This is a genomic window from Sphingobacterium sp. UME9 (assembly GCF_014170215.1).
GTDB classification, from domain to species: Bacteria; Bacteroidota; Bacteroidia; order Sphingobacteriales; family Sphingobacteriaceae; genus Sphingobacterium; species Sphingobacterium paramultivorum.
The window spans coordinates 1557127-1614797 of sequence record NZ_LZZP01000003.1 but is presented as its reverse complement, the minus strand read 5'-3'; the positions used below and the strand labels follow the sequence as shown (position 1 = coordinate 1614797).

Genomic DNA, 57671 nt, shown 5'->3' with positions numbered 1-57671 from the left:
TGCCCATTTTTATAATGGCGATTTCTGTAACCCAGGCTTCGGCGCAGCAAGATACGTTACTAAGTCTGAACGATGTTATCGTTTTGGGCAATCAGAATTATCATCTTCTCCGAGCCAGAACGTTTGACGCAATAGCGGCAGAAAAGCATGTAGATGTGGTAAAATATAGCAGGTTGCCGACTCTTGATGCTAGTTATCAGGCAGGGATTTCTACGGCTAATAACCTGATAGGTGTTTTTAATCCAAACGGGATATTGCCCATCTCAGGTCCTCCGTCTACCGAGAATAAATTTGAACCGGGCACAGGAAGTGCAGCAGGAATATTGTTGAATTGGCAGGCGGTTACTTTTGGTGAAAGAGATGCCCGTATAAATACCGCTGTCGCTGAGGCTACTGTTCAGAAATCTTTATTACAAAAAGAACAGTTTCAGCACGCTATCAATATCATCAGTAGTTATCTGGATATCCTGTTGGCGAATGCTAATCTGCATATACATCAACAGAATATTAAGCGTGTGGAAGCAAATCTAAAGCAAAGTCGTGTATTGACTAGCAGCGGGATAAAAGCTGGTGTCGATACTGAATTGTTTCAGTCTGAATTATCAAAAGCGAAAGTGGAATACATCAATTCGCATAAACAGTTGGAGATTTTGCAATGGAATCTGGCTCGTTTAATTGTAATCGAGAATCTACCTGTTCCTCGGGATTCTGCTTTTTTGTCGACATTACCTTCAAGTAGAATATTGACGGATAGTAATCTTGATTTACATCCAATTATCAAATATTCGCAAAGCCAATTTGAATTAAGCCAGTCAAAGGAACAGCAGATTAAAAAATCATATCTACCTAAAATAAATGTATGGGGAGCAGGTTTTGCTAGGGGTTCTGGTTTTCTGGCTGATGGCAGTTTACATGCTTGGGAGGGGTTGAACCTTACTCGATATAATTACAGTGTAGGGTTACAACTTACTTTTCCGATTATGAAGTATGGTGAAGCTAAACGGCTATTAGCACATCAATCCTCTTTATCAAAGGGTGCTGAAGAACTTTTGCAGAATGAACGTTCTCAACTCTTCTCTCAGCAACAGATTGCCAATACTACACTTGATCATAGTCTTCAGGTGGTGTCTGAAACCAAGGAGCAGTTAAGGTCTGCACAAGCAGCTTTCCAAGCTATGCAGATTAGGTATAATACTGGTTTGGTTAATTTTTCGGACCTGATACAGGCTCAGTATACCTTATTGAAATCTGAACTTGATGTTAAGCAAGCTTATTGGGATACTTGGAAGGCTCAGTTGCTGGAAGCTGCTGTAAAAGGTGATGTGAATATTTTTTTAAATGAAATGAAATAAGGGATATGATAAAATTAATTCAACTGGCACTTCGCAAGCCTATTGCGATTATGGTGTTGGTCGTTGGGATCGTGATTTTTTCTATACTTTCCATCAAGAAGACACCAGTTGACATCTTTCCAGCGGTAAATGCGCCTACTATTTATGTTGCTCAAACTTATGGCGGATTATCACCTCAGCAAATGGAAGGGTATGTTACTTCTTACTATGAGTATCACTTTCTGTACGTCACGGGAATTAAAGCTGTCGAGAGTAAATCTATTCAGGGATTGAGTTTAATTAAGCTTCAGTTTTATGATGGTACGAATATGGCCAATGCGATGGCGGAGGTTATTTCTTATGTGAATAGATCTCGGTCCTTTATGCCTCCTGGTACATTGCCTCCATTCGTCATGCGGTATGATGCTGGGTCTGTTCCTGTAGGTCAACTGGTATTCAGGAGTGAGACAAAATCGCTCAATGAAATTCAGGATTTGGCTTTATTTAAGGTGCGACCTATGTTTGCGGCTTTACAAGGAGTATCGGCTCCGCCTCCATTTGGGGGAAATCAACGAACAATCGTTATCAAAGCGGATCCGGAAAGAGTAAGAAGTTATAACTTGACACCGGACGAAATAGCCGTTGCAATTGCGAAAAATAATTCTATACTGCCAGCTGGAACAATGCGTACGGCAGATAAAGCTGTAATTACGGCAACCAATAGTGTAGTTGATAATTTTAAAGAGCTTGAAAATGTTGCGGTCAAAAATGTTGATGGTACTTCCGTACTGGTAAGAGATGTGGCTTCTGTGGATAATGGCGCTGACGTAGGAACTGGTTATGCGTTGATCAATGGTAAGCGTTCAGTATATATTCCAGTCACTAAGCGAGCGGATGCTTCTACGTGGGATGTGGTACAAGCTATCAAGAAAGCGCTACCTGATATGCAATCGGCTATCCCTGATGATATAAAGGTATCTTATGAATTTGATCAGTCTGGATATGTTGTAAACTCTTTAAAAAGCTTGCTTGTTGAAGGTGCTCTTGGTGCTTTACTAACGGGACTGATGGTGTTGCTTTTTTTACGGGATCTGCGTAGTGCCATCATTGTGATTGTTACTATTCCTCTGGCGTTGTTAGTGTCGGTTATGTGTCTTTACCTCACGGGACAGACTATTAATATCATGACTTTAGGGGGACTTGCTTTGGCGGTCGGTATATTGGTGGATGAATCGACGGTGACCATTGAAAATATACATCATCATCTTGAATTAGGGAAATCAAAATCGAGAGCAATATGGGATGCTTGTAAAGAAATCGCTACTCCCAAAATATTGATTTTATTGAGCATTTTAGCTGTTTTCGTACCTTCTGTGCTGATGACTGGCGTACCGCGTTCGATGTTTCTTCCACTTTCATTGGCTGTGGGATTTGCGATGATTGCATCTTTCCTATTGTCACAAACGTTGGTTCCTGTGTTATCTAACTGGATGTTAAAAGATACTTATAAACAACATCCGGAGCCACGATTGGATAAACTTAAAGAAAGTCTATCCAAGACAATTCAGAGAACATTTCCAATGCGAAAATTGGCTGTTCCCATTGTTCTTGTGCTTCTACTGCTGGCAGCTTTCGTTGGGTATAGGCAGGCGGGGTCGGAAATCTTCCCTAAGGTGGATGCAGGACAGCTTCAGTTGAGGTTGCGAATGCCTACGGGTACACGGATAGAACGTACGGAGGAAGCAACTAAAAAGACTTTGCAATTATTAGCTGATGAGGCAGGAAAAGATAATGTAGCTATTACTTCGTCATTTGTGGGTTTACAACCACCTACATTTGCGATTAACCCTATCTTTTTATACACGAGTGGTCCTCATGAAGCTGTTATAAAAGTGAATTTGAAAAAGGGTTCTGGTGTGGAAATCGAAGATTTGAAAGAACGATTACGTGGGTCGGTTACAAAAAGTCTACCTGGTGCTCAATTGTCGTTTGAACCTGCTGACTTGGTGGATCAGGTCATGAGTATGGGCGCCAGTAACCCTGTTGAGATTGTGGTTCAGGGAAAAAATCTGACACAGAGTAGAGAATTGGCTGATCGGTTAAAAAAATCTCTTGGCTCTATTTCTTATCTGCGTGATTTGCAGTTGGCGCAGCCATTGGATTACCCGACTATGCATATCAATTATGATCGTATTCGACTAGGTCAAATGGGTCTGACCGTTGATGAGGCGGGAAGGTCTGTCGCAGAAGGTACTTCTTCGAGCCGTTATACGCAGCCGGTGTATTGGTTGGATAAAGCTTCTGGAAATGCTTATCAGGTGCAGGTAGAATACCCGCAGTTTGTAATGAATAATCCGGAACAGGTGAATCAGATACCGGTGGGAAAATCTGGAGATAACACAGTTTATCTAAGAGATGTAGCTGATTGGAAAACAGGGAATACTATAGGTGAATATGATCGGATTAATCAACAGCGGTTTATCACGCTTACGGCTAATATTCACAAAAAAGACCTTGGTAGTGCAGTGAAGGATATCAATGAGGCAATACAGAGATTGGGTGAGCAGCCTCAGGGTGTTAAGGTGTATTTGCGAGGACAATCGGAAATGCTGAATCAAACAACTGGTGAACTGTCTAACGGACTTTTACTGGCGATTGTCGTAATTGGTCTGATGTTGACTGCTTATTTTCAATCTCTACAATTAAGTCTTTCAGTGTTATCTGTGCTTCCTGGTGTGTTGGCAGGTTCTATGCTGCTGCTGTGGCTTACTGGTAATACTATAAACATTCAGTCATTTATGGGTTGTATAATGGCTGTCGGAGTCGCGGTATCTAATTCTATTTTGATTGTAGCAAGTGCTGAAAGTATCCGAAAGAATCAAGAAGATAATAACTTGATTGGTGTGCAGGCGGCACTTAGCCGTTTCCGCCCTATTATTATGACAAGTACAGCAATGATTGCCGGAATGATACCGATGTCTCTTGGTTTGGGTGAAAGCGGACAGCAAACTGCACCTTTGGGCATTGCCGTGATAGGGGGATTGTTATTTAGTACAGTAATTAGTCTTTGGCTGGTTCCATTAGTTTATGAAATGTTAAGAAAAAAGAAGCAAATATCCGTATCTCTTGATCCAAACGATACAAATTCTCTATATTATGACAAGAATATTTAAACATAAATTACCGATAATTAATGCAGTTGCGAGTGTATCACTTCTGCTATTCGTTGCTGCCTGCACTCAAAATGGTCAGGAAAAAAATAGTGATGTTAATGAAAATAAAATTGACTCGGTCAATGTATTTACAATTGAAACCGATACGGTTAAAAAAATACTTGCTCTTCCTGCGGAGCTGCTTCCACTAGAAGATGCCCAAATAAGGGCAAAGGTGCCGGGCTATGTACGTAAAATGCTGGTGGATATTGGTTCTAAGGTTAGCAAAGGACAGGTTTTGGCTTTGATTGAGGCGCCGGAATTAAATACACGTATCCAAGAGCTGAACGATAAAGCTAATGCTTCACGGGCACGTTACTTATCCAGTAAAGATTATTTTGAACGGATTTATTCTGCTTCTCGAACTGACGGTGTGATTGCTACTGGCGAATTGCAGCGTGTGAAAAATCAAATGATGGCCGATAGCCTTGAGTATAAGGCTAATCAGTCATCTGTTGCATCGGCTAAACAAATTGGCAACTATCTTGCTATTGTTGCTCCGTATAGTGGAGTTATTACAAAAAGAAATATTGTAACAGGTTCTTTTGTGGGGTCTCCCAATGATAAGCCGTTATTTGAAATATCAGATAATAGTGTTCTGCGTTTGCAGGTTTCAGTTCCAGAAATATACACGGATGCTGTTTTATCTAATGGTGTTGCTGAAGTGTCTACAAGGTCATTGCCTGATAAGAAATTTGAGGCAAAACTGGTACGGAAAGCAGGACGAATAGATCATGATAGTCGAAGCGAGATTTGGGAATTTGAAATTGGTAATACGGATAATAAATTAAAGCCAGGCAGTTATGCGGATGCAAAATTATCATTTTTAAGACAACAGGAAGGAATTGTAGTTCCGGCATCAGCGGTGGTTACTACCTTGGAGAAAAAGTTTGTAATTAAAGTGTCAAATGGAGTAACGCATTGGATCGATGTTCGCCCTGGATTTAATATGGGAGATAGAACTGAAATTTTTGGTGATGTCCAAAAAGGAGATACTTTGGTGTTAAAAGGATCGGAAGAACTGAAAACAGATACACGGATAATCCCGTTAATTAAAAAATAGTAGTATAAATTTTAAATAAATTAAAGTTATGAAAAAGACAATTAGTATTATTAAGTTGGTCGCATTTTCAACAATTATTACGCTTGCTTGTAGCAATTCTATTTATGCACAGAAGAAGGGGCAAGTTAAAATGATGCATAACGCCTCAGTAAAAAAATTAGATATAGCAAAAATAGAGGCTATTTTGGAAATGAAAGGCGTCGAAAACAATGGAGAGTTTAAAATAACGGTGCCTCAGAATGATTTGGATATAGAGGTTGACGGATTTAAAATCATACCGCCAATGGGTTTGGGTACGTGGATAGCATTTACGCCAAGTACCGATGGTGCAATGATCATGGGTGATATCGTAATTACAGAAACTGATCTGAAACAAGTACAGTTCGAGGTTATAAAGCAGGGACTTACCATTACGGCGATACATAACCATTTCGTTAGAAATCATCCGAACGTCATGTATATGCATATCGGAGGAAGTGGTCCCGCTGAACAGATGGCAATGAAGGCAAAAGCAGTATTGAATAAAGTTAAAGAAATGCGAGGTGCAGATCCATTGAAAGGTACTTTTGCAGGGAGAAAGGTTGAAAACACGATTGACACAAAAAAATTGGACGCTATCTTGGGTATCACAGGAGAGATGAATAATGGCGTTTACAAATATACCATTGGTCGCCCAGATGCGCCCATTACAGAGCATGGAATACCAATCTCAACTTTCTTTGGTTATAATACCTGGATTGCCATTCAAGGAACAGAGGAAAAGGCTGCAATCGCAGGAGATTTTGCTATGCTAGAGGATGAAGTAGCTCCAGTGATTAAGGCGCTTATTGAAAATGGAATTGAAGTGGTTGCTGTTCATAATCACATGGTGCAGGAAAAGCCACACGTATTTTTCTTACACTATTGGGCAATTGGAAATGCGGAGGAACTTATAAAGTCTTTAAAAATTGCGCTGAGCAAAACAGGTAAAGTTGGTGGAATGAAAATGAAACATTGATAGAACAATAGGCTATATATCCGAAATAACTATTACAAATAATTGAGCCTTTCGAAACACCACTTTCGCAAGGCTTTATCTTATTCGAGTTATTTTTTTTTAATAATTCCTTATAGCTCTTTCCTTCGAAACAATGTTTGAAGAGAAGCATGTGATTAGAAATAGTTCTTAATAACTGAATAGGCGACGTTTTTTACATTCAATCTTATCATAATGAATAAAATGTTAATACAGTTATATTTTAGTTGAAATTCAGTTATTTGATTGTCAGAAAATTAAATAAGATGAGAAATGAAGCACACGATTGTTAAAACAAATCATTTATAAAGTATATAAGAAAAATATTAATATCTTAATATAGTTTAATGAATAAATTTTACGAAGAAACACTAAACAAGCTAGAAGACGAAATTAGGGATCTTGAAATTGAAGCTAATTGTCCTATCCAACGTATTGAAGAGGTAATAAAACTTATCGTAAATGCTCTATCTAAAATTAAAGAGTTTGTATTAAAAAATGGATTTAAGAATATTAACGACGAAATTCATTTTTTCAAATATCAAAAACCAGCTATTGTTGCAAAACTTATCTTTCATAATGCTATCTACAAGATAGAAATGAAAAAACCTAATGACACAAAGGCATTAAAAAAATATTTGAATGAAGAATTAAAAAAACTTAAAAAGTATTTTGAAAATAACCTTGAATTTTATAAATACTATAGAACCAATAATTCTTTTATTGACGATAAATTATTTGTTCGTGGTAAACACGATCTAAAACTAAGTTTGGATACAATCTATTTTGAAACCGATCATAGATTTTCTACATCTCACGATTACAAAGCAGCTAAAATTATAGCCAATGATCTGATACAAGTATATCTTGAAGACCAACTTCACAGACCGGTACATAAAAGTAAATCAATAGAGTTACCTAACTTAAATTGGCGAGGAAGTAAAACGGCATTAACTGAATTGATATATGCCTTACATGCTCAAGGTGCATTTGATCATACTGATATTAAAATAATAGCTAAAACATTTGAAAGTATTTTCAATGTTGATTTGGGCGACTTCTACCATACATTTATGGAATTGAAAGCCCGAAAGATAAATAGAACAAAATTCCTTGACAACTTGCGTGATGCATTAATAAAACGGATGGACGAACAGGAAGAAGATTAGAAATTAAAAAGAAAACGGAAACTTACAGATTCCCGTTTTCTTTATTAATCCATTTACATTCACAATATACCTCTTGGTAAATGAACACTTTTCGTTCTGATAATACTTTCTGAAATCTTCTGATTTTCCTTTTTTTCGACTTGTTCAGCAGGTTCTTCAATCTGATTAACAGGCTCAATGGACAATTGTATTTTTCTTTCGACAGCAGCGAGTTCTGTTTTAAGTTCACTTAATCTATTTTCCTTAGACCATGTGCCATTAACCACCTGCTGAAGAACAGGCAGATCTTTTTGAAACTCGTCTATATTTTCCTTTTCTTTCTTGATATAAGAAGGTAATTTTTCCAAAGCTCTTAAAAAATTGATTGCTGCTGTTTCGGGGTCTTTAGCCATTGCACCGTTGTTGTGCGTGTATTTAATGTTTCCCTCGCCCTGTACAAAAAAGCGGTTTACCCGAATATCAATGCCTTCTTTTTGAGAAATTTCGGTTTTTACCAAGAGCTGAAAACCATACAAACTGCCGATTTCTTCATAATCGCCACCTGTACGGACTTTTTCTGCTAGCTGATTGAGCTTAGCACCGATTTGTTTTACATCTGCATTAGCCGATAAGCCCTCTAATTGAATAGGATTGGCAATAGAACCGTCTGGACATTTTTGAACACGCCTTTGCAGATTATTCCAATCTAAGCTCATGCGGTCAAAACGAGATTTGGCTTTGTCCAATTCTGCCGTATAGTCTTCCAATTTATATTTCGCACTGTATTTAGAACGGTTGAACGCCTGCTTTTCGCTTTCCAGTCCGGCAATCTGTTTTTCCAATTTGGCTTTGTCCAACAGATCGGTATTACCCGAAAGGATCGCCACATATTCTGAAAAGTTCATGCCCGATTTTTCGTCCATGCTGCCTTCATCAATTGTTCTTTTACCCAAATTGTTATTCTTTAGTTGGTCGATGAAAAGCTGTTTATTGTAAAGTAAATTGAATTTGTAACTATCCAACGATTTTTCAACAGCATAAATGACTACATCTACTTTGTTATCAGCAAAGAATTTGGCTATTTCATTTCCCTTTCTTATTGCCCGACCATCCCGTTGAGCAAGATCAGACGGTCGCCAAGGCGTGTCCAAATGATGAATGGCAACCGCTCTTTTCTGTGCATTCACACCTGTACCCAACATACTTGTAGAACCGAACAGTACACGGATTTTGCCCTCGTTCATTCCTTTGATAAGTTCCTTGCGTTGCTTATCATTTTTAGCCTCTTGTATAAACCGGACTTCGTGTGCAGGTATGCCGTGGTCTTCCACGAGCTTGCGTTTGATTTCGGAGTACACATTCCATTCGCCCGGCTTGTATGTTCCCAAATCGGAGAAAATGAACTGCGTTCCTTTCTGTGCGTTGTATTGGTTGTAATACTTGGCAATGTTTGCCGCACAATGCGAAGCCTTATTATCGGGGTGGTCATCATACGCACCGCTTACCATCCGCATATCCAAAGACATTTTACGGGCGTAGTCCGTTGCGATAAGCATCTTTGCTTTTTCTTCGCTTTGTGATAAAGGTTCTCTTCCTAATAAGGTAGCATTTCCTGTTTTGGCAAACTCCATTAGCTTTTTGATAAAATCTTCCTGGTCTGGAGTAGGCGGTATGTTATACAATACCTCGTTCTTATTGGGGCGGTCAATGCCGATATCCTTTGCTGTTCGGTAATCTGTAATTTCAGAATAGAATTGTGCCAGTTCGGGTACTTTGATAAAGTAACGAAAACGTTCTTTTGCCACGATGTTATTCGCCACAGAAAACTCATAATCCGTTGTTTTTCTTGCATAAATAGCAGCCCACGCATCAAAAGAGTGAATGCCTTGTTTTTCCAATGCTCTTGGTCGCAGGTACTTAAAAAGTAGGTACAGTTCCGTAAGTGAATTGCTTATGGTCGTTCCCGAAAGGAAAGTTGCTCCCATATCCGCATTGATGCGTTCCTGAATGGTACGGATAGCAAAGAGCAGGTTCAATGCCTTTTGGCTACCGTCCACATTGCCCAATCCCGCAACCCGTGTATGTCTTGTGTTGAACATTAGATTTTTGAACTGGTGACTTTCGTCCACAAACAAATGGTCTATGCCCATCATCTTAAAGTCAACCACATCATCTTTGCGGTTTTCAATATCGTGTTGCAGGGTTTTGAGCTTCACTTCGAGGTTCTCTTTCCGCTTGATTACTCCGGCAAGCATTCCCCTTGTAACTTCCTTGCCTTGCGATTGCAGGGCATCGAGGTTACGCTCTACGCTGTCCAATTCGATTTCGAGTATTTTCTTTTGAATTTCGGGCGACTGCGGTATCATACCAAATTGGTCGTGTGTGAGGATTACACAATCCCAATCGTTGTTTTTAATATCGCCGAATATCCGCAGGCGTTTTTGGGGCGTAAAATCTTCTTTGCCCGGAAACAGGATTTTAGCGTGTGGGTAAGCGGTGCGGTAGGCTTCGGCAATTTCGTGAACGTTGCTTTTCAGACCGATAATCATCGGTTTGTGTGCCAGTCCCAAACGCTTCATTTCCTGTGCTGCCGTACACATAACCAACGTTTTTCCTGCACCTACTTCGTGGTCGCAGATAGCACCGTTGTTCAGCTTTATCATCCAAACCGTGTCCTTTTGGCTTGAATACAGGTCTTCAATGCCCAATGCCTTACGGTCTAAGCCCGGAAAGTCCTGATGCGTTCCGTCATAGTTCGGTCGGACGAAGCAGTTAAAAGTATCGTTGTATTGGTCGGTCAGCCTGCTTTTAAACTCATCATTTTGGGCGTGGAGCCATTCGGTAAAGGCGGTACGGATTTCGTCAATCTTGGTATTCGCCATTTGTATGGCTTCCATATCCCGCACCTTGACCTCTTGGTCGCCAACCATTACTTTTTTGGTAATATCCGGCGTGGTATTAACCAATGCGTGTTTGAGCAGGGCAATCCCGTCAAACGTTCTGCTTTCAGCTTTGACAGCGTATTTTTCCCATATATGCAAATTCTTACGGTCGCACTTTACTGAAAAGTCATCGGAGCTTTCAGAGTAATGAACGAGTACGTCCGTATCAAAAAGATGTGAAGCAAAGCGGGCATAAATGCCAGTGGGTATCCAGCGTTCGCCCAAATTAAAATCGAGTTCCTCAAACTCAATTCGTCTTGGTCGGGCTTCTTCCAAAACGGTAAGGCTTGTTTTGGCTTCAGTATCATTGGGATTGTTTTCAATGTAGTTCAGTACCTCTTGGGCTTTCTCTACTACGTTTCCTGCAATCCAGCGTTCGGATATTTCATATTCCTTTTGCAAAGGATTGTAGTAAATGCGACCGTGTAAGGCTTCTTTCAAAGCATCATCGGTAATACCGCTGATTTCGGACATATAGTCCAAATCCACGCTTCCGTATTTGTTCAGCGAAGCAGCCAACGCTTCATCGGGATTGTCGGTTGCTATGGTTAGCGTTGAAAAACTTACCGGACGGCTGAATATATCCGCTTTGTGTACCACGCCACCAACAACACGCTCCAAATAAGGGATTTCCTTGCCGGAACTATCCGCTTTGATGAGCTTGATATTATCGGCACTGTTAAGGTTTCCGTACCTTTTGACAAAGGCATCGTAAAGGCGGTTAAGGGTTTCCCTTTCTTCCTTGTATTCGGTCTGAAACTTTGCCTCTTTATTGTAAAGGTCTTGGTAAACATCACGTACAGCAATGTACGCTTCGGCTCTTGCTTTCTGTAAGGTCGGTAACTGCAAAGGGTGGAAAACTGCCGTACCGTCTGATGTATCTACATCTTGCAGATGACCGACCCAACCATTATCCACAACAAGACAATCGTTACGGTGGTACGATTGCAGTTCGCCACTATAAGGAGCAGGTTCGGGAATGGTATTGGGAACGGCTGGCTTATCAGCTTGGCCATTCCCGTTTATTTGTGAAAACAGGTCGCCGATAGCTTCCTGTTTTTTGCCATTGGTAGATGGGCTTCCGTTGGCAGTTCTATTGGTAATCGGAGGCGTATAAGGTTGCTGCATCGCACTGCTGAACAGGTCAGGTTGGCGACCTATTGCACCTCTTCTTTTGTTGGTGCTTTGCCTTTTAACTTGTGTCGTTTTTTTGGATGGAGCAGCAACCATTACAGGCTCGTCCACATTTTCAAACAAGTCGAAAATGCTTAGTTGCTTTAATTCCTGCGGACTTTCCCGATTGATTATAGGAACAGATAAAGATTGTATTTCCGGCTGAATGGTTACAGGTTCGATAACCGGAGGTGTAACCGTTGGTGTTGGTGTAACAGGAATTTGTAATGCAGGCTCATCGTTCCGTTCGCCTTTGTATAAATTCAAATTCAGGTGCTTACCAAAATCATCCGTAAGCATTTGTTTGAGGTCTTGGGCAATTCCGTTAACACCGTCTTTATGAGTATAGATGAGTGCAGGTTGTCCGTAAGGGTCGGTATCTAATTTGCGGTCGGTATGCACAATCCTTGTGCTGTCCTGAAAGAGCGCATTGCCCGGAGTGTTGTATTCCGTTTGCCTGCTTTGGCAAAACAGTTCTTCGGCTTCGGTCAAGTTTTGTTTTCCCGTATTCTTTTGCAGGATAATCAAATCACTGCCGACTTCCGTACCTGCATATTCCGTAAACAGGTTGTTGGGTAAGCGGACAGCCGAAACCAAATTATTATCCTGCATCAACGCCCTGCGTATCGGCTCGTTCTTCGGACTATTCAGAATGCCCTGTGAAGTAATGTAAGCCAGCAAACCGCCCTCACGGAGCATATCACCACCTTTCAGAAAGAAGTAATTGTGTATGCTTCGGGCTGCCTGTACTTTTGCACTGTCCCTGCTTCGGGAATAGGAAAGGTCGAAAACGGAAGTATCGCCAAATGGAATATTACTGGCGATTACATCAAAGCTGTTTTGTCCCTTTTCGGGGATTTCCTCAAAACCGCTTATACGGATTATCCTTTCGGGATAAAGCTGTTTTAAAATCTTGCCTGTGAGCAAATCCTTTTCATAAGCAGTAACACTGGCTTTTTTATTTTCTGAAAAGGATTGTATGAAAGACCCGATACCTGCGGAGGGTTCGAGGAATTTATCAATGTTCAGACCGCTTTCACGCAAAGTTGCGGAAATCGCATCTATGACCTGTGGCGGTGTATAAAAAGCCGTCAGTACGGAGCTTTTCATACTGTCCACATACCTGCGGTATTGCTTTTCGTCTTCTGAATTTTCTTTGAGTAGTTGGTGGAGTTCCTGCGTAATCGGGAAAAGGTCGTGTTCTGTTTTTCTCCAATTATTGATGTCTATTTCGTTCGCTATGGGGTTCAACACGAATTTAAGACCGCCAAATCCGCTGTATTGCATCATTAGCAGTCTTTCGCCTACGGTGGCTTGTCGTTTCTCCTTTTCCAGTTTAAAAGCAATTCGCAGGGCATCAATGTTCTGTTGGAGATGTTGCTTTTTACTGAAGCCCATTTTCCTCTATCCATATTGCGATGGTTCCGGTTATTTCGGTATAGAGCAGGTCGTACTCTGTGTTATAAGCGAAATCATCGGTTAGCTGGTAGCCGGAGAAAACAGGCTCACAAACCGCGAACATTTTCAGGGCGAACGGTCGCAGTTCCTCATCTGCCATTATGGTATCAAACTCATTGCATACCACCTGAAAAACGGTGTCGAATTTGGAGAAGTGCAAGCCCTCAAAAAGTATGTAATTGGCTATTTCGTTGCATTGCTCAATAGCGTTTCCCGAACTAAAAGCCCCCTCGTAAGCATTGGCGCCCCACGAAGAACGTTGCTCAATAAATTTTTGGTCATTTGCTTTTTCGGGAAAGCTGGTATTTAATAATTCTTGTAATCGTAACCTGAAATACGATAGGTCTTTTTGCTGTGTATCCATACTATAATTTTGCTTAGAATTTTACTTGAAGCCTAAAATTATAGCAGTAGATGAGCCCCTTTGCAGAAGTGGCAGGGTTTGGCTTTGAGAGGTAGGGTTTTACCACTTAGTAAATTGAAATAGAAACTTGAAAAGAATTAAGATTTGAATATTTTTTCATAAACTACTTTTGTGTTTAAACTTATTATCGTAATATTGCGATGTAAAAGTGTAAACTATGGGACTTACCAAATCAGAAATATTTACAGACCAACAGAATAAGCTGGCTTCTCGATTTAAGGTTTTGGCGCATCCTGCAAGGATTGCTATACTTCAATATATCATCAATCAAGATGCCTGCATCTGTAACGATTTGGTTGAGGAATTAGGGTTGGCACAGGCAACCATTTCACAACATCTAAAGGAATTAAAAAACATCGGTATCGTTCAGGGAACGATTGAGGGAAAATCTGTTTGCTATTGTATTGATGAAAAAGTATGGAATGAAATTCAAGAGGAATTTAATGCGTTTTTCAATCAGGAGGTAAAAGTAACCAAGTGCTGCCCATAGCATTTTTTTAATATTTAACATCGTTATATTGCAATATAACATTTATTGTGCTACTTAAAATTCAGTTAATATGAAACTATCAAAAATCAAAGAAATGTTACCAACATTAGAGAATGTTGAATTTCAGTTAGAGAACGGAACGCCTGTTCCCGAACATTTCCACGTTACCGAAGTGGGACAAATCAATAAAAATTTTATTGATTGCGGCGGTGTAATCCGCAATGAAAAAGTAGTAAACTTTCAGCTATGGAATGCCAACGATTATGAACATAGATTGAAACCAGGAAAACTATTGAATATCATCAAACTGTCTGAAGAAAAATTGGGTATTGAAGATGCTGAAATAGAAGTAGAATACCAAAGCGAAACGATTGGTAAATACGATTTAGACTTTAACGGAAAATATTTTGTATTGAAGAATAAACAAACCGCTTGTCTTGCTCAGGATGCTTGCGGTATTCCAACAGAGAAACAAAAGGTAAAACTATCAGAGCTAAACAGTACCACTTGTTGCACACCAAATTCAGGATGTTGTTAATAGTATAATCATAAAAATAAATAAAAATGAAAATCGCATTATTCAGTGACATTCACGCCAATCTACCTGCATTAGAAGCATTTTTTGAAGATGTAGAAAAAAGAAATCCCGACAGTATTTATTGCTTAGGCGATTTGGTAGGCTATAACATTTGGGCAAATGAAGTAGTGAACGAAATCCGTAAAAGGAAAATACCAACCATTGCAGGGAATTATGATTTTGGCATCGGGCGTATGAGCAATGATTGCGGATGTGCTTATAAAACCGATAGTGAAAAAGGCAATGGCAGCGTATCTATTTCCTTTACCAACTCTATTATGAAAGATGAAGAAAGAGCCTATTTGCGTACACTTCCGGCACATATCAAAGTAGAATTTCAGTTGAACGAGGACAAGCTCAATTTACTATTGGTACACGGTAGCCCAAGAAAGATAAACGAATACTTATTTGAAGACAGGGAAGAAAAAAGTATGCTTAGAATTATGGAACAGGCAGACGCAGACATTATGTGTTTCGGGCATACGCATAAGCCATACCACCGTATTTTAAATTCGGGAATTGACGGACAAGACCATTTCAGACACGCCATCAATATAGGTTCGGTAGGAAAGCCGAAAGACAGCGATGTAAGAGGCGGTTATGTAATACTTACTATCAACGAGCAAAGTTCTGTATTGGATAAAGACAGTATCAGTGTGGAATTTATACGCTTTGATTATGATATTGAAAGAGCAGCAAAAGCAGTAGAGGAAAGCATTTTACCAAACGAATACGCAGAAAATTTAAGGAGAGGTTACTAATCTAAAAATTTATAAAAATGGAATTTCCAACCGATAGAAAGTATTCAAAAGAACATACGTGGATAAGCGTACACGACAACACAGGTACAATAGGCATTACAGAATTTGCACAAAGCGAATTGGGCGAAATCGTATATGCAGATTTACCCAATGTTGGATATAGTTTTCAGCAGGATGAAGTATTCGGCTCTGTTGAAGCGGTTAAAACGGTCAGTGATTTATTTATGCCTGTATCGGGTAAAATCATTGAAACGAACCAACGCTTATTAAAAGAACCAACACTAATCAATTCAGAACCTTTTGGAAATGGTTGGCTGATAAAAATTGAAATAAAAGATATTGCAGAATTAGAAAAATTATTGACATCAAACCAATATAAAGAACTTACAAATTAGCCACGCAATGCAACCAAAACTAAAATTCTTAGACAGATACCTTACCTTATGGATATTCCTTGCAATGGCAGTAGGTATAGGATTGGGATATATCTTTCCCGGTATTTCAAAAATTACAAATGCCCTATCCGTAGGCACTACAAACATTCCGTTGGCAATAGGTTTAATATTGATGATGTACCCGCCATTGGCAAAGGTTGATTATTCATTGTTACCTATGGCATTTAAGGATAAAAAAGTAATCGGTATATCCTTATTGCTGAATTGGGTTATCGGCACGGTACTGATGTTCGGTTTAGCAGTTTTGTTTTTACGGAACGAACCCGATTATATGACAGGCTTGATATTGATAGGTTTGGCAAGGTGCATCGCAATGGTAATCGTTTGGAGTGACTTAGCTAAAGCAAACAGAGAATATACAGCTATGTTAGTTGCATTAAACAGTATCTTCCAGATACTTTCTTATAGCTTCTTAGTTTGGCTGTTCATCAACGTATTACCTTCAAAATTAGGATTAGCCAACTTCAATGTAAGCGTATCAATGAAAGACGTAACCGAAAGCGTATTGATATACTTAGGCATTCCATTTTTAGCAGGTTTTTTAAGTCGTTACTTCCTTATCAAATCAAAAGGTACAGAATGGTATAACAGGAAATTTGTACCCCGAATATCGCCCATTACATTATATGCTTTACTGTTTACAATCGTATTAATGTTCAGTCTGAAAGGCGATAAAATATTGGAATTGCCAATGGATGTAGTAAAAGTGGCAATACCGTTAGTAATCTATTTTGTACTGATGTTTTTCGTGAGCTTCTTTATCAATAAATCCCTTAAAGTTCCTTACGATAAAAACGCATCCATCGCATTTACAGCCACAGGAAACAATTTTGAATTGGCAATAGCCGTAGCAATAGCGGTTTTCGGTATTCATTCGCCACAGGCATTTGTGGGCGTTATCGGCCCACTGGTAGAAGTTCCGGTACTCATATTATTGGTAAGGGCAAGTTTATGGCTAAAGAAAAAATATTATTGAAGTTAATTTAAGAACGTACAAGAGCATTTTGAAGCATCAAAAAACTAAAGAAAACCCTCTGAATTAGAGGGTTTATTGTTGGTTTAAGATTTTGAGCATTCTGCCCACCTCAATATCCATTCTCGAAAAGGCAAACCATTTTTTGCCCAGGTCTTTTAGTGATGCCCCGATGTGGTAAAGCTCCGTACCGTCAATAATCAAAAATCGGTCGTGGGCATCGGAAAAAATCTCAATTTCAATCAGAGGATATTGGCTGTTGTACCGTTGTACATCCAAACGTAGTTGATTGTTAATGCTTTTGGTATAGATTGTGGCAGTAACATCATCATTGCGTTTGCCCAATAAGGTCAATACTGTGTCATCCACATAATTATCCAGCAGGATAATGGAGTTTTTGGCATTACGAACAATGTCTGATACAAAGACATAGGCATCAAAAACCTGCCCATTGTAGAAAATTCCTTTTTCACTGTGGAGCTTATCGCTTTCCAAAGCCTTAAAAATCTCTTCAAATTTTTGGTCGGCTTCTAATTGTTTCAGTTCAATGTTATCTAAACGATGAAAAAGAGAGGCATTGCTGGTAAGCATTCTCCGCATTTCTACAAAGGCTTCCATAATTTCAACACTGACTTTAACCGCTATATCTGAACGGAGTATGGCAGAAGCCATTGCGACCCCTTGTTCGGTAAAAACATAGGGCAGATAACGTCTTCCGCCGTAGCTCAAACTTGAGGTTCCAATTTGGAACCTCAAGTTTTCAACGTCCTCTTCGGTCAGTTGAAAGCAGAAAGAAGCAGGAAACCTTTCAATATTTCTTTTTACGGCTTTGTTGAGGTTTTTTGTTTCCACTTGGTATAAGGAAGCGAGGTCGCTATCCAACATCACTTGCTTTCCACGTATGGAATAAATCAGGTTTTTGATTTCCATTATGCTAATAGGCTTATTTTCCATTACTTTTTGTAGCTTTTATTTTTGGTAAACTCAAAAGAGGTTTTGCAATCCTCATTCAACACGATATAAGCATCGAATTTCTTACCTGCCTTGCTTTTCATTCCTTTGATGAGTGAAGTTTTCTTTTTATTGATAAGGCTTTCAATATCGGCTATGCCGATTTGTACGCCACATACATTACGGAACTGTACCCAATTACAAGCCTCATCAGGACACTTCACTATTTTATCACGGATAGTGAGTTGCTGGCTTTTACATTTCGGGCAAACCAATTTTGGCAGGTTATTTTGAGCAATCGAAGTTTGCAACAGTTCATTGGTAATAGATGAGGCGTAAGTTTCCATTTCTTTTTGAAATGCCCCTGCATCGGCTTCGTTGTTTTCGATTTTTTGCAAAGCCAATTCCCATTCGGCGGTCATTGCCACATCCGCAATTTTACGGTCTTTGACCAATTCGTACACCTGCAATCCTTTTTCGGTAGGGATTAAGGATTTCTTTTCACGTTGTACATAGTTACGGGTAAACAGGGTTTCAATTATTGCGGCTCTTGTAGCCGGAGTGCCAATACCGATATTTTGCAGGGCTTTCCGTTCGTCTTCATTTTCGATTTCCTTTCCTGCACTTTCCATAGCCGACAAAAGCCCTGCTTCGGTATATAATACAGGCGGTTTGGTTTTTTTTTCCAAAACGGAGGCTTCTTTTTTTTTAAGTTCATCGCCTTTTTTCAGTTCGGGCAAATCCTGTACAGGCTCGGTATCATCATCGGAGAAACTGCCTTTGATGGAACGCCAGCCCGCTTCTATAACCTTACAACCCTTTGCCGTAAAATCATAATGCAACGCCTGTAAACCCACATCGGTTATCTCTTTGATGCAGGCTTGTGAAAGGGCTTCGAGTAACCGAAAGGCAATCATATCATAAACCGAGTTTTCCTTTGCGTTCAGTGCTGAAGGAATTTTATCTGTAATCAACAAACCGTGGTGATCGGTAACACGCAAATCGTTCACAATACGTTTATTGAAGCGACCCCATTTCATTTTTGTAATCGCTTGTTTGCAGCTTTCTCTGTCCTGTAAAGCCCTTACAAGATTGGGGATTTCTGCCCACATATCCTCAGGAATATATTTGCTTCCGGTACGTGGATAAGTGATAAACTTCTTTTCATAGAGGCTTTGAGCAATATTTAGGGTTTCGTCAGCAGACAAATTCAGTTTTTTATTGGCTTCTTTCTGCAATCCGGTAAGATCGAATAGCAAAGGCGGTTGTTCCGTAACGCTTTTGGTTTCTACTGATGTAATTGTTGTAGTTTCGTTTCGTTGAATGGCTTTCAGCGTATCAACGGCAAGTTTTTGGTCTTCCCATTTTGTTTTGGAAATACTTTTAAAATCTATCAACTCTTTATTATGCGATAGCTGTATCTGCCAATAATTCTTAACCTTGAAATTCTTGTTTTCCAAATAACGTTTGCATATCAAAGCCAAGGTAGGCGTTTGCACTCTTCCGAGGGAATAGATACCATTTCCTGCGGCTATGCTCAATGCCTGTGTAGCATTGATGCCCACGAGCCAATCGGCACGGCTTCTGCCTTGTGCCGCCTGGTAAAGTCTGTCAAATGCTGCCCCGTCTTTAAGGTTATCAAAGCCTTGTTTAATGGCTTTTTCGGTAAGCGAGCTTATCCAAAGGCGTTCAAAGGGCTTGTTACATTTCAGGTATTCATAAATGTACCTGAAAATGAGTTCGCCCTCACGTCCTGCATCGGTAGCAACAATAATGCTGTTGCTACGGCTAAAAAGCTGTTCAATGACTTTCAATTGCTTTAATGCACCTGTATCGGCGGTATAACCTTTGTCTTTTTTCACTTTCCGGACGGTCAGCAAAAAAGGATTGGGGAGTATTGGCAAAGCTGCTTTGTCAAATCCCGAAATCCCGTAATCTTCGGGCATTCCCAATCCTATTAAATGACCGAATGCCCACGTAACAAAATAGCCATTGCCTGTAAGGTAGCCATCCTTTTTATCAGATGCTCCCACAAGTCCTGCTATTTCCCTTGCTACGCTTGGTTTTTCTGCAATGATTGTTTTCATACTTTAAGATATTTTTTTGCCTCTGGTTTTTGCTGGAGCTTTGGGCTTTTCCTGTTGTTCCTGCTGTTGTTTATTTTTCGGTGTTTGTTGACCAGACTTCAAAGGCTCTTTGATATTTTTGGTCGCTTCATTGGTCTTGCCCTCCGAATTGACAGCAGTTTGCGTTTTATGGGCTTCGGTTGGTTTTACTCTTTCCTTGTATTGATTTGGAAATTCAAAATTGGTTTTTCCATTTTCTTTATTGAAAGTGATATAACCTTGATATGGTTGCCCTTTTTTATCTTTCAATCCATCAATGTAGATGGTTTGACCGGCTTTAAAATCCTTATGTTGATCATCGGTCAATTCTTTACCTCTGAATGTTTTTGGAGCTTCCTGAGATTGGTTTTGCTGATTGTTTTGAGTTTGTCCATTGCTTTGGGTTTGCCTGTTAGAATTGTTGCGGTCAAACAGAAACTCCACATATCGCTTGTCTGCATTGAATTGTACTGTTGCCGAAAATTCTGTTCCTTTGGTAGAAATCATACCCTCTAACTTTAGCGGTTTACCCTCCATTAAGGTTTGTTTCTGGGCATCGTCCAATTTCACGCCTTTAATTTCATCTGGAACTTTTATAAAATCCGTCCTCAATGCAATTACATCATTCGTTAGTCTGTCTATACTGATAATGGAAGGCATCAGTTCGCCAGTTTTGGAATTTTTCAAATCTACCACACGCCCCATATTACCAGTTTCGAGCAGGTTCTTTTTGTCTTCATCCGTAAACTTGTGCCCGAAAAATTCAAAATGCAAATTGGGTTCTTTTTTGATGCCGTGTATTCCTACCACAACTTTTCCGTCTTCGGCTTGCTGTAAAGACAAGCGGGCATCTGTACGAAGAATTGTACCACCGAGGTTGACACCAATCGGTAAGAGTTCATTCGTTTTGTAACCTTTCAATAAAGGTTCAAGTAGGTTTCTCTTTTCAAGGTATTCCTTGCTTAATCCGAGATTGGTCATAGTATCCCAATCAATCTGCTCCGGTTTGTAGCGGTATTCGCTTGCTTGCTGTGTTGTTTCTGTTGTTGCCATATTATTTTGATTTACTTGTTTTTTATCCGATTGCTGTTCTATTTTTACTTCGTGCTCTTTCATTATTTTTTCGCCTTCAGGAGTTGGCTTGTCAACCTGCTTTTGCATTTCCTGTGCTTTTTCAACAGCGACAGGTGCAGGCACTTTAAAGAATGAAAAATTGGTAGGGTTCTTTAGCTGGCTGAAAAAATTGGAGAAGAAGTTCGAAAAGAAATCACCACTTTTGTCCACACGCATAAACTGGTTTTGGTTTTTCTTCGTGGGATCAACAGTTTCCATTTTCCCGTTTTCGTCTATACTCTTTACGGCTTGGATTTTCATTTTTTCTTTATCCAGCACCAGCAATATGTCCGATAACTGTTCGGGCATTTCCTGCTTATTTGTTGTTTCTTCACTCATAGTCTGAAAATTTTAAAATTCAATGCCGAATGTAAAGGAAGCCTTCACTGAATTGCATTACTTGGCACTCAAAGGCAGTGTTTGTCACTTATTGACGTTCATCTTAATTGTGGGTGGGTTAAAGCTATCTCTGATGAATTGATGAACATCAGACAATTTGTAATAAAGCTTTCCACTAATAGTATAATAGGGCAGTTTGCCGATGGAGCGATACCGTTGCAGGGAACGGTTGCTGATTTTCAGCATCTGAAGTAAATCCTGGTTATCGAGCAGTTCCTCGCCATCTATGCTATTACGTTTCTTCTGTAAATCATCTATATTATCGCCCAGCATATCAAGACGTCCCATTAAGCGTTCCATCCACGCCAAAAATTCCATTCTGTCAATATTCATAATGATATTTTTAAGGGTTCATACCTATTTTTTATCTGTCTTTAGCTTTCTGCCTTTTTCTATATAGCTTTTACCTTTTGCCATAAGCTCCTGTACAAATTCCTCACTACTCTGTATGGCGTTGGCATTAAGCATATCTTTTATGGATCCCATGGTGTAGAAATATTGACCGTAGATTTTTGAATAACTAATCTCGCCTTTGGTTCTCATACGCCATAAGGTTTTTTCGCTGATATGCAGGTATTGGCATACCTCGTGGTTATTGAGCCACAGGTCATCATAGCTTTTATCTTCCTGTCTTTTCAAATAGTCGGCAATGGCATTGATACGGCTATTTAGCTGTATCCACACGTCTTCTTCGATGGTTATTATTTTCATTGCATAGCTTTTTAAAGTTCACTATGCAAAATTGTGAAAGGTGGCAGTGTTTGTCAGCCAAGCCTTGCCAATTGGTTTGTCTGTTTTTTTAAAATTTTTACAATTAGGGAAAACCCTTGTTTAACAAGGTTTTTATGGGATTTTGGATATTTTGTAATGAAGTTTTGAGAGCATTTGCCAATTGGCAGATATGGGCAAAGAAAAAAGCAGTACGTTTTGGTACTGCTTTCAAACGGTTATTTTTGATATAGCTAAAGGTCTTTATCCATATATTCTTCGAGGGATATTTTGAGTTGGTCTAAAAATGCAGTTCTTGAACCTGCTCTTGTTTTCATTCGGTGGAAAGAATGATGAATATCATTTAAGGGAGTTCGGAATAGCACTTGAAAAATCAAAGCTAATTTTCGGATGCCGATTTTTCCGTGTGCAATGGAATTAGAAGCATAAAGAGCATATATCAGTTCGATAAGTGCATTTTGAGAATTTGTCCACGAAATATCCTTGTTTGCTTCTCCATTTAATAAAATCAAATCTGGATTTTCTTCGGGGCTGATTTTAGTAAGCATATAAGTATAAAGTAATTCATTCGCTATAATGTGGGCTATTTTGTTATCAAAATATGTTGAAAAGCTAAGGTCAATTTCAAATACACCACTCTTTAATCCATCGTGGTAATTGATTTGTCCGAGCCTGAAATAAGTATGGTCACGGTCTATTCTGCCTGCACGGTAGTATCTGTAAAAATCCTCATTGCAAATAGTTTCTTTATATTGTAATTTGAGGGTTTTTAATAGGTTCTCATAATAGCTTTGGTGTATTTTGCCATTGCTCACAGGGCAGGTAGTTTCGATGCGGAAGACTTTATTATAGTAAATGAGCTTCCCTAAGATTTGTGGTTTAATGTTCTTGAAAAAGTCAATTTCTTGCTGTTCATTTGTAAATCCATCCTGTACGACTTGGGCTTTTATATTGAACAACATTTCCTTTAGGAACAGGGTCATTTGATAAGCCTCTTCCGCCGTTGGCATCTTTTGAGAAGAAAATTTATCTTCCTGATGATGAATTTGCGCTAATATCTTATTCAACACGATTTCCATAGCATAGTCGTTTAGAAGTTCTCACAATTTGTTTCGGAGCTGCATCTATTGTTGATATGCCAAAATTTGGGAATAATATTGAAACCAATATCACAGAATACCCCCAGTGGGGAGATTTTATTGATATTTCAGTAGAAAGGAAAGGGCGAAAAAATGGGTAAAGCACTAATGTACTCTACCCATTTTTTATTACATTTGCATTAATGATTTACAAGGTAATCAAGTGAAAGCAAGTGCAGTAAGCACCATTACTAAATCGTTACCGATAGAGTTCTCCACTCTTGTAAACTACTCTTTATTAGCCGATTTAGGCTTTATTAATCTTTTTCGTATAAAAATCAAGATTTCGCTTTGCATTATCGGCTATCGCGGTAATGTGATGTAGTCCTAATATTCTATTTTCCATATCTGATATTTTTATTTTCTTAACTGATGTAAAGTTACATCGAGCAATAAGGAATTTTATTGAACTAGATTAATAAAAGCTATAATTGGCATTTTTGTTTTTACAACAATATTGATTTTCGAAAATATATAAAAAAACACCTGAAGTTGGGGACTTCAGGTGTTTAACCTAACCAATTATTAACCTAAATTTATGAAATGTATATTTCTGAATATTATACTATAGCGATAAATCCAATTATCATGCCAATATTTTATAGTGTAAATGACCTCAGATAAAAGCCTTATATATTGTATAATTTAGGTAAATTGGATTGTGTTAATGTGGGGTGTGAATCGATGACTTCAATTAAAAATAGATTTAAAGATGAAAAATGGAACAATAGTTAAGGTCATGACTTTCTCTGTTTTATTGCTAACGCTGGGTTGTCAGCAGCCGCAGACAAATGAATCAAAGGAGGCTGCGCAAAAACAACTTGACGAAAACAAAGAGAATAAAAGAATCGTTTTAGATTTTTATCAGCAAATGTTTGGTGATAAGGATGTTTCTGCAGTTGATAAGTACATTTCCCCTCAGTATATCCAACATAATCCCTCTGTTGCGGATGGAGCAGCGGCATTTAAGCTCGCTGCGGCGAAATGGTTTGAAGGGCAGCCCAAAACGAAGATTGATGTACAACACATTGCGTCGGATGGAGATTTGGTTTTCATTCACCTAAAAAATAAGAATCCAGATGGTAGTCTCAAATCGACTATTGATATCTTCAGGCTGGAAAAAGGTAAAATTGTGGAGCATTGGGATGCACAGCAAGATGTGCCTAAAAATGCAGCAAACGCACATCCTATGTTTTAAGGATAGTAAAAAATTACATTTCCTTTTTCCTTTGCGTTTTAGTCCCTCTTAATTGTTCGGGAATCTGTCAGGAATGGTAAATTATATATACATTTAGGCCTAAATCATTTTTCTGAGCAAACCACTAATTTTAATCATGAAAAGAGTCCTAGGCCTAAGTTTTTTTTATCTGTTGTTTTCTGCATGTAGTGTTCATTATAGTCCCAAAGATCATCCCTATGTATATGTGCAAAAGAAAGATCGCGAGGTTAAGGAATGGAAGCTGGTATGGGAAGAGCACTTTAATTCCCCTAAGCTAGACAGTAGTAAATGGTCCCGGATTCCAGCAGGCGGAGCCGACTGGAATCGACACATGAGTACAGATGACGCCTGTTTTGGATGGGAAAATGGAGAGTTGATTCTTAAAGGAATTAAAAATACAGACAAAAATAGAGATTCAAGACCATTTTTGACAGGTGGGATATGGAGTAAGAGAAAGTTTGCTTTTCAGTACGGACGTATAGAAATCCGAGCTAAACTTGGAAGTGCAAAAGGGGCATGGCCCGCCATGTGGATGTTGGCAGAGTTGGACAAGTATGGAAAGTATCCGAGAAATGGTGAAATTGATATTATGGAACATCTTAATTTTGATAATATCATTTACCAGACAACGCATTCATACTATACCTTAGATCTGGGGCAAAAGGAGAATCCCAAACATTTTGGTACCGCTTCGATCAAATCAGAAGAGTATAATATGTATGGGATAAGCTGGTATCCCGATCGTATTGTATTTCAGGTGAATGGAGTTGATACCTTTACTTATCCAAGAGTTAATGGAGTAGACCCCGCTCAGTGGCCTTATGATCAACCCTTTTATCTATTGATTGACCAACAGTTGGGCGGAAGTTGGGTAGGGGAGGTTAATCAAGACCAGCTACCTGTTGAGATGCGTGTTGACTGGGTTAAAGTTTACCAATAGTGTTCAACAAGTCTCAGAAGGATAAAAGATGAAAAAGATCGCCGACTATTGAACCGCAGTTTTCTGATAACAGTGAAATATCCTAATTTTAGAGGTGACCTATGATTAGGTGATAAAAACTTAATATACACGACATAGGAAAAATGTTTACTTTTGGCCAAATTATGGAAGATAATACGATATTCAAGATTAGCAATAAGATTAAGGAAATTCGAAAAGAAAAAGGAATTACCATACAGGAAGTTGCTGATAGAGCTGGGGTAAGCAAGGGACTTATTTCGCAGATTGAAAATAACAGAACAATACCCTCCTTACTGGTATTGATTAATATCATCAATGCACTGAATATTGATCTTAATGAGTTTTTTAAAGATTTTAATTCTGAATTGGATTCAGGCCCCGTGGTCGTTCGGAAAAAAGATACTTATAGTCCGTTTGAAAAAGAGTCGGCGATAGGTTTCCATTATAAAAGGATTTTTACATCTGCGATGGATAGTTCGACAATGGATATTGTTCTTTTGGAATTGCTTCCAGATGCACAGCGACCAATGGTTGAGACCGAAGCTTATGAATATAAATATATCATTAGCGGACAGGTTGAGTACATCTTCAATGATCAAAAAATTAGCTTAGAAGAGGGCGATTCGATCTTTTTTAATGGTCGATTGTCACATACACCGCGTAATGTTGGAAGTGAAAAGGCCGTCATGCTAATTGTATACTTTTTTGAAAATAAGAAATAGAGGATAACATGTTAACTGTCAGAGCATCATTGAATCATTCAATGATGCTTTTTTCATTTTATACTTTTCGTATCGCAAAGGGATGCTTATATTTGTTTATAAATACTTAACAAAAGTTTAGTCTTGTGTTAATTTCCAAAATTTACTTTTGATTGCGGACAATGAGGTCTGTTAACAAGTTTAAATGATGGAGTTAAACCAACGAATAAAAAGACGCATAAATAGACTGGATGAGAAATCTGTGGCTATTGTTCTGGCTGTTACAGCATTTTTATGTTACACGAGTATGTATTCATTTAGAAAGTCATTTACGGCATCTGCTTTTGCAAATGATACTATTTTTGGTGTCGATTATAAAGTCTGTATGGTGGTCATTCAAATGCTGGGGTATTTGTTGTCCAAGTTTTATGGCATTAAATTTATCTCTGAAAGTAAACAACGTAATAGAGGGCGGTATTTAATCGGTTTGATTTGTATTTCATGGATAGGGCTTTTGGCATTTGCAGTTTGTCCGAGACCTTGGAATGTTGTCTTTCTTTTTATCAATGGTTTTCCATTGGGAATGGTTTGGGGGTTGGTATTTAGCTATTTAGAAGGAAGGCGGTTTACAGAGATTATGGGGGCAGTGATGTCTGTGAGCCTGATTTTCGCTTCAGGACTGATAAAAACGATTGGGTGGTGGTTGATGTCTTCTTTTCATGTTAACGAATTTTGGATGCCATTTTTGACGGGTTTACTGTTTTTTCTGCCCTTTGTTTTGTGTGTATGGATATTGGAAAATGCTCCAGGGCCAACAGAAGAGGATAAGAAGCTACGGACGGAGCGCATTGCGATGGATAGTAAAATGCGAAAACACTTTTTTAAAACCTTTATGCCGGGTATCGTTTTGACTATTATCGTTTACACCATGCTTACTATTTTACGTGATGTACGCGATAATTTTGAGGTTGAAATCTGGCAAATGTTACATGTGAAAGGGGCAGGCATTTTTGCAAAAGTTGATGGGACTATCTCCTTGATTGTACTGCTGCTGGTAAGTTGTCTAATCATGGTTAAAAATAATCTTAAAGCATTCAAGTTGATCCACTATATGATCATTATAGGTTTTCTGACTGCAGGTATTTCTACCTATTTGTTTACGAAACAATGGATTGACGGTTTAAGTTGGATGTTGCTGGTCGGTTTGGGCTTGTATATGGCATACATTCCTTACAATGCCATATTTTTTGAGCGAATGATCGCAACATATCGTATGAAAAGTAATATTGGTTTTGTTATGTATATGGCTGACTCAATCGGTTATTTGGGTAGTTTTCTGATATTGGTAAACAAAGAATTTATGCCAAATTCTGTTACTTGGGGAAATTACTTTATTCAATTGGTCTTTTTAGCCTCTATTATCGGAGCTATTTTGGGTATCTTCTCTCTACTCTATTTTATTCGAAAAAAAGAACAGATGAAAGGAAGTGATGATGAGTTGTTGGCCCCTTGGCATACCACAAAAGGAGAAGTGCAAATTAGTTAACTATACTTTTTTATGATATTCTATTTATAAAGATGAAAACAAATACATATGATTTAATTATTGTTGGGGGTGGTATTTTAGGGACCTTTCATGCCTATCATGCGTTACAAATGGGATTACGCGTGCTCCAACTCGAAAAAGATAATTTCCCCGTGGGATCTACTGTTCGTAATTTCGGACAAGTAGTGCCATCGGGGATGGCAGGCGAATGGTTTGATTATGGTGTGCGAGGACTTGAAATATATCAGTCTATTCAGAAAGAGATGGATATATCCGTTAGAAATAACGGCAGCATCTATATTGCTTCGGATAGTGATGAAGTTCAGGTGCTTCACGAGTTATCTAAGCACTATCAGGGAAAAGGATATGATCATGAACTTTGGTCAAAGGAACAGGTTTTATTGAAATATCCCGTAATGAATGCTGATTATGTTAAAGAGGCTATCTTTTTTCCGCAGGAACTCAGTGTAGAACCCGAGTCAATGATTAGACAGCTGCATATTTATATGCAAAATAAGTTTGTGGACTATACGTTGAAATACGATACGACAATTGTGGCCTGCGAGGATAAAAATGATGCTGTTGTTGTCACGAGCAGTACGCTAGAAAACTTTGAAGGGAAGAAATTGCTTATCTGCAATGGATACGAGTTTAAAATTTTATATCGTTCCTTGTTTGATAATAGCGGGCTTGAAATTAGCAAGCTGCAAATGATGCGTACAAAGCCTTTGGCTCATATTCATCTTCCTGGGAATATCTTAACTGGGTTGACCATTCGTCGATACGAGAGTTTTGAAGAATATTGTCCATCGTTTCAGACAATTCCAATGCCTGATTACTATCAGGAGCTACGCAATTATGGAATTCATATCCTATTTAAACAGGCCACGGATGGTAGCATTATTATCGGTGATTCGCATGAATATGCAGCGGGAAACAGATTGGATGAACTGGGCTTCTCAGTAAATTCCTATATCAATGAATTGATGATTGCAGAAGCCAACCGTATCATGCCAATGGAGCGTACCTGGATTTCATCTTCTTGGGCATGTTATTATTCGCAACACAAAGATCATATTCTTGAAATCGACGTTAGCCCAAGAATACATGTTAGAACCGGCATTGGAGGGAAGGGAATGACAGCAAGTGCTGGCTATGCCGAACAGAGTATTGAAAAACTTTTTTAATTTAAACATATTGAAGAGCCCCGCTATCACATCTAGCGGGGCTCTTTCTTTTTTAAGCTATTTTTTTGATCAGTTTGTACAGACTTCCTAAACGTACAGTTTGTCTTTCTTAATAAGGTCAAGCTTTATAAAATTCAATTAGTAAATAACTAAATTATGAAGAAGACGTATGGTAAATCTTTTTATTTCATCAACTAATTTAGCTGTTGTTTGTTCTTTATAAAACATTATCTGACCAATATTTCCTTATTGTTTAGGGGGTAAACAATGTTTTTATTAACTTCACGGTCACAATAAACCAGATCTAAATATTAGAAGTGAATGGCAAATAATGTTTTTCCTGAAAATGAGTTAAGAAGGATAGAAAAATTAAAGTCCTATGAGTTAATGGGACTCGGGAAAGACCCTGAATTAGACGTTTTTGCGCAAGCGGCCTGTTTGATTACCGACTGTCCTGCTTCCTTAATTGCAATGATGGAGCAAGAAACGCAACGCATTCAGAGTTGTGTGGGTATGGAATTAGATACTGTTGAAAGGAAGAACACAGTCTGTCAATACACCATAATGAGTAAAGAGGTCCTCGTTATAGAGGATACTTTTGAAGATCCACGTTCCTCTTCCAATCCATTGATTCGCGAAGGAAATATCCGTTTTTATGCCGGAGTTCCTCTTTTGGATGATGATGGCGATGCTCTTGGAACAATCTGTGTGATTGATTTCCATCCGAAAAAGCTTTCGGATAAACAAAAAGACTCGTTGGAAGAGCTTGGCAAGGCAGTGACCAAAATATTATTGGGAAAAAAACGAAAAGTACAGGCAGGTTATTTCTCCGAAATTTTTCACTTGACAAACAATATTATTTGCGTGTTGGATGAGGCGCGCAAGGTAAAAGAAATTAACCCCGCATTTAGTAAAGTCTTGGGATTGTCCAGATCGAATAGTTTAGGCAAATCTATTTTTACATTATTGGGAGACACTGAAAGGGAGTTAGTATCGGACTTGGGTCGAGTTGAGGAAACAAAGTACGGAATTCAATCTACGAGTAGGACTAAAATAGAAAATGGCCAAGTTGTCGAAATTGAATGGCATTTCAAATATGATCCGATAAATCATGATATCCTGGCCTTTGGCAGAAACGTAACAAAAGAGCGCGAAGAAAAACTCAAGTTGGAGAATTCCGAACGTAGATTTCGTAGCTTTTTTGAAAATGCGATCGGCCTCATGAGCATGCATGATTTGGATGGTAATATTCTATCTGTCAATGAAAAAGGAAGAGAGATATTGCGGTATGCCAAAGAAGAGGTAAAAGGACTTAACCTCAAGAAATTGGTTCCGTCTCATCATGTCGGTCTGGTTGAAGAATATCTCAAACGTATTGCCAGCAATAAAGAGGATTCCGGAATGATGGTTCTCCAAACAAAAGATGGTGAAGACATTTCTTGGCTATACCACAATATGTTGGAAACGGATGAAAATGGACGGTCTTATGTTGTCAGTACGGCCTTGAATATGACGGATCGATTGCGGCTTGAAAATGATCTTTTGCATACCAAACAAATCCTGGAGCAGACCAATGCTGTCGCTCAGGTTGGCGGATGGGAGGTCAATTTAGTTGAAAACAAGGTTTATTGGTCCGACTCCACTAAGCTAATTCATGGTGTGGCTCCCGATTTTACACCTGATTTTGAACATGCAATCGGATTTTATGAGCCGGAAAGTCAGGTTGTTTTGCGTAGGGTTTTCGAAGACGCCATTACATCAAGAACACCTTACGATACCGAATTGCGTCTATTAAAGCAAGATGGAGAATCAATTTGGGTACGGGTAAAAGGTATTCCCGAATTTGAAAACGATGTGTGTAAGCGCGTTTTTGGAATTATTCAGGATATCGATCAAAGTAAATCGCTCTTCTTGGAACTGGAACGCAAAGAATCTATGTTACGTGCGTTTGTGGATTATGTTCCTGCTTCGGTTGCTATGTTTGACCGAGACTTTAACTATATTTCAGTCAGTAATCAATGGTTGGAAGATTTTCACGAAGGGGTAAGTTTGCCGCCAAATAGTAACTTTTTCAAACTGTTTCCAAATATCCCAGAAAATAGAAAAAAAATCTACCTTGATGCGCTGGAGGGAATACCTTATAAGAATACGGATGAGGTCATACAGGCTGGTGGACTTGCCGAAGCGCAACATTTCAATTGGGAAGTAAGACCTTGGCATCTTGCTGATGGAAGTATAGGTGGGATCATTATTTTTACACAAAATACCACGGAATCGGTAAAAATAAATGATGAATTAAAGTTAGCGAAGGAACTGGCCGATCTGGCGAGTAAAGCAAAGTCCGAATTCCTCGCCAATATGAGTCATGAAATTCGAACTCCCTTAAATGGTGTGATCGGATTCTCCGATTTGTTGTTAAAAACACCATTAAATGATACACAGCTACAATACCTCGGCTATATCAATGAATCGGGAAATAGCTTACTCAATATTATTAATGACATTTTAGACTTTTCAAAAATAGAATCGGGTAAACTCGAATTATTTGTCGATAAGTATAACGTTTATGATGTAGCCAATCAGGTTATTAATGTTGTTCTCTATCAAGCACAACGAAAAGAAGTCGAACTGCTTTTGAATATTGAGCAGGGACTGCCGGCTTTTGTTTGGATTGACGAGGCACGTATTAAGCAAGTGTTGGTGAATTTATTAGGTAACGCAGTTAAGTTTACGGAAAAAGGCGAAATCGAATTTAAGATCTGTAAACTTCGCAATGATGAGAATAAATTAACATTACGCTTTGAGGTCAGAGATACCGGTATAGGAATTCCACCCGAGAAACAACAACGCATCTTTGATGCTTTTACGCAAGAAGATAGCTCTGTAAGTAAACGATACGGCGGCACGGGACTCGGTTTGACAATCTCCAACAACCTCTTGAAATACATGGGAAGTAAATTGAATCTGACAAGCGAATTGGGTGTCGGATCGACGTTCTATTTTGATATCGAGGTCCGATGTGAAGAAATGGAGGATGAAGATACAGCTTTGCCTTTAAATCGTGTCCTTGTTGTCGATGACAACGCGAATAACCGGATTATCCTGCAACATATGTTGGCCTATAAAAACGTCGAATCTGTCCTCGCAGAAAACGGCATGGAAGCCTTACAGTTACTGATGAAAGGGGAACGATTCGATGTTATTTTAATGGACTATCATATGCCGATCTTATCGGGCCTCGAAACGATAGAAAAAATCAAAGAACTCTTTAGAAAACAGGAAGAAGGTATCCCTTTGATCGTGTTGCACACTTCATCAGAAGAGCATGAGGTGATTTCAGCATTTAGACAAGAGGAGCGGTCATTCTGTCTACTTAAGCCGATTAAATCTGAGGAACTGTATTCGACTTTAAGAAGGGCGATACAACAAAATAGGGAAGATGCAGTGCAATTAAAGGCGAATGCAAACTTATCGTTATCATCGGATTTGTACGGTCAGGACGTTCAAGTGCTCTTGGCAGACGACAATGCCGTTAACATGGCACTTAATTTACGAATGATGGCAAGCATAATGCCAGGAGCGCTCTTAACTGAAGTTTCTGACGGAGCACAAGCCATTCATGCTTGCAAAGAAAAACAATTTGATTTTATTTTGATGGATGTTCAGATGCCCGAGGTCGATGGGATTGAAGCAACCAAACAGATCCGGCAAATGGCAGCTTATGCTGAAACACCTATTATCGGTGTTACTGCCGGTAATATTTCAGGCGAAAAGGAACGCTGTCTCGAAGCGGGGATGTCAGATTTTCTAGCTAAACCTATTCGACAACAGGATTTATTCAAGGCCCTGGAAAAAGCGATGTTATCGGTAAAACCTAGTGCTGCAGAAGCTTCGGATCTGGAGGATTTGGATGAGCATTTGGATATGCAGCGCCTGGAAGAACAAGCCGGTGATGATCCCGCATTTTTAACCTTTTTTCTGGATTTGGTCGTCCGGGAAATAACGGGGTCTAGAAAGCAGTTAAAGGAGGCAATTGATACAAACGATATTGTACGCATCAAAGAACTCCTTCATAAGTTGCGGGGAACTTCATCGACTGCTGGACTTATCAGGTTGGCCCAAATGACTAAAGACTTGGAGACCAGCCCAACGATTGAAACTGACCTTGCGATCGCTTTTGTAGCAATCGAACAAGAAATGGATATAGGACTGGAATTAATTACAAAAATCTTAAATAAATAATGATATGTTGATTTTAATAGCGGAAGATGACGAATTGATACTGCGTACTGTTGAACACAAATTAGTAAAAGAAGGACACGAAGTGGTGCTGACCAGAAATGGCCGTGAAGCCATCGAGAAAATTAATGAGCTGGATTTGGATTTAGTTGTAACGGATATTATGATGCCCTTTGCTTCTGGTATTGAAATTCTTTCGGCAATAAAAAGTATTGGAAAGAAGATCCCAGTTATTGTATTATCAAGTATGGGCCAAGAGGAGGTCGTGGTCGATGCATTTGATTTAGGTGCATCGGATTTTATGGTTAAGCCATTTAGTCCAAATGAACTGATTCTTAGGATAAAACGCCTAATAAATAAATAAAATTATGCATCACCATATCGAGCTACATGAGCTTATTCTGGCGATTGTTATCGTATTGATTTTAGTACTATTGTTGATTATCACGGTACTGGGATACAGCTTTTATAGCTATAGAATCCTTCATAATAGGCAATCCTGGAGACAGATCATCGAGTACAAGATTATGGAAACTATTGTTGGTGGCGATGAGAATGGCGATCGAGATCTGGAGTTTGCGACATACTTGAAAGAACCGTCTTTTCGAGCTCTTTTTTTAGATGTATTAGTTGACTCTGATAGAAAATTTTCTGGTGGAGCTAAACAATCGATCAATAGGTTGTTTCATGATTTTAAATTGGAGGATGAAGCTTGGCGAAAGCTTCGGCATAGAAAAGCTTATTTGGTTGCCGGTGGGGTTCAAGAGCTTGCTGCGATGAATGTCGAACCAGCAATCCCTGAGATAACAGCCAAGCTTAATGATTCCCGCACTGCGGTATATCAAGAAGCTCAATATGCAATCGTAACTTTTAAAGGGTATGAGGGGCTTGGTTTTTTGGATCATTTTGATCGTCCCTTATCAGACTGGCAACAATTACGTTTATTGTTTTCCATCCATGAAATACCCGAGCTTTCGGAGTTACACGTTGATACCTGGCTTAAGAGTTCAAATGATTCTGTTGTCATATTTACGTTGCGCTTGATCCGAAAATTTAGATTGATGACTTTTTATACGGAAGTTTTTAACCTATTGGATCATCCATCTACGAAAGTTCGTATACAAGCCATACGAACATTGCAGGCCATTGAGAACAGTGGGACAATTCAGCAATTTATACAAAATTTTGATCTGCAACCAATCGAAGTTCAGATTGAAATCCTTAAAGCTATGAAAATTGCCAAAAGTAGAGAAAGTGAGCATTTTCTGAAGGATCAACTTTGGAATCATAGTCAAGTGTCAATTAAAATTTCTGCCGCAGAAGTACTCGTTGTGCTGGGAGAAGAGCTATATCTGCGCGAAATTTCACAACGTGAAGATACATACGACGAACTTACACAAATTATTAAACACGCATTGCAAGAGAAAAAATGTTAGAGTTTTCCCATATCGTATACGAAATTATAGTTTGGTTATTTTTGCTTTATTCGGCAGCGGTATTTATTATCTATACTTGGATAGGGCTATACGCTTATGGAGCGGTGTTTCGTTACAAACACAATAATACGTTTACGGATTATAGTATTATTGCTACCAACCCCAACGCGCCTACATTCAGTCTCATTGCTCCAGCCTACAACGAGGGGATGACCATCGTTGAAAATGTACGTTCTTTATTGTCGCTATATTATCATAATCTGGAAATTATCATCGTCAATGATGGTAGTAAAGACGACTCAATTTTGAAATTGATCGCCTCTTATGAACTTGAACCAACGTCTTTTTTTGTTCAGGGAAATATTGAGACTAAGGATATAAGGGGAATCTATAAGAGCAAAAATCCAGCATTTAAGAAGCTGATTGTTGTTGACAAGGAAAATGGCGGTAAGGCTGATGCGCTCAACGTCGGCGTTAATATTTCTTCTGGAGATTATATCGTCTGTATTGATGTAGACTGTATTTTGGAACAGGATGCTATTCTAAAATTAGCAAAGCCATTTTTGGAGCAGACCGACAAACGCGTTATAGCCTGCGGCGGAGTTATACGTTTGGCCAATAACTGTAATGTCGTGAATGGTTCTGTCGTGGACGTTAATCTTCCAAAATCATGGTTGGGGCGTACGCAGGCTTTAGAGTACATCCGTGCTTTTATTTTAGGTCGAATGGCTTGGTCAAGGGCTTCGGGTTTAATTCTTATTTCCGGGGCATTTGGCGCTTTTGACCGGGAGATCGTATTGGCTTGTGGGGGGTATGACCGAAATACGGTAGGAGAAGATATGGAGCTTGTTGTTCGTATGCGCCGTTATATGGAGGAGCAAAAGCAAGCCTACGAGGTGGTCAACATTCCTGATCCATTGTGCTGGACCGAAGTACCCGAGTCAAAAGAAGTATTACGTAAACAGCGTAATCGTTGGATGCGGGGCACGATGGAGACCTTATGGAAACATCGGAAACTCATGTTCAATCCGAAATATGGCCGTTTTGGTATGGTCAGTATGCCTTATTGGTTTTTCTTCGAATTCCTGGGGCCCATTGTCGAATTTACAGGCTATATTGTTTTTATAATCTTTTTTATTCTGGGAATCATCAACTGGCCATTCTTCTTTGCGCTATTTGCATTGGTTATTGCTTCCGGAATTTTGTATTCGATCTATGCAATCTTGGTTGATCTTGTTAGTCATCAGGTTTATTCTAAGAAACGAGATCTTTCCACCCTAATAACTACGGCGATACTAGAACCTTTATACTTTCACCCAATTGTTGTTAAAGCCGGGGTACAGGGGGTTGTTGATTACTTTCGGAAGCAGCATGGCTGGGGAGAAATGACACGACAAGGCTTTCAACAAAAAGATGCGAATGAGTCGGTTTGGAAATACCTCGGTCAGCGATTAAATCTGTCGTTACAGAGCTTAGGACCTGTTATGTTGGTCGTCTTTGCCTTGTATATGTTGTCCGTTGGTGTAGAATGGTGGTGGTACGGTCGTCGATTTGTTCAGCTTTCGGAGTCACATGCCGGGAAGTACCTGTTTTTGGATAACATCCTGTTCATCTTTCAAGCCTTGGCCTGTTTGGGAATCGGCTATTTATTGCTTCAGTTCATAAGCAGTTTTTGGGCGAGACTTCTTATGGTCATATCGTTCTCGTTTATTGTCGTTATGCAATTCATCTTGTTTCTGTATTTTGGCGAATCCAGAAATTTGCTTGGAGCTGATATGTTCTATTATAGTTCGGAAGAGATGAAGCAAATTTTGGAGGCTAGCGGTATGTTGAGTTTTACCAATATTGCTTTACTTTTATTATTGATCGTAATTTCTTGGGTTCCCCTTTGGATTGCCAATAAACAGACATTCAAAAAGCCCTATGCTAGTATTGCACTGTTATCTTTGGGGATCATATCGTTTTTCATCTCCTCGGCTTCGTTTTTTAGGGGTAGCGCTGAAAAAGATGAATTCGTAGCCAATGCAAGCCGGAGTAAATGGCGTTATTTTTTTGATTCTAATTTATCCAATTACGTGGATGATCACCCGGGGATGTTCGCTATGTTCAATAAAGACGATGATGATGCAAAAGTGTTGGATACTAAATTTCCTTTTTTGAAAAAAGAGGATACGAAAGATTTCCTGGGGACATACATGCAAAAAACAGCGAAAGTACCCAATTTGGTCATTCTTGTTATCGAGGGTTTAGGCCATGCCTATAGTGCTGAAAATGGCTATATTGGCAATTTTACACCTTTTATAGGTACATTGAAGCAGCAGTCTTTGTATTGGGATAATAATATGAGTTCCTCGGGTCGGACATTTTCCGTTTTACCGACCATAACAGGTTCGTTGCCTTTTGCTACACATGGATTCCTGGAACAAGACACCCTGCCAGATAACTTCAATCTATTTAATATTCTGAAGAGTAATGGATTCAATACTGGATTTTTCTATGGTGGTCATTCTAATTTTGATTTCATGAAAAAGTTCATGGATTATAATAAAATAGATATGCTTATGGACCAAGCGGCATTCGGACCTCCTTATAAAAAATTGCCCGAAAAGGGTGGGGAGAGCTGGGGATATGAAGATCAAGCTGTCTTTAGCAAACTTCTTGAAGTGCAGAAAGTACAGGAACACCCTTATTTCCATGTGCTTTTAACGCTATCAACCCATAATCCGTTTTTGATCAATAATGCGGCTCATTATGAGCAATTGTTTGATCAACGTATAGCAACATTGGACCTTACACCGGAACAAAAAAAGTGGGCTTTGGAAAACCGTACCCAACTTGTTTCGGTACTGAATTTGGATGATGCGATGGAGCAGTTCTTTAAAGAATATAAAAAGAGACCAGATTTTGCAAATACTATTTTTGTCATAACTGGAGATCACGCGATGCCTGAGATACCATTGCAAAGCAAAATCGATCGTTATCATGTTCCACTGTTGATTTATTCGCCACTTTTAAAAGGGCCAAAGACTTTTCATAATTTTGTTAGCCATTTTGATGTCGCGCCTTCTATATTGGCCTACTATCGTGAGAATTTTGGGCTTAAAACTCCTGCCCAAGTTACATGGATCGGTGAGGGACTCGATAAGGGTGCTTCGGCACAGGGAGATGGTATAGCCATGATGCAGAGTAAAAATCAATTGATTGATTTTGTGAAAGGCAGTTACCATCTTTCCGATGGACAACTGTATAAACTGGATGGTGTGCTCAATGAAGATGCCGCCGCGGATAATGCGAAAGAAGAATTGTCCAAGCGCTTTGAATTATTTAAGCGCAAGAACAAACTTTTTTATACGCAAAAGCGACTTCTTCCGGATAGTGTTTATACAAATTACTTTAATCGAACAAAGAAGAACTAGAATTTTCGAATATAACCAAGGATGATGTCCAATTGATTCCCTCGCTCTTTTGGCCTGAATTCTTGGTTATAATAGGTGCCCGAAATTGAAAATAGGTTACTTTGCTTAACGGAGAAATTATACTCGGCACCTACTTTGAATGTCTTTAATTTATAGGAAGCGTTGTCCAATAGATTATTTCGATTTTCCTCGGGGCTCAGACCCGTTCCGGCACTAAATCCGAAGTAATCATTTGCTCCTTTTGTATAATAGCGGACTGTTCCGGTATAGGATTGGGAAATATTCTTTTCGCCCGGTGTAAGGTAAGTTCTCAGATTGAACCAAAAGTTTTGGTAATATTTTCCGACTGAAGCCGTGTACATCCAGATGTTGTCACTAAAATAAAGCTGACGATATCCGATTTCCCCCTCAAAGCTGTTCGGAAGATTGGCGTAGAGAGACACACCAGTTCTATATTTCGCAAAAATTCCCACATTATTGGAATATCCAGCACCGACATATAGGTAAAATATCTTTGAAATCCGTGGGTAAGCCTCCATCTCAAATTGGACGCCATTTTCTGCAAATTTATTCGCATAGTTAGTTCTGAAAATAACTGATCCTATTGGTGTTGCCCGTTTATAACTTAATCCAACAATGTGCCAATTATGATCAAACTGTTTGTCAAAATAGACGAAATTGTACGTCAGGCCGATCGCATTTTTTGCTGTGTATTCTTCAATGTTTTTTGCCAGTGCTCTGGCCTCTGTATTTTTTGGATTAATTGCCAATAAACTATTAATTGCCTTTTCGGCAACCTCATAATGATCATTGCCATAACTTATTTTACCTTTTAACAGCAGTAGATCCTGAGACTGCGGATGTATGCTAAGCCCTTTGTCTGTAATTGCAATAGCTTTGTCAGTCTGATCATTCCAATATTCCAATGAGGCGTAGGCTAAAAAGAAATCTTCATCACTTGTATTCTTTTTATCCAGTTCTGTAAAGATGGTTCTTGCCGAATCAATTTTATCCGACCAGGTATAAAGACGTCCGAGAAAAATGCTAATATCCGTGTAATCCGGTGCTTGAAGTAGGGCCTGTTTAGATAATTGAATGGCTTGCGGATAATCTTTTGAATCAAAAGCTACCTTTCGCGCTTTTACAAAGAGATCATCAGCAGTGAGTTTCGTCTCTTGCGCGATAGAAAATAAGGGTAATAAAGAGAGGGAGAGTAATGGATAAATTACTTTTTTCATTCTAGATCGTAAATTTGACATTTAAGCTTGCTAATATATAAACTAAAATTAGGAAATTTTGTTTGTCGCTAGTTGTTTTAGAATAAATTTTTGAGCTCTTTTAAAGCGTTCCATCTCATTTTGTGGAACGTCTTCCGAAATGATCCCTAGAATAGGAGTTTCGAAAAACGCCAATGGAATGTGTCAACAATCGTTAACTGGTTGCTATCTACGGGTAATCCGGTTACTATTTTAAGTACCTGCATGGCCATCATACTGCCAATAATACCGGGCAAGGGGCCTAGCACCCCATTTTTATCGCAATTTGGAACCTGCTCCGGATCGGGGGGCGTTGGAAAGATATCCAACAGGTTTTTACTACCCTGATAGTTAAAGACAGCCAGCTGGCCCTCAAAACCATAGATGCTACCATATACCAAAGGTTTATCGAGTTGTAGGCAGGTCTGATTAAGCAGGTAGCGCGTTGTAAAGTTATCACAGCAATCGACAATGATATGATAGGGAGCGAGCATTGCTAGCGCGTTGTCAGCATCTATTTTTACCTGAAAGGGTTCAAAATCAATTGTGCTATTGTGCTGTCGTACATAGGCTGTGGCACTTTCTGTTTTTGCTTGGTGTATATTATTTTCGGAATGAATGATCTGTCTATTAAGATTGTGGATTTCAACCCGGTCAAAATCAACCAGCCCAAGTTTGCCTATACCGGCCGCGGCTAAATATTGAACGACAGGACTCCCGAGTCCGCCTGCACCGACGACCAATACCTTGGCATCCATAATCTTCCGTTGTCCGGCAACGCCAATCTCTTCGATAAAAATCTGTCTGCTATAGCGATCAAAAATGTTATCTTTTTTCATGTGTTTAACGTACTATACCGGCATAATTGCTTTCCCAGTCTTTCATCACTGGAGAATAGCCCATTTTTCGGATTTGATTTTTTATTGTTTCCATATCTCTTTCATCACTTACTTCAAATTGTTCCAAAGCTTGCGGATCAACAACATAGCCTCCCGGATTGGTTTTTGAAGCTGCACTCATCGTGGTTACGCCAATAGGTATGATATGATCCCTGAAGGTTTCGTTCTCTCTGGTAGAAATGGAGATTTCCAAATTTTCATTCCACAGACGATATGCGCAGATCAACTGGAGTAGATCGCGGTCTGCCAAATGAAAATTTGGCTCAACAGAACCTGCGGCTGGTCTTAAGCGTGGAAAGGAAATGGAATAGCGTGTTTGCCAATATTGTTTTTGCAAATAGGCAATGTGTGTCGCAGTGAAAAAGCTGTCCACCCGCCAGTCCTCTAGCCCAAGTAATACTCCCAGTCCGATTTTATGGATTCCGGCCCGGCCTATACGGTCAGGCGTATCCAAACGATAGTCAAAATTGGACTTCTTTCCTTTCGGATGATATTGTTTGTAAACTTCCCGATGGTAGCTTTCCTGATAGACCAAAATGGCATAAACCCCAGCGGCCTGTAGTAGTCGGTACTCGGATTCTTCCAGTGGCTGTACCTCAATGGAAATCTGTGAAAAATGAGGTTTTAAAAGCTGAATAGCATTTAGGAAATAATTGATCTCGACCGTTTTGTTGGCTTCTCCGCTGACTAGTAAAATGTGGTTGATTCCCATTGATTTGAGTGCCATTGCCTCCAGTAATAGTTCGGTGTTGCTAAGGGTTTTGCGTTTGATTTTATTGTCCATGCTAAAACCGCAATACGTACAGATGTTTTGGCACTCATTGCTCAGGTAAAGTGGGGCATAGAGCTGTATGGTTTTACCGAAGCGACGTTGCGTGATTTGTTGTGTTTTCTGTGCCATTTGTTCCAGATACGGTGCTGCAGCCGGTGAGATGAGCGCCCTAAAGTCGGAGAGCGTTAAATGGTCTTTTTCTAACGCATGTTGTACATCCTGATTCGTAGCGTCATAAATCTGCGTGTGGACGTCATTCCAGGAGTATTCGTCTAGTATCGTTTTGAAATCTGTCATAAGTGAATCATCAATCAAATAAAAATGAAGTTAAGGGACTCGAACCGATTGCTTGTGATCCGATCTTTCCTAAACCGGCCTCATAAGCCTTTCGTCCAGCGATAACAGCCTCTTTGAATGCTTCGGCCATACGTATCGGATTATTTGAAACTGCAATTGCCGTATTGACCAAGACTGCATCCGCTCCGATTTCCATGGCTTTGGCGGCATCGGATGGAGCTCCGATCCCGGCATCTACAACCACAGGGACATTACTCTCCTCAATAATAATTTCGAGAAAGTCCAGTGTGCGAAGCCCTTTATTACTACCAATAGGAGCACCTAAAGGCATAACAACTGCTGTACCTGCATTTTCCAATCTTTTACAAAGTACTGGATCTGCGTGAATATAGGGCATGACAACGAAACCCAGTTTGGCTAGCGATTCAGTTGCACGCAGGGTTTCAATAGGATCGGGCAGTAAATAACGAGGGTCGGGATGAATTTCCAGCTTTACCCAGTTTGTTTCCAATGCCTCCCGTGCAAGTTGTGCTGCGAGCACAGCTTCTTCAGCAGTTCGTGCTCCCGAAGTATTGGGAAGCAAATGGATTGCCGCCAGATCGAGCGCACTGATGAGACTGTCGTCTGCGCTGGTCTGGTCGATTCGTTTGAGGGCAACGGTGACCAATTGGGAGGCCGAAGCCACAATGGCATCGCTCATTTCTGTGAGATTACCGAATTTGCCCGTACCCAGAAATAATCTGGATTCAAATACGCGATCGGCTATATGTAGGTTGCTCATAATAAAATTTTATTGATGGATGAAACAATGTTTGGAGTCTTGGTTACGATTCCAGAGAGTGCTACACCGTAAACTCCAATTTCTAATAGCTGTTGGATATCTTCAAGTTGGCTTATACCGCCAATTGCGAATATTGGAATAGGGGGCAAGCCTGCTAGGCGGACTTGTTGGATGATGTTTTCATATCCTGTAATCCCCAATAGAGGACTTAGTTTTTGTTTTGTTGTGGTATAGTTGAATGGTCCGAGTCCGATATAGTCACAATGTTCACTTATTCTTTGTTCTACATGCGCAAAGCTATTGGCAGTACCGCCGATTATTTTTCCTGCACCCAATATGTCCCGGGCAGCTGTGACGCTGCAGTCATCCAGTCCCAAGTGCACGCCGTCTGCGTCTATAGCCGCTGCAAGCGAAGGATGGTCATTGATGATACAGCTGGCACCGAATTCGGAACAGGTTTGCTTGATCTGTTCTGCAAGCAGGTATCGGCTCTTTTCATCGGCGTCCTTCCATCTGATCTGTATCCATTTGGCCCCAGCATCCAGCGCTTTCAGTATGTTATTTTTTTGTTCAGTTAATGTTTGTCCCTGCGATATATATTGGAGTTTTTCCATAATTTTTGTTTGCATGCTATAAAATTTTGAACTGGATCAGGGTGCTTCCATAAAGTACCATATAAGGCAATTCCATCTGCACCTTGCTGCATCGGAATAAGACAGTTGCCTTGGTTTATCCCTCCAAGACCGATGAGACCAACAGTAAAGTTGGAGCGTGACGGGAGCTGATCCAGCCTTGCATTATGCACTCCATACCCCACTTTAGAGATGCTCGGAAATAATGGACTTAGAAAAGCATAGGCCCAACATTCATCAAGGCTATTGAATTGATCGATATCATGCACAGATGTTGAACAGATTGTTGTAGGCAGCATTTGATTTGTTGATCTATCCTTTCTATTCTTTTCGTTCATATGAATACGCGCGATTCCGAGCTCAACCGATAGGTGAGGGTGGGAATGTAGGACCAATCTATCCAGGTACGTTGAATCTATAGATTCAACGTACCTGGACATTTGTAGGTCCGTAAAATGATACTTGCGCAAATGCAGGATATCAAGTCCTTCTTTGAACAAAGCATCTATAATCCCTTTTTCAGAAGGGATCGTTTCTGCTGCTGTCAAAGCGATGATCATGAATAAATCTCTTTTCCTTGTGCGATGAATTCCTGCGATTTTTCCAGCATCCCTTGTGCGGCACTATCTCTGATTTCCTGCGTAATTTTCATGGAGCAAAATTTGGGACCGCACATGGAGCAGAAGTGAGCCACTTTGGCCGCATCTGCCGGCAACGTTTCGTCATGATATTCACGTGCGGTATCTGGATCCAGGGAAAGGTTGAATTGATCTTCCCATCTAAATTCAAATCTCGCTTTACTCAAGGCATTATCACGGTATTGTGCACCTGGATGTCCTTTGGCCAAATCGGCCGCATGGGCAGCTAGTTTATAGGTGATTACACCGTCTTTAACGTCTTTTTTATTTGGTAAGCCCAGATGTTCTTTGGGGGTCACATAGCAAAGCATCGCACATCCATACCAACCGATCATCGCAGCTCCAATGGCTGATGTGATATGGTCATAACCTGGAGCAATATCAGTTGTTAAGGGACCCAAGGTATAAAATGGAGCTTCGTCACAACAGGCCAATTGTTTGTCCATATTCTCTTTGATCAATTGCATAGGAACATGGCCCGGACCTTCGATCATCACCTGAACATCGTGTTTCCAGGCGACCTTGGTGAGTTCGCCCAGTGTTTCGAGCTCAGCAAATTGAGCCGCATCGTTGGCGTCCGCAATGGCTCCTGGACGGAGACCATCGCCAAGTGAAAAAGCAACATCATATCGCTTCATGATCTCACAGATCTCCTCAAAATGAGTATAAAGAAAGTTCTCTTTGTGGTGGAAAAGACACCATTTGGCCATGATAGACCCTCCTCTGGAGACAATGCCCGTTACTCGAGATGCCGTGAGATGGATATAACGAAGCAGTACGCCGGCGTGTATGGTAAAGTACGAAACACCCTGTTCGGCCTGTTCAATCAAGGTATCTCTGAATATTTCCCAGGTAAGGTCCTCGGCCACCCCCTTCACTTTTTCGAGCGCCTGATAGATCGGTACTGTACCGATTGGAACGGGCGAGTTACGGATAATCCATTCGCGGGTTTCGTGAATATTTTTGCCAGTGGATAGATCCATGATGGTATCGGCTCCCCAACGACAGGCCCATACCGCTTTTTCAACTTCTTCCTCTATACTTGAACTTACGGCGCTATTGCCAATATTGGCATTAATTTTAACTAGAAAGTTGCGCCCGATAATCATGGGTTCACTTTCAGGGTGATTGATATTATTAGGGATGATTGCTCTTCCGGCAGCGATTTCCTCACGGACAAATTCTGGTGTAATAGCTTTATCATGTGTTCTGGCACCAAAGTTTTGTCCTTTATGCTGATGATCCATTCCGGGGGTGCTGGCCGTGAGCTGCTCGATACGTTGGTTTTCACGGATAGCAACGTACTCCATTTCTGGGGTAATAATGCCTTGCTTTGCATAATGTAATTGGGTGACATTCCTACCGGCAGAGGCTACTTTCGGTTTATGGCTATACGCAAATCGGAGTTCATCCAACGTTGGATCAGAAAGGCGTTTTTGTCCATATTCAGAGCTGATGTTAGCCAGCTGTATGACATCCTGACGATCCAAGATCCACTGATCGCGAAGGCGAGGGAGGCCTTTCCGGATATCGATATGGACGGTGTCATCCGTATAAGGTCCAGAAGTATCATAGATTGTTACCGGCGGATTAATTTCTACCTCTCCATTCGTTAATTTGGTTGGACTCAAGGAGATTTGACGCATAGCGACTTGAATAGGAAATAGTTTTCCGGATACAAAAATTTTCTTTGCATTTGGAAAGGGTGATTGCGTAATTGTTTCAGCTGTCATTTTTTCTGTATTGGGTGAATTACTCGGTTGATTTTTTGGAAATGGCTATCCGCCCTGAGATGCGGTAATTAAGATAATCTGATCGTAAGGTTTAAGTGTTGTCGTAGCCCAGTCCTTTTTGGGGATGACTTTGTTGTTGATGGCCACAGCCACACCCTGAGTTTTGCCAGATAATTCCAAAAGCAACAAGCCTTCAAGTGAAGTAAGTGGGGGGTCGAAAAATCGAATCTGATGGTTTATTGTAAGTTCCATTCCTTAATTTTTTTGGTAAAACTTTAGGAATGGCTACACAAAGGCACAGCAATGCACCTTGTAGACAGCTCACTTTTCCCTACGCCAGTATGATCCGGATCAGGTTATAAGGGTAAAATCTCAGCCTGCACGAGCAGACACCCCTAAAGTTGCGACTAAGATAAGGTTATTTTTATGAAAGTTGCAAGAATTTTATTTTGCAGACTTAGGCATATTGTGCAGGAAAGTACAGGTCAGTATGTGGGAAATATTTGATATATTAGTTTTTTGAATCAGCTAAAACAATTTAACAACCACCAAGAATAGTATTTTTTAATGCGTAGGATTTTATTGACAACACTGTTGTGTATCGCTAGCAACACTTATGCCCAATCTAAAAACAACTGTAGCGTCGTGCAGTTGACATGCGAACATTTGGTCAATCCATTGGGTATTGATGCAATTCACCCGAGACTTAGCTGGCGACTTGAGGACCAACGTAAAGGTGCGGTACAACAAGCTTATCAGATCCTTTTAGGGCAAGATTCGCTGGCACTGCTGAAAGAGACAAAAGATAGCTGGGATAGTGGCAAACAGCTCAGTTCTTCCATGTTAGTGCCCTATACCGGCACACAGTTAAAGCCACAGACTAAGTACTTCTGGAGGGTTAAAGTATGGGATAAGGATGGTGTATCAACACGTTCTGAAATAGCATCTTTCGAAACAGGAATGATGGGAATGGACCTTTGGAAAGGAAAATGGATCAGCGACAATAAGGATATTCATGCGCGGGAAACGCCTTATTTTAGAACAGAATTTAAGGCAAATAAGCAGATAAAATCTGCCCGCGCATATATTGCCGCAGCAGGATTATATGAACTTTCCATTAATGGCCAGCGCGTTGGCGACCATCGTCTGGATCCAATGTATACTCGATTTGACCGACGCACATTGTATGTCGTGACGGACGTAACCCAGCAGCTTCAAAAAGGAGAGAACGCCATTGGCGTTGTTTTGGGGAATGGCTGGTATAATCATCAACCACTGGCCGTTTGGAACTTTGATAAAGCACCATGGCGGGCCCGGCCAACATTCTGTTTAGAACTGAAAATCGTTTATATCGATGGAACGACGGAAACCATTGTTTCGGATAAGCAGTGGAAGACAGCTTCGGGACCAATCACTTATAATAATATTTACACTGGTGAGCATTACGATGCAAGACTGGAAATACCGAACTGGGATAAACCAAAATACGATGATTCGGCCTGGCAGGCTGTTCAGTATAGAAATGCGCCATCTGCACATATCGTTTCCCAACAGATGGTACCGATTCGGCTCGTGAAGTCCTATAAGCCAAAATCAGTGACAAAGATAGACCAACGTACCTATGTGTTCGATATGGGCCAGAATATGGCCGGGATTACAAAAGTTAAAGTGAAAGGAGCTGCGGGTACTATTCTGCGTATCAAGCATGGTGAGCGGTTGTTGGCGGATGGGCATCTTGATCAGTCCAATATTGATGTTTATTATCGGGGCGATAAGGAAAAGGAGCCCTTTCAGACCGATATATTGACCTTAAGTGGTCGCGATGATGAGTTTATGGCAAAGTTCGGTTACAAAGGGTTTCGTTATGTCGAGGTTAGCAGCAGTGCCGCAATTGCATTGGATAGTTCGGCTGTGACCGCCTATTTTATGCATAGTGATGTGCCTGCTATTGGACAGCTCAAGACATCATCAGCGTTGGTCAACAAACTATGGACAGCGACCAACAATGCCTACTTGTCCAATTTGATGGGCTATCCTACGGACTGTCCGCAGCGCGAAAAGAACGGTTGGACAGGGGATGGGCACCTTGCGATTGAAACAGCTTTATACAATTTTGACGGGATAACAGTTTATGAAAAATGGATGGCGGATCATCGTGATGAACAACAGGAGAATGGTGTCTTACCCGATATTATTCCAACTGGCGGATGGGGCTACGGTACCGCAAATGGTTTGGATTGGACAAGCACCATTGCCATCATTCCATGGCAGATTTATCAGTTTTATGGAGACCCACGTGCATTAGAAGAATGCTACCTAAATATCAAACGCTATGTCGATTATGTAGACGGAATCAGCCCGTCTGGGTTGACAACGTTTGGGCGTGGAGACTGGGTGCCGGTGAAGTCACAGTCCAATCTGGAGTTGACCTCATCTGTTTATTTTTATGTGGATGCAACCATCTTGGCTGCTGCGGCCAAATTGTTTGGATACACAGCAGATCAACAAAAATATGAACTGCTAAGCGAAAAAATTAAGACGGCTATCAACGCTAAATTTTTAGATGCTTCCAAGGGTGTTTATAGCAATGGAACACAGACCGAACTGAGTGTACCTCTCTATTGGGGCGTTGTACCCAATGAAATGAAAGCCCGTGTTGCCGCCAACCTGAATAAGAAAGTGGAAGAGACCAACTTTCATTTGGATGTAGGCGTATTGGGTGCTAAAGCATTATTGAATGCGTTAAAAGATAACGGTTATGCAACGACAGCCTATAAGGTCGCGGTACAAGATACCTACCCGTCTTGGGGATGGTGGATTGTAAATGGAGCGACAACATTGTTGGAGAACTGGGATTTAAAAGCAACACGGGATATTTCAGACAACCACATGATGTTTGGCGAAATCGGTGGTTGGTTTTTTAAATCTATCGGCGGGATTCTTCCAGATCCTAAACAACCTGGATTTAAACATGTGCTCTTAAAACCCATCTTCCCCCAGGAATTGAAAGAATCTTCTATTTCTTACAATTCACCCTACGGTAAAATTGTTTCCGAATGGAAGTTAAAGGATAAAATGATCGTATATAATATCCAAATACCTGCTAATGCGACGGCAACATTTTATCCACCGGATAATGTTAGAAGCAGCGATATCGTCCAATTGGAGGCTGGTAAACACAGGCTGGAGCTGAAACTCAAGTAAGCATAGGCTCCGACTTGTTGTTTCGTTGTCTTGACTGTTGGTTTTATTCTTTTATGTAATAATCTATTGGAGGGCTTTTGCGAGTTTACCAAGCTGTTTTAATTTTAAGGCGAGTTCATTGCTCCAGGGTAAGCCAATACAGAGACGCATGCAATGGTGAAATTGATCCTGCAAGGTGAAGATCCTTCCCGGTGAAATGCTAATCTGTAGTTTAAGCGCATAGTTGTATAGTATGCCTGTATCGATGTGTTTTGGAAATTCAACCCATAGGGCGAGTCCGCCCTGTGGGCGGCTTATTTTAGTACCTTCCGGAAAATGGTCCACGATGATAGCGGCATACTGCTGGTAGTTTTCTGTTAATGATCTACGGAGTTTACGTAGGTGGTTTTCATACTTTCCTGTTAATAGAAAATTTCCCACCGCCTCGTTGATGATCGCTGTAGATGATAGGGAATGGATCAGTTTTAGTTTGATAATCTGCTCCTTGTATTTTCCAGGAGCGACCCATCCGACACGGAAACCCGGAGCCAATGTCTTTGAAACTGACCCGCACCAGAGTACATTGCCATCGAGGTCAAAAGATTTGCAGCATTTGGGACGTTGGGTGCCAAAATGGAGGTCGCCGTAAGTGTCATCTTCGATCAGCGGAATACGATGTTTTGCTAGCAGTGATACAATTTCCCGCTTGTTCTCATCCGGCATACAATAGCCCAGAGGGGTGTTAAAATTGGGAACCAGTAAGCAGACTTTGATTTCGGGCAATAGCTTTTTGAGGGCTTCAATGTCTATTCCCGTAATGGGGTCAGTGGCTATTTCCAGCACCTTAAGTCCCAGGCTAACGGCAAGTTGGAGGATACCCGGATAGCAGGGGCTTTCAAGAGCCAGTGTATCTCCAGGTTTGGTTAAGGCCATCAGACATAAAACCAAAGCATTCATACAGCCGTTGGTGGTAACGACCTCATCTTCGTTTAGATTTCCACCCCAGGCCAATGAACGTACAGCTACCATACGACGTAATTTTATATTGCCCTGCAAGGGCTCATATGCTGTGCCACCATCGCTGAGCTCCTGTGTAGCGAGGACGATTTCTTTTTTCAATTTTGCGGTAGGCAGGAGGCTTCCCGAAGGAACACCGATCGAAAATAAGGTTAAATCCCGGCGCCCCATGGTTGAATACACCTTATTCATTAATTGATCTGGTTCTCGGTTATTGGCGATTGGAATAGGTTGACTGGCTGCGGCCAAAGGAAGCTGCATATAGTTTGGAGGACTAACGAAGTAGCCGGACTGAGGTTTGGAGCGTATAAGTGAACGTCCTTCCAGCTCTAGAAATATCCTTTTTGCTGTATTTATACTGATACCGTGTTCAGCACTTAGATTTCTCACTGAAGGTAGTTTCTCGCCGGCTTTTAAGACACCTGAATTAATCTTATTGGCAATATTGTCTGCTATTTCATTATACAAATAATCTTTTTTCATAAAATAAGGATTAATATCTGTCTTCAAAGGTAACTGTGTCCATTGAATTATCAAAAACTGTGACTGTGCTTAGTTCTTGTAATGGACGAACTTTGTGTAAAAGGTTGAAACATGGCAGAATTAAGTATAAGTAAATTACAAGAAAATACCGCCAGCGGTTGGTTAAACGGTTTTATTGGGGTGGTATTATTTAGTGGTTCGTTGCCGGCAACACGAATGGCGGTTTTAGCATTTGACCCCGTATTTGTGACGCTAGCCAGAGCTTCGATTGCAGGTATATTGGCACTGGTAACATTGATGGTTTTTAAGGAAAAACGCCCAGAAAGAAAACAATTGGGTTCGCTATGCATCGTTGCAATAGGATGTGTCGTTGGATTTCCCTTACTGAGCGCTTTAGCCCTGCAGCACATCACGTCTGCGCACTCCATCGTTTTTATCGGTATTTTGCCCGTATCGACAGCCGTATTTGGTATTATACGCGGTGGCGAGCGTCCGAAGCCAATCTTTTGGCTGTTCTCTGCTTTAGGGAGCCTACTGGTGATCGGCTATGCGCTGGCACAAGGACTAACAGCCTCACCTTTAGGTGACGTTTTAATGATTTTATCGGTCATTCTCTGTGGTTTGGGCTATGCTGAAGGCGCTAAATTGACCAAGACGCTGGGTGGTTGGCAGGTCATTTCCTGGGCCCTGGTTTTGTCGCTACCGCTGATGTTGCCACTTACTTTTATCTATCTTCCATCCACTTTTGATGCTGTACCTATGGGCGCCTGGGCTAGTTTAGCCTATGTTTCTTTGTTCAGTATGTTTATTGGCTTTGTTTTTTGGTATAAAGGACTCGCCCAAGGTGGCACGGCGACCATCGGACAGTTACAGTTATTACAGCCATTCTTTGGTTTGGCTTTAGCCGCCTGGCTTCTTCATGAACAAGTCAGTGTTGGCATGCTTGCTGTAACAGTTGGTGTTATCCTCTGTGTCGTAGCTACGAAGAAATTTGCCCAATAAATGCATTAGAAAAAGAGAACTGGTTTATAGGTTCTCTCGGAAAACCATAAATTTATTAACTTTAACTTTTAGGGCATCGTTCGAGGTGTATTTGATCGAATGATGTCTATTATCTTGTATTGACAAAGACAACATCGTATGATTTTACCGTTTGAACCTTATAATCCGATATGGAAAGCGAATTTCGACAGCATTCAAAATGAACTTCTTGCATTGTTGAAACCTATAAGGTCGAGGGTAGATCACATAGGCAGTACGGCCGTTGAGGGATTGTCTGCCAAACCAATCATTGATATATTGATCGGTCTTGAGGAAGAAAATGACCTTGATCGCATTCCGTTCCTGTTGCAGGGTAAATGCTATGTATATTATGAAAAATATAATGAGGATATGCCTTACAGACGTTTTTTTGTCGCCCTGATTGATCGGCCTGAAGCATTGGGGTTGCCAGAGCACATTGCACCCGACGATGAAATTCCAGTACGATTGCATGATCATTCGCTACGGATAGCGCATATTCACAGCATACCGTTGCAATCAGAACACTGGTTGCGCCATATAGCGTTTCGCGATTATCTGCGTGTGCATGAAGAAGTAAGAGTTCATTATCAGGTAATTAAAGAAAAGTTGGTCCTTCAGCAATGGAAAGATGGGAACGACTATAATGACGCCAAAGATGAATTTTTGAAAGAGCACGAAGCAAAAGCTATGGAATGGTACAAAAAAGTTTACGGAACAATAAAATAGTAGAACAATGGAACGTTACACAAGGTCGTGTGGATGCTTCGGATTAAATTGGTCAGAAATTTATCCGAGCGAATTCTGCATCTGCCCGGGACAAAATTACACCTTAATAATTTAAGGGTTTATATTTCGCTTTACTTTTAATAAAGTAGCTGACTTACTACGATCAGGCGCATCTTCCTCACTATTGCCAATCCCTGATGGGTGGTGTCCTTACTTCTCAAGGACCTTTTTTGATAATATCAATTAAGAATTAAAGTATTTCTTTTATAATTAATAACTACAAAACAATTGTCCATGTAAACTTGTTGTCTAATAGGTGGTTCTATCGTTTTTACGCTAAGACTACCCAAAATAGATCGATGTACTGGCATATCACACGAAAATACGAAGAGACTCTCTGCTACACTTCAAAAGGACACTAATTTTTAAAACATATGAAATCGAAGTCATTTTTAACCGCAATTGTCTCAAGCTTCTTATTGTTGGCTTGTAGTACCTCTACAAGGATAACAGATATCTATAAAAATAGAGATCTGACTCCAAAACAATACCAAACAATATTCATTATTGCGATGACAAACCATGCTAAAGCAAAGGATGTCATTGAATCCAATTTGGCTGAAGCGGCTTCCATGCATGGCTACAAGGCTATTAAAAGTACTGATGTTTTTAAACGCACGTTCACCAAAGATGAAAGTCAAAATAAAGATTTAGTGATGAAAGCAGTACACAGTCTGAATGCGGATGCTATTTTCACTGTTACCCTGATCGACAAAACCAGCGAGACCCGATATGTACCGGGAAGTGGACCTTATATGCCTTATCCGAGGTTTGGATGGTATGGTAATTTTTGGAGCTATTACTCCCATTGGTACCCGATTGCATACGATCCGGGATATTATACCACGGATAAAATGTACTATCTGGAAAGCAATCTATATGACGTTAGTTCCGAACAACTGGTTTGGAGTGGTCAGTCTGAAACAATCAACCCTTCCAGCTTAGCTGATTTTTCTAAAAGTTATACGAAAGCCCTTGTAAAGGCTCTAGAAAAGGATATGTCCACTAAATAACCATCGATAAAAGTATATTTAAAAGCTAGCTTTAAATTAAATAGTTGTATTGGTATATAATTATTCTTTATATTGACGATGTAGCCTCGTTAAATGTTTTTTATAGTATATTTGTAAACTAATTTGTTGTAATGTTGTTATATTGACAAGCAATAAAGTTAGTTCAAATAAAATGAGGTAATGAGGTACAAATTATATAGAGAACAACAATTGGCCTGCGATTTGGATACCGCTTGGTCTTTTTTTTCTTCACCCATGAATCTTTCAGAAATTACACCAAAAGATATGGGGTTTGTTGTCGTCTCAGACTTTCGTCGGCAAGAAATTGCTGAGGGAATGATCATTGATTATTTGGTATCTCCGATCCTTCGGTTTCCGCTGAAGTGGAAGACCAAAATAACGCAAGTGGAAAAGAACAAAAGTTTTACTGATTTTCAACTAAAGGGACCTTATGCCTATTGGAATCATTTTCATGAGTTTATTCCGAATGAAAAAGGAGTGCTTGTGAAAGACAGGGTAGACTATGAATTGCCTTTGGGAATTCTAGGCACAATTGCGCATGGAATTTTTGTTAAAAACAAGTTAGAGGAGATCTTCGATTACCGTTATCAGGTTTTAGAAAAATTATTTAATCAAACTAAGAATTAGTGATAACGAGTCTATTGCAGTTCACGTGACTGGTGAGAAGGAGGTCAGATGAGCTTTTAAACATATTTTATGCTGTATACAATGAAGAAAATCTATCAAATAACCAATGGAATTGCTTTGGTCATCACGGTGATTATTAATTACCTATCCAATACGGGAATTTTTAATGGGGAGACCATGGCAACGGTTTCTGCTAAATATCAAAACCTATTTACACCCGCGGGATATGCCTTTACCATATGGGGCCTCATCTATTTAGGGTTGTTTGGATTTGTAATTTATTTTGGTCCTTTTGTCAGACAGACAAACGAAAAGGAAAAAGTAGTTTTAAAAGTCGGATGGTGGTTTTTGATTTCTTGTCTAGCAAATAGTCTATGGGTCATTACCTGGTTGTATGACTATACCTTTTTAACTATTTTATTAATGATCTTACTTTTTGTGTCGCTATTAAAGATAATTCACCATACTCAATCTATTGCGTTTCATGCTGCACGCAGCAAGCGTATATTTCTTAAGTTCCCTTTTCAACTTTACGCAGGATGGATTTCAGTGGCTTTGATTGCCGACATTGCAGCCTATCTCACGAAGATAGGCTGGGACGGTTTTGGATTATCAGCTACAACATGGGTTATTATCATGTTTGCAATTGCATTGATCATTCACTTATTGATGATATGGCAACGTCATATGCCCTTATTTGGACTTGTAGCTGTATGGGCTTTAATAGCAATTTCAGTTGCTAATAAATTAGTTAATAGCACTGTATATATAGCGGCTATAATAGCGGCTCTTATTGTTTTGCTAAATGTAATTGTATACTATATCCAGTATCGTAAGCGACTGCCTGTCTAGTGCTTACTGGTAAATGATAGTGGTTTGGCAATCAAAGTTTAAGCTTTCCATAGTATTGTAGTCAGCTGCTATTTTATTGCTGATTCCGCAATCAATAGCTTTTGAAATTCTTTTCCGATAAAGGGATTGATGACATGCTGAAATCCTTTTTGCAGCGTAAAGACAGTGATAGTCGCATCAGACTCCGGTGAATAGATCACATCTGTTCCCCACCAACCGCCATGATAGTAAGCGTTGAACCCCATGTCAAAATGATAAATTCCCAAACAGTATTTCGATTTATCTGGTGGTAAGACGTAGGTATGCATCGCTTCAAGAAGTTGTTTATCCTGAATGATTTTTCCGTCAAATACATATTGGAAAAATAGGGCTGCCTCTTTGGCTGTCGCTGCTATCCCACCGCCTCCGTACAGATCCCAAGAAGGATCAATGGCATACGAGTCCCAGTTGTACTTGCTTGCGTACTGATGGGCGAGAGGCAGGGTGTTTTCAGGATATTGTTCTACGTTTATAAACCATGTCTTTGTTAGGTTTAATTCTTTGTATCTAAGTAAGTTTTGGATGGCTGCATAGAATGGCTGCTGTGTTTTTTGCTCAATAATTTCGGTAAGAAGTAAATAATTAATATCAGCGTAACTAAATTTTTCACCGACAGGCTGAGGGTTTCCGATATCGATGGATCTTTTGATCTGTTCGTCTTTTTTCCACTTATATTTAGGATGTTGATTGACGAATTCAAAATAAGCTTCATCTACATAATCTTGAATTCCCGAAGTGTGTGAGAGCAAATTCTTTATCGTAATTACCGCTAGATTATAACCATCGCTTTCAAATAAATGACGTGTTTTTTTTGATAATAAATTTGCAATTGGTTGATCAATAGAAAGTTCACCTTTTTCCACCAATCTTAGGATTGCTGCAGCGACATAAGGTTTCGTGTTGCTTGCAATCAAAACAGGCTGTTGGTCTTCTAACGATTGGTTCGTGCTGGTGTCTGCTACACCTTTTGCATAGCTCCAGGAAATATTATGTTTCGGTGCTTCTACATGAACAATAATCCCTACTGCATCCTTATTTTTATCATAAATTGAATCTACTTTTTGCTTAAAAACGGTCTGTAATTGAGCAAATCCGATCAACGGAGTAAACAAGGTATTTAATAACACTATTTTTTTCATATGTTCTTTTCTAAACATTGTGCCTCAGACTCAAAAACTTTCTGAGCATTTGCTAAGTATATTTCTTTACTACTTCACTAGCAATCGCCTCTGCAGCTGCGAATGCATCTACGTCGCAGTAGGGGTAACGGATTTCGTTGCCTGTTGCGCTTGTGAAAATAAGAATTAAAATAATAATCTTTATGGTTAAATATATGAAATAGTACATCGGGCTTATCTAATAAACTGAATTTGTATTTATTGATGTTTTGTTTTGAAGCGAAATGCCTTCGATTTGACAATAGGAGGTTGATTTTTATACATTATTTATTTTAATATCTTTGCGGTGTCAAATTATTAATTATTAATGAAAAGAAATTATTTTACACTCTTTATGACGGTGGCTTTTGCCTCGATGTCTTTTGCACAAACGAATACAGCAGTTGAAGCCAAAGTTGAGGATCACCAGTTTGCCTACAATATCCTGACCAATATGTCTTACGAAATGGGAATCGGAAATAAAACAACATTGCGCTTTTCAGGACCTTTATCGGGAAGTTTATTATACAGTAAAACATCGATAACGATTAACGAATATCATCATGAAGATTCTGAGTGGGGATATGCATTTCGCCCAGTGGTCGATATGCAAGTGCGACATTATTATAATTTAAATAAAAGGCTTCAGAAAGGGAAAAAAATAGCACACAATTCCGGCAATTATATTGCAGGGGTGCTTGGAGCTGCTGGTCCGTCCATATTGAAAAGTGATAATATGTATGTTGCTGATTTCACCCTAACTTTAGGCGCAATGTGGGGTATACAGCGAACTTATGGCGAGCGTTTTATGATAAATGTAGGTATCGGGCCAGGTGTGAGTTTTTATGACAGCCAAAGCGAATTTACACCTGTTGGCGGTATAACGGTTGGATTTAGATTGGGAAAATAGATAAATAATTCCCATTTCTTTCCCAAATTGATGGATAGGTTTAGATTATTATAACATTTTAAATCTTAAATCATATGGTCAATTGGAATTTAGTAACCGGCAAGGGTGAAAAACTTTCTTCCCAGGATGTCAGAAGGAGTATTTTAACTTTTATCATAAAAAATCATCCTGGGAATCAGGTTGAGTTTATCGAAAAAAAACGCAGTTCATATCGAATAGATATCAGGGGTGGAGATGCTCTTATTTTCGATTTCAATGGACAATTTGTGAGAACAGATCGTGACTAGCCCGCTTCGATGATCTGAAATAGACTTCATATCTTAAAAAAGGGGCAGGAGCTTAGCTTTATGCTCCCCCCTTCAACGGTAATTATCTTTAGTGGTTTGACTTTTTTGTCTTAATTCCTTCCACCTGCAATTTTATTCGGGGGTTATTATATATTCTTTGAAACTTTAGCTTTCTTTTCTATCATTACGCCAGTTTATTTCTTGTCTTATGCAAAGCTTATTCAATGTATAAAATATTAGATTTACAGTGTAAAAGAAGCTTATTGGAAGGACATGAGAAAAGTAATTGCAGCATTCAATATGACCCTTGACGGGTTTTGTGATCATACAGCAGGCATTCCCGACGAGGAAATACATCTTCATTATACGCATCTGTTAAATAACGCTGATGTCATTTTATATGGTAGGATTACCTATCAGCTTATGAAATATTGGCGGCCTTTTGTGAAAAATCCCTCAGGTGAAAAATCAATGGATGACTTTGCATTGGCTATCGATAAAATTCCAAAAGTTGTTTTTTCAAATAGCCTAAAAAATGTAGACTGGGCGAGTGCAAAATTGGCAGAAGGGATGCTAAAGGATGAAATATTGAAATTGAAACAGCAAGCCGGTAGAGATATTTTGGTTGGGAGTCGAAGCTTAATTGTCCAGCTGATGAATCTCAATTTGATCGACGAACTTCAATTGTGCATTTATCCCGTTGTGGTAGGAAAGGGGCTTTCACTATTTGAACATATAAGCGATAGAATAGTTTTTAAACTATTAAAAACAAGGTGTTTCTCTGGTGGTTCAGTCCTCCTGTACTATCAGTACAATCCAACATCTACTTCCTCATAAATTATTCCCTCGGGAAATATCGGCAACACAGCGGGAAATTCAGATACCTACAGCTCCTCCCATGAAATTTACATTTGTAATGTAATTTAAAAAGAATTCATTATGAAACATAAACATTCAATTTTGTGGGCTATGGCAGCAATACCTTTGCTAATTATCGCTTGCAATAAAAATGATGCTATGCCATCAATGTCGGCGACGACTATCACGATAGAAAATGTATTGGATTCAAAACCATTGGTCGAGTCCGGTAGTTTTAAAAACA

The 57671-nt window shown here is 39.8% G+C and carries 47 protein-coding genes and 1 riboswitch (2 of these 48 only partly in view); of the genes, 29 read left to right on the top strand and 18 right to left on the bottom strand.

Translation table 11 applies throughout. The features are described from left to right. The 5 genes from A9970_RS08495 to A9970_RS08475 all read left to right on the top strand — a co-directional run. Positions 1-1352, top strand: partial view of a TolC family protein gene (locus A9970_RS08495; RefSeq protein ID WP_048499049.1) — the 3' portion only. Its footprint begins 31 nt before the window's first position; only the last 1352 of its 1383 coding nucleotides appear in the window; its start codon lies off the left edge, out of view; its stop codon occupies positions 1350-1352. Positions 1353-1357: 5 nt separating this feature from the next. Further along, positions 1358-4504, top strand: coding sequence for an efflux RND transporter permease subunit (locus A9970_RS08490; protein WP_048499050.1), 3147 nt, complete (start codon positions 1358-1360; stop codon positions 4502-4504). Beyond that, positions 4488-5606 (top strand): efflux RND transporter periplasmic adaptor subunit, encoded by a 1119-nt coding sequence (locus tag A9970_RS08485; RefSeq protein WP_048499051.1) that lies wholly within the window; start codon positions 4488-4490, stop codon positions 5604-5606. The genes A9970_RS08490 and A9970_RS08485 overlap by 17 nt, the downstream gene beginning before the upstream one ends. A gap of 28 nt (positions 5607-5634) precedes the next feature. Next, a complete protein-coding gene (locus A9970_RS08480) occupies positions 5635-6603 on the top strand; it encodes a DUF1259 domain-containing protein (protein WP_053215438.1) in 969 nt (322 codons plus the stop codon). Between the two features lie 365 nt (positions 6604-6968). After that, on the top strand, positions 6969-7790 hold the full coding sequence (locus A9970_RS08475; RefSeq protein ID WP_048499052.1) for an RteC domain-containing protein: 822 nt from the start codon (positions 6969-6971) through the stop codon (positions 7788-7790). A 59-nt stretch (positions 7791-7849) separates the two neighbouring features. Here A9970_RS08475 and A9970_RS08470 read toward each other — a convergent pair whose 3' ends face one another. After that, on the bottom strand, positions 7850-13282 hold the full coding sequence (locus A9970_RS08470) for an N-6 DNA methylase (protein ID WP_182981965.1): 5433 nt from the start codon (positions 13280-13282) through the stop codon (positions 7850-7852). After that, entirely contained in the window at positions 13269-13706 is a 438-nt protein-coding gene (locus tag A9970_RS08465; protein WP_160813493.1) for a DUF1896 domain-containing protein, read from the bottom strand. Before A9970_RS08465 ends, A9970_RS08470 begins: the two co-directional genes overlap by 14 nt. A 217-nt stretch (positions 13707-13923) precedes the next feature. Here A9970_RS08465 and A9970_RS08460 point away from each other — a divergent pair, with 217 nt between their 5' ends. The 5 genes from A9970_RS08460 (at position 13924) to arsB (ending at position 17025) form a co-directional block, all read left to right on the top strand. After that, positions 13924-14256: a helix-turn-helix transcriptional regulator gene (locus A9970_RS08460; protein ID WP_078798971.1), complete on the top strand. Its 333-nt coding sequence runs from the start codon at positions 13924-13926 to the stop codon at positions 14254-14256. Between the two features lie 70 nt (positions 14257-14326). Continuing rightward, positions 14327-14794, top strand: a complete 468-nt coding sequence (locus A9970_RS08455; protein WP_182981964.1) for a DUF6428 family protein — start codon at positions 14327-14329, stop codon at positions 14792-14794. Between the two features lie 26 nt (positions 14795-14820). After that, the gene (locus tag A9970_RS08450) at positions 14821-15594 is read left to right on the top strand and encodes a metallophosphoesterase (protein ID WP_078798969.1); all 774 of its coding nucleotides are present in this window, start codon (positions 14821-14823) and stop codon (positions 15592-15594) included. A gap of 17 nt (positions 15595-15611) precedes the next feature. Then, positions 15612-15989 (top strand): glycine cleavage system protein GcvH, encoded by a 378-nt coding sequence (gene gcvH, locus A9970_RS08445; protein WP_078798968.1) that lies wholly within the window; start codon positions 15612-15614, stop codon positions 15987-15989. Positions 15990-15996: 7 nt separating this feature from the next. Further along, the gene (gene arsB, locus A9970_RS08440) at positions 15997-17025 is read left to right on the top strand and encodes an ACR3 family arsenite efflux transporter (RefSeq protein ID WP_182981963.1); all 1029 of its coding nucleotides are present in this window, start codon (positions 15997-15999) and stop codon (positions 17023-17025) included. Positions 17026-17097: 72 nt separating this feature from the next. Here the strand turns inward: arsB and A9970_RS08435 are convergent, their stop codons facing one another. The 6 genes from A9970_RS08435 to A9970_RS08410 all read right to left on the bottom strand — a co-directional run bounded on the left by A9970_RS08435 (position 17098) and on the right by A9970_RS08410 (position 23398). Further along, positions 17098-17976, bottom strand: coding sequence for an ORF6N domain-containing protein (locus A9970_RS08435; RefSeq protein WP_182981962.1), 879 nt, complete (start codon positions 17974-17976; stop codon positions 17098-17100). After that, positions 17976-20060, bottom strand: coding sequence for a type IA DNA topoisomerase (locus A9970_RS08430; protein WP_182981961.1), 2085 nt, complete (start codon positions 20058-20060; stop codon positions 17976-17978). The genes A9970_RS08435 and A9970_RS08430 overlap by 1 nt, the downstream gene beginning before the upstream one ends. 3 nt (positions 20061-20063) lie before the next feature. Continuing rightward, complete coding sequence (locus A9970_RS08425) at positions 20064-21530, bottom strand: DUF3945 domain-containing protein (protein WP_034871391.1); 1467 nt, start codon at positions 21528-21530, stop codon at positions 20064-20066. An 84-nt stretch (positions 21531-21614) separates the two neighbouring features. Further along, the gene (locus A9970_RS08420) at positions 21615-21923 is read right to left on the bottom strand and encodes a helix-turn-helix domain-containing protein (RefSeq protein WP_034871390.1); all 309 of its coding nucleotides are present in this window, start codon (positions 21921-21923) and stop codon (positions 21615-21617) included. A gap of 24 nt (positions 21924-21947) precedes the next feature. Then, positions 21948-22301, bottom strand: a complete 354-nt coding sequence (locus tag A9970_RS08415) for a helix-turn-helix domain-containing protein (RefSeq protein WP_034871389.1) — start codon at positions 22299-22301, stop codon at positions 21948-21950. Between the two features lie 251 nt (positions 22302-22552). Further along, complete coding sequence (locus A9970_RS08410) at positions 22553-23398, bottom strand: RteC domain-containing protein (protein ID WP_160813741.1); 846 nt, start codon at positions 23396-23398, stop codon at positions 22553-22555. Between the two features lie 772 nt (positions 23399-24170). Between A9970_RS08410 and A9970_RS08405 the strand changes: the two genes are divergently transcribed. The 9 genes from A9970_RS08405 (at position 24171) to A9970_RS08365 (ending at position 38163) form a co-directional block, all read left to right on the top strand. Beyond that, positions 24171-24656 (top strand): ester cyclase, encoded by a 486-nt coding sequence (locus tag A9970_RS08405; protein WP_153846759.1) that lies wholly within the window; start codon positions 24171-24173, stop codon positions 24654-24656. Positions 24657-24792: 136 nt separating this feature from the next. Further along, positions 24793-25617 (top strand): glycoside hydrolase family 16 protein, encoded by an 825-nt coding sequence (locus tag A9970_RS08400; RefSeq protein WP_182981960.1) that lies wholly within the window; start codon positions 24793-24795, stop codon positions 25615-25617. Positions 25618-25781: 164 nt separating this feature from the next. Next, positions 25782-26360: a helix-turn-helix domain-containing protein gene (locus A9970_RS08395; protein WP_075994857.1), complete on the top strand. Its 579-nt coding sequence runs from the start codon at positions 25782-25784 to the stop codon at positions 26358-26360. A 184-nt stretch (positions 26361-26544) separates the two neighbouring features. After that, positions 26545-27885: a DUF5690 family protein gene (locus tag A9970_RS08390; RefSeq protein WP_182981959.1), complete on the top strand. Its 1341-nt coding sequence runs from the start codon at positions 26545-26547 to the stop codon at positions 27883-27885. A gap of 32 nt (positions 27886-27917) precedes the next feature. After that, positions 27918-29072: a TIGR03364 family FAD-dependent oxidoreductase gene (locus tag A9970_RS08385; RefSeq protein WP_182981958.1), complete on the top strand. Its 1155-nt coding sequence runs from the start codon at positions 27918-27920 to the stop codon at positions 29070-29072. A 321-nt stretch (positions 29073-29393) separates the two neighbouring features. Continuing rightward, positions 29394-33314 carry a response regulator gene (locus tag A9970_RS08380; RefSeq protein WP_182981957.1) on the top strand — a complete coding sequence of 1307 codons (3921 nt, stop codon included), beginning with the start codon at positions 29394-29396 and terminating at the stop codon, positions 33312-33314. A gap of 4 nt (positions 33315-33318) precedes the next feature. Then, positions 33319-33675, top strand: a complete 357-nt coding sequence (locus tag A9970_RS08375; protein WP_120332802.1) for a response regulator transcription factor — start codon at positions 33319-33321, stop codon at positions 33673-33675. A gap of 4 nt (positions 33676-33679) precedes the next feature. Beyond that, positions 33680-34747 carry a hypothetical protein gene (locus A9970_RS08370; protein ID WP_182981956.1) on the top strand — a complete coding sequence of 356 codons (1068 nt, stop codon included), beginning with the start codon at positions 33680-33682 and terminating at the stop codon, positions 34745-34747. After that, a complete protein-coding gene (locus A9970_RS08365; RefSeq protein ID WP_182981955.1) occupies positions 34741-38163 on the top strand; it encodes a sulfatase-like hydrolase/transferase in 3423 nt (1140 codons plus the stop codon). Before A9970_RS08370 ends, A9970_RS08365 begins: the two co-directional genes overlap by 7 nt. Here the strand turns inward: A9970_RS08365 and A9970_RS08360 are convergent. The 8 genes from A9970_RS08360 to thiS all read right to left on the bottom strand — a co-directional run bounded on the left by A9970_RS08360 (position 38160) and on the right by thiS (position 45423). Then, positions 38160-39401 (bottom strand): YaiO family outer membrane beta-barrel protein, encoded by a 1242-nt coding sequence (locus A9970_RS08360; protein WP_182981954.1) that lies wholly within the window; start codon positions 39399-39401, stop codon positions 38160-38162. The genes A9970_RS08365 and A9970_RS08360 overlap by 4 nt on opposite strands. A 146-nt stretch (positions 39402-39547) precedes the next feature. Then, on the bottom strand, positions 39548-40258 hold the full coding sequence (locus A9970_RS08355; RefSeq protein ID WP_182981953.1) for a HesA/MoeB/ThiF family protein: 711 nt from the start codon (positions 40256-40258) through the stop codon (positions 39548-39550). A 4-nt stretch (positions 40259-40262) separates the two neighbouring features. Next, positions 40263-41387, bottom strand: coding sequence for a 2-iminoacetate synthase ThiH (thiH, locus tag A9970_RS08350; RefSeq protein ID WP_182981952.1), 1125 nt, complete (start codon positions 41385-41387; stop codon positions 40263-40265). A 10-nt stretch (positions 41388-41397) separates the two neighbouring features. Beyond that, positions 41398-42168, bottom strand: a complete 771-nt coding sequence (locus tag A9970_RS08345) for a thiazole synthase (RefSeq protein ID WP_182981951.1) — start codon at positions 42166-42168, stop codon at positions 41398-41400. Next, positions 42165-42797 carry a thiamine phosphate synthase gene (locus A9970_RS08340; protein WP_220801540.1) on the bottom strand — a complete coding sequence of 211 codons (633 nt, stop codon included), beginning with the start codon at positions 42795-42797 and terminating at the stop codon, positions 42165-42167. Before A9970_RS08340 ends, A9970_RS08345 begins: the two co-directional genes overlap by 4 nt. Further along, positions 42743-43360 (bottom strand): thiamine phosphate synthase, encoded by a 618-nt coding sequence (locus tag A9970_RS08335; protein ID WP_182981950.1) that lies wholly within the window; start codon positions 43358-43360, stop codon positions 42743-42745. The genes A9970_RS08340 and A9970_RS08335 overlap by 55 nt, the downstream gene beginning before the upstream one ends. After that, on the bottom strand, positions 43357-45171 hold the full coding sequence (thiC, locus tag A9970_RS08330; protein WP_182981949.1) for a phosphomethylpyrimidine synthase ThiC: 1815 nt from the start codon (positions 45169-45171) through the stop codon (positions 43357-43359). Before thiC ends, A9970_RS08335 begins: the two co-directional genes overlap by 4 nt. Before the next feature lie 45 nt (positions 45172-45216). Continuing rightward, positions 45217-45423 (bottom strand): sulfur carrier protein ThiS, encoded by a 207-nt coding sequence (gene thiS / locus A9970_RS08325; RefSeq protein ID WP_153846774.1) that lies wholly within the window; start codon positions 45421-45423, stop codon positions 45217-45219. Between the two features lie 59 nt (positions 45424-45482). After that, positions 45483-45578: riboswitch (TPP riboswitch) on the bottom strand. A 160-nt stretch (positions 45579-45738) separates the two neighbouring features. On the opposite strand from thiS, the gene A9970_RS08320 reads away from it, so the two are divergent. Further along, positions 45739-48375, top strand: a complete 2637-nt coding sequence (locus tag A9970_RS08320) for an alpha-L-rhamnosidase (protein WP_182981948.1) — start codon at positions 45739-45741, stop codon at positions 48373-48375. Between the two features lie 63 nt (positions 48376-48438). Here the strand turns inward: A9970_RS08320 and A9970_RS08315 are convergent, their stop codons facing one another. Further along, complete coding sequence (locus tag A9970_RS08315; RefSeq protein ID WP_182981947.1) at positions 48439-49854, bottom strand: PLP-dependent aminotransferase family protein; 1416 nt, start codon at positions 49852-49854, stop codon at positions 48439-48441. Between the two features lie 111 nt (positions 49855-49965). Here A9970_RS08315 and A9970_RS08310 point away from each other — a divergent pair, with 111 nt between their 5' ends. The 5 genes from A9970_RS08310 to A9970_RS08290 all read left to right on the top strand — a co-directional run bounded on the left by A9970_RS08310 (position 49966) and on the right by A9970_RS08290 (position 54176). After that, on the top strand, positions 49966-50856 hold the full coding sequence (locus A9970_RS08310; protein ID WP_120332814.1) for a DMT family transporter: 891 nt from the start codon (positions 49966-49968) through the stop codon (positions 50854-50856). A gap of 138 nt (positions 50857-50994) precedes the next feature. Next, positions 50995-51603 carry a GrpB family protein gene (locus A9970_RS08305; protein ID WP_182981946.1) on the top strand — a complete coding sequence of 203 codons (609 nt, stop codon included), beginning with the start codon at positions 50995-50997 and terminating at the stop codon, positions 51601-51603. A 434-nt stretch (positions 51604-52037) separates the two neighbouring features. Next, positions 52038-52676: a hypothetical protein gene (locus A9970_RS08300; protein WP_182981945.1), complete on the top strand. Its 639-nt coding sequence runs from the start codon at positions 52038-52040 to the stop codon at positions 52674-52676. A 180-nt stretch (positions 52677-52856) separates the two neighbouring features. Next, positions 52857-53324: an SRPBCC family protein gene (locus tag A9970_RS08295; protein ID WP_182981944.1), complete on the top strand. Its 468-nt coding sequence runs from the start codon at positions 52857-52859 to the stop codon at positions 53322-53324. 81 nt (positions 53325-53405) lie between these two features. After that, complete coding sequence (locus A9970_RS08290) at positions 53406-54176, top strand: tryptophan-rich sensory protein (RefSeq protein ID WP_182981943.1); 771 nt, start codon at positions 53406-53408, stop codon at positions 54174-54176. A 68-nt stretch (positions 54177-54244) separates the two neighbouring features. Here A9970_RS08290 and A9970_RS08285 read toward each other — a convergent pair whose 3' ends face one another. Continuing rightward, positions 54245-55354: a serine hydrolase gene (locus A9970_RS08285; protein ID WP_182981942.1), complete on the bottom strand. Its 1110-nt coding sequence runs from the start codon at positions 55352-55354 to the stop codon at positions 54245-54247. Between the two features lie 346 nt (positions 55355-55700). On the opposite strand from A9970_RS08285, the gene A9970_RS08280 reads away from it, so the two are divergent. From A9970_RS08280 to A9970_RS08265, 4 genes are all read left to right on the top strand, one after another. Further along, positions 55701-56282 (top strand): hypothetical protein, encoded by a 582-nt coding sequence (locus A9970_RS08280; protein ID WP_182981941.1) that lies wholly within the window; start codon positions 55701-55703, stop codon positions 56280-56282. A 74-nt stretch (positions 56283-56356) separates the two neighbouring features. Continuing rightward, complete coding sequence (locus A9970_RS08275; RefSeq protein WP_075993143.1) at positions 56357-56569, top strand: PepSY-like domain-containing protein; 213 nt, start codon at positions 56357-56359, stop codon at positions 56567-56569. 273 nt (positions 56570-56842) lie between these two features. After that, positions 56843-57406: a dihydrofolate reductase family protein gene (locus tag A9970_RS08270; protein ID WP_182981940.1), complete on the top strand. Its 564-nt coding sequence runs from the start codon at positions 56843-56845 to the stop codon at positions 57404-57406. A gap of 102 nt (positions 57407-57508) precedes the next feature. Then, positions 57509-57671: the start of a spondin domain-containing protein gene (locus tag A9970_RS08265; protein ID WP_182981939.1), read on the top strand. It continues 1136 nt past the right edge of the window; 163 of the gene's 1299 nt are visible here — the first part of the coding sequence; the start codon lies at positions 57509-57511; the stop codon falls past the right edge of the window.

Bases quoted from the DNA above. Each gene is read 5' to 3' on its own strand.
- A9970_RS08490 (WP_048499050.1), top strand. From the start codon at position 1,358: ATGATAAAATTAATTCAACTGGCACTTCGCAAGCCTATTGCGATTATG.
- A9970_RS08485 (WP_048499051.1), top strand. From the start codon at position 4,488: ATGACAAGAATATTTAAACATAAATTACCGATAATTAATGCAGTTGCG.
- A9970_RS08480 (WP_053215438.1), top strand. From the start codon at position 5,635: ATGAAAAAGACAATTAGTATTATTAAGTTGGTCGCATTTTCAACAATT.
- A9970_RS08475 (WP_048499052.1), top strand. From the start codon at position 6,969: ATGAATAAATTTTACGAAGAAACACTAAACAAGCTAGAAGACGAAATT.
- A9970_RS08470 (WP_182981965.1), bottom strand. From the start codon at position 13,282: ATGGGCTTCAGTAAAAAGCAACATCTCCAACAGAACATTGATGCCCTG.
- A9970_RS08465 (WP_160813493.1), bottom strand. From the start codon at position 13,706: ATGGATACACAGCAAAAAGACCTATCGTATTTCAGGTTACGATTACAA.
- A9970_RS08460 (WP_078798971.1), top strand. From the start codon at position 13,924: ATGGGACTTACCAAATCAGAAATATTTACAGACCAACAGAATAAGCTG.
- A9970_RS08455 (WP_182981964.1), top strand. From the start codon at position 14,327: ATGAAACTATCAAAAATCAAAGAAATGTTACCAACATTAGAGAATGTT.
- A9970_RS08450 (WP_078798969.1), top strand. From the start codon at position 14,821: ATGAAAATCGCATTATTCAGTGACATTCACGCCAATCTACCTGCATTA.
- gcvH (WP_078798968.1), top strand. From the start codon at position 15,612: ATGGAATTTCCAACCGATAGAAAGTATTCAAAAGAACATACGTGGATA.
- arsB (WP_182981963.1), top strand. From the start codon at position 15,997: ATGCAACCAAAACTAAAATTCTTAGACAGATACCTTACCTTATGGATA.
- A9970_RS08435 (WP_182981962.1), bottom strand. From the start codon at position 17,976: ATGGAAAATAAGCCTATTAGCATAATGGAAATCAAAAACCTGATTTAT.
- A9970_RS08430 (WP_182981961.1), bottom strand. From the start codon at position 20,060: ATGAAAACAATCATTGCAGAAAAACCAAGCGTAGCAAGGGAAATAGCA.
- A9970_RS08425 (WP_034871391.1), bottom strand. From the start codon at position 21,530: ATGAGTGAAGAAACAACAAATAAGCAGGAAATGCCCGAACAGTTATCG.
- A9970_RS08420 (WP_034871390.1), bottom strand. From the start codon at position 21,923: ATGAATATTGACAGAATGGAATTTTTGGCGTGGATGGAACGCTTAATG.
- A9970_RS08415 (WP_034871389.1), bottom strand. From the start codon at position 22,301: ATGAAAATAATAACCATCGAAGAAGACGTGTGGATACAGCTAAATAGC.
- A9970_RS08410 (WP_160813741.1), bottom strand. From the start codon at position 23,398: ATGGAAATCGTGTTGAATAAGATATTAGCGCAAATTCATCATCAGGAA.
- A9970_RS08405 (WP_153846759.1), top strand. From the start codon at position 24,171: ATGAAAAATGGAACAATAGTTAAGGTCATGACTTTCTCTGTTTTATTG.
- A9970_RS08400 (WP_182981960.1), top strand. From the start codon at position 24,793: ATGAAAAGAGTCCTAGGCCTAAGTTTTTTTTATCTGTTGTTTTCTGCA.
- A9970_RS08395 (WP_075994857.1), top strand. From the start codon at position 25,782: ATGGAAGATAATACGATATTCAAGATTAGCAATAAGATTAAGGAAATT.
- A9970_RS08390 (WP_182981959.1), top strand. From the start codon at position 26,545: ATGATGGAGTTAAACCAACGAATAAAAAGACGCATAAATAGACTGGAT.
- A9970_RS08385 (WP_182981958.1), top strand. From the start codon at position 27,918: ATGAAAACAAATACATATGATTTAATTATTGTTGGGGGTGGTATTTTA.
- A9970_RS08380 (WP_182981957.1), top strand. From the start codon at position 29,394: ATGGCAAATAATGTTTTTCCTGAAAATGAGTTAAGAAGGATAGAAAAA.
- A9970_RS08375 (WP_120332802.1), top strand. From the start codon at position 33,319: ATGTTGATTTTAATAGCGGAAGATGACGAATTGATACTGCGTACTGTT.
- A9970_RS08370 (WP_182981956.1), top strand. From the start codon at position 33,680: ATGCATCACCATATCGAGCTACATGAGCTTATTCTGGCGATTGTTATC.
- A9970_RS08365 (WP_182981955.1), top strand. From the start codon at position 34,741: ATGTTAGAGTTTTCCCATATCGTATACGAAATTATAGTTTGGTTATTT.
- A9970_RS08360 (WP_182981954.1), bottom strand. From the start codon at position 39,401: ATGAAAAAAGTAATTTATCCATTACTCTCCCTCTCTTTATTACCCTTA.
- A9970_RS08355 (WP_182981953.1), bottom strand. From the start codon at position 40,258: ATGAAAAAAGATAACATTTTTGATCGCTATAGCAGACAGATTTTTATC.
- thiH (WP_182981952.1), bottom strand. From the start codon at position 41,387: ATGACAGATTTCAAAACGATACTAGACGAATACTCCTGGAATGACGTC.
- A9970_RS08345 (WP_182981951.1), bottom strand. From the start codon at position 42,168: ATGAGCAACCTACATATAGCCGATCGCGTATTTGAATCCAGATTATTT.
- A9970_RS08340 (WP_220801540.1), bottom strand. From the start codon at position 42,797: ATGCAAACAAAAATTATGGAAAAACTCCAATATATATCGCAGGGACAA.
- A9970_RS08335 (WP_182981950.1), bottom strand. From the start codon at position 43,360: ATGATCATCGCTTTGACAGCAGCAGAAACGATCCCTTCTGAAAAAGGG.
- thiC (WP_182981949.1), bottom strand. From the start codon at position 45,171: ATGACAGCTGAAACAATTACGCAATCACCCTTTCCAAATGCAAAGAAA.
- thiS (WP_153846774.1), bottom strand. From the start codon at position 45,423: ATGGAACTTACAATAAACCATCAGATTCGATTTTTCGACCCCCCACTT.
- A9970_RS08320 (WP_182981948.1), top strand. From the start codon at position 45,739: ATGCGTAGGATTTTATTGACAACACTGTTGTGTATCGCTAGCAACACT.
- A9970_RS08315 (WP_182981947.1), bottom strand. From the start codon at position 49,854: ATGAAAAAAGATTATTTGTATAATGAAATAGCAGACAATATTGCCAAT.
- A9970_RS08310 (WP_120332814.1), top strand. From the start codon at position 49,966: ATGGCAGAATTAAGTATAAGTAAATTACAAGAAAATACCGCCAGCGGT.
- A9970_RS08305 (WP_182981946.1), top strand. From the start codon at position 50,995: ATGATTTTACCGTTTGAACCTTATAATCCGATATGGAAAGCGAATTTC.
- A9970_RS08300 (WP_182981945.1), top strand. From the start codon at position 52,038: ATGAAATCGAAGTCATTTTTAACCGCAATTGTCTCAAGCTTCTTATTG.
- A9970_RS08295 (WP_182981944.1), top strand. From the start codon at position 52,857: ATGAGGTACAAATTATATAGAGAACAACAATTGGCCTGCGATTTGGAT.
- A9970_RS08290 (WP_182981943.1), top strand. From the start codon at position 53,406: ATGAAGAAAATCTATCAAATAACCAATGGAATTGCTTTGGTCATCACG.
- A9970_RS08285 (WP_182981942.1), bottom strand. From the start codon at position 55,354: ATGAAAAAAATAGTGTTATTAAATACCTTGTTTACTCCGTTGATCGGA.
- A9970_RS08280 (WP_182981941.1), top strand. From the start codon at position 55,701: ATGAAAAGAAATTATTTTACACTCTTTATGACGGTGGCTTTTGCCTCG.
- A9970_RS08275 (WP_075993143.1), top strand. From the start codon at position 56,357: ATGGTCAATTGGAATTTAGTAACCGGCAAGGGTGAAAAACTTTCTTCC.
- A9970_RS08270 (WP_182981940.1), top strand. From the start codon at position 56,843: ATGAGAAAAGTAATTGCAGCATTCAATATGACCCTTGACGGGTTTTGT.